Origin of the sequence: Mycobacterium sp., assembly GCF_050700595.1 — a bacterium.
Lineage (GTDB): Bacteria > Actinomycetota > Actinomycetes > Mycobacteriales > Mycobacteriaceae > Mycobacterium.
The window spans coordinates 1-46,082 of sequence record NZ_JBOHHI010000111.1; the positions used below are offsets into that span (position 1 = coordinate 1).

Annotated in this window: 50 protein-coding genes, 1 pseudogene and 1 riboswitch; of the genes and pseudogenes, 30 read left to right on the forward strand and 21 right to left on the reverse strand. The window is 67.1% G+C overall.

The features are described from left to right. Nucleotides 1-128: 128 nt before the first annotated feature. The 4 genes from ACRDTL_RS10925 to ACRDTL_RS10940 form a co-directional block, all read right to left on the reverse strand. Nucleotides 129-1,007: a metal-dependent hydrolase gene (locus ACRDTL_RS10925; protein ID WP_431506726.1), complete on the reverse strand. Its 879-nt coding sequence runs from the start codon at nucleotides 1,005-1,007 to the stop codon at nucleotides 129-131. A 61-nt stretch (nucleotides 1,008-1,068) separates the two neighbouring features. After that, nucleotides 1,069-1,683: a class I SAM-dependent methyltransferase gene (locus tag ACRDTL_RS10930; RefSeq protein WP_431506727.1), complete on the reverse strand. Its 615-nt coding sequence runs from the start codon at nucleotides 1,681-1,683 to the stop codon at nucleotides 1,069-1,071. A gap of 1 nt (nucleotide 1,684) precedes the next feature. Continuing rightward, nucleotides 1,685-2,110 (reverse strand): pyridoxamine 5'-phosphate oxidase family protein, encoded by a 426-nt coding sequence (locus ACRDTL_RS10935; protein WP_431506728.1) that lies wholly within the window; start codon nucleotides 2,108-2,110, stop codon nucleotides 1,685-1,687. A gap of 43 nt (nucleotides 2,111-2,153) precedes the next feature. Next, complete coding sequence (locus ACRDTL_RS10940) at nucleotides 2,154-3,350, reverse strand: FAD-dependent monooxygenase (protein WP_431506729.1); 1,197 nt, start codon at nucleotides 3,348-3,350, stop codon at nucleotides 2,154-2,156. Between the two features lie 75 nt (nucleotides 3,351-3,425). Between ACRDTL_RS10940 and ACRDTL_RS10945 the strand changes: the two genes are divergently transcribed. From ACRDTL_RS10945 to ACRDTL_RS10960, 4 genes are all read left to right on the forward strand, one after another. Beyond that, nucleotides 3,426-3,962 (forward strand): TetR/AcrR family transcriptional regulator, encoded by a 537-nt coding sequence (locus ACRDTL_RS10945; protein ID WP_431506730.1) that lies wholly within the window; start codon nucleotides 3,426-3,428, stop codon nucleotides 3,960-3,962. Nucleotides 3,963-3,983: 21 nt separating this feature from the next. Beyond that, nucleotides 3,984-4,973 (forward strand): LLM class F420-dependent oxidoreductase, encoded by a 990-nt coding sequence (locus ACRDTL_RS10950; RefSeq protein ID WP_431506731.1) that lies wholly within the window; start codon nucleotides 3,984-3,986, stop codon nucleotides 4,971-4,973. A 90-nt stretch (nucleotides 4,974-5,063) separates the two neighbouring features. Then, nucleotides 5,064-5,477 carry a Zn-ribbon domain-containing OB-fold protein gene (locus tag ACRDTL_RS10955; protein WP_431506732.1) on the forward strand — a complete coding sequence of 138 codons (414 nt, stop codon included), beginning with the start codon at nucleotides 5,064-5,066 and terminating at the stop codon, nucleotides 5,475-5,477. Nucleotides 5,478-5,495: 18 nt separating this feature from the next. Further along, nucleotides 5,496-6,641, forward strand: coding sequence for a thiolase family protein (locus ACRDTL_RS10960; RefSeq protein WP_431506733.1), 1,146 nt, complete (start codon nucleotides 5,496-5,498; stop codon nucleotides 6,639-6,641). Here ACRDTL_RS10960 and ACRDTL_RS10965 read toward each other — a convergent pair. Together ACRDTL_RS10965 and ACRDTL_RS10970 are read right to left on the reverse strand one after the other, a co-directional pair. After that, entirely contained in the window at nucleotides 6,638-8,287 is a 1,650-nt protein-coding gene (locus tag ACRDTL_RS10965) for a DNA repair helicase XPB (RefSeq protein ID WP_431506734.1), read from the reverse strand. The genes ACRDTL_RS10960 and ACRDTL_RS10965 overlap by 4 nt on opposite strands. An 8-nt stretch (nucleotides 8,288-8,295) precedes the next feature. Further along, nucleotides 8,296-10,545: a helicase-associated domain-containing protein gene (locus ACRDTL_RS10970; protein WP_431506735.1), complete on the reverse strand. Its 2,250-nt coding sequence runs from the start codon at nucleotides 10,543-10,545 to the stop codon at nucleotides 8,296-8,298. 110 nt (nucleotides 10,546-10,655) lie between these two features. Between ACRDTL_RS10970 and ACRDTL_RS10975 the strand changes: the two genes are divergently transcribed. From ACRDTL_RS10975 to ACRDTL_RS10990, 4 genes are all read left to right on the forward strand, one after another. Next, nucleotides 10,656-10,865 (forward strand): hypothetical protein, encoded by a 210-nt coding sequence (locus ACRDTL_RS10975; protein ID WP_431506736.1) that lies wholly within the window; start codon nucleotides 10,656-10,658, stop codon nucleotides 10,863-10,865. 75 nt (nucleotides 10,866-10,940) lie between these two features. Further along, complete coding sequence (moaC, locus tag ACRDTL_RS10980; RefSeq protein WP_431506770.1) at nucleotides 10,941-11,366, forward strand: cyclic pyranopterin monophosphate synthase MoaC; 426 nt, start codon at nucleotides 10,941-10,943, stop codon at nucleotides 11,364-11,366. Further along, nucleotides 11,366-11,848 carry a MogA/MoaB family molybdenum cofactor biosynthesis protein gene (locus tag ACRDTL_RS10985; RefSeq protein ID WP_431506737.1) on the forward strand — a complete coding sequence of 161 codons (483 nt, stop codon included), beginning with the start codon at nucleotides 11,366-11,368 and terminating at the stop codon, nucleotides 11,846-11,848. Before moaC ends, ACRDTL_RS10985 begins: the two co-directional genes overlap by 1 nt. Continuing rightward, nucleotides 11,845-12,270, forward strand: coding sequence for a molybdenum cofactor biosynthesis protein MoaE (locus ACRDTL_RS10990; RefSeq protein ID WP_431506738.1), 426 nt, complete (start codon nucleotides 11,845-11,847; stop codon nucleotides 12,268-12,270). The genes ACRDTL_RS10985 and ACRDTL_RS10990 overlap by 4 nt, the downstream gene beginning before the upstream one ends. On the opposite strand, the gene ACRDTL_RS10995 is transcribed toward ACRDTL_RS10990, so the two are convergent. From ACRDTL_RS10995 to ACRDTL_RS11010, 4 genes are all read right to left on the reverse strand, one after another. Next, a complete protein-coding gene (locus ACRDTL_RS10995; protein WP_431506739.1) occupies nucleotides 12,271-13,110 on the reverse strand; it encodes a transglycosylase family protein in 840 nt (279 codons plus the stop codon). A gap of 8 nt (nucleotides 13,111-13,118) precedes the next feature. Next, a riboswitch (cyclic di-AMP (ydaO/yuaA leader) is annotated at nucleotides 13,119-13,341 on the reverse strand. A gap of 216 nt (nucleotides 13,342-13,557) precedes the next feature. Continuing rightward, nucleotides 13,558-13,845, reverse strand: a complete 288-nt coding sequence (locus ACRDTL_RS11000; protein ID WP_431506740.1) for a MoaD/ThiS family protein — start codon at nucleotides 13,843-13,845, stop codon at nucleotides 13,558-13,560. A 2-nt stretch (nucleotides 13,846-13,847) separates the two neighbouring features. After that, on the reverse strand, nucleotides 13,848-14,930 hold the full coding sequence (moaA, locus tag ACRDTL_RS11005) for a GTP 3',8-cyclase MoaA (protein ID WP_431506771.1): 1,083 nt from the start codon (nucleotides 14,928-14,930) through the stop codon (nucleotides 13,848-13,850). Next, nucleotides 14,927-15,331 carry a YccF domain-containing protein gene (locus tag ACRDTL_RS11010; RefSeq protein ID WP_431506741.1) on the reverse strand — a complete coding sequence of 135 codons (405 nt, stop codon included), beginning with the start codon at nucleotides 15,329-15,331 and terminating at the stop codon, nucleotides 14,927-14,929. Before ACRDTL_RS11010 ends, moaA begins: the two co-directional genes overlap by 4 nt. A 223-nt stretch (nucleotides 15,332-15,554) precedes the next feature. Here ACRDTL_RS11010 and ACRDTL_RS11015 point away from each other — a divergent pair, with 223 nt between their 5' ends. The 6 genes from ACRDTL_RS11015 (at nucleotide 15,555) to ACRDTL_RS11040 (ending at nucleotide 20,557) form a co-directional block, all read left to right on the forward strand. Continuing rightward, a complete protein-coding gene (locus tag ACRDTL_RS11015) occupies nucleotides 15,555-15,962 on the forward strand; it encodes a cold-shock protein (protein WP_431506742.1) in 408 nt (135 codons plus the stop codon). A gap of 83 nt (nucleotides 15,963-16,045) precedes the next feature. Then, nucleotides 16,046-17,983, forward strand: a complete 1,938-nt coding sequence (locus tag ACRDTL_RS11020; protein ID WP_431506743.1) for an acyl-CoA dehydrogenase family protein — start codon at nucleotides 16,046-16,048, stop codon at nucleotides 17,981-17,983. A gap of 12 nt (nucleotides 17,984-17,995) precedes the next feature. Next, complete coding sequence (locus ACRDTL_RS11025; protein WP_431506744.1) at nucleotides 17,996-19,000, forward strand: glutathione S-transferase family protein; 1,005 nt, start codon at nucleotides 17,996-17,998, stop codon at nucleotides 18,998-19,000. Nucleotides 19,001-19,186: 186 nt separating this feature from the next. Then, nucleotides 19,187-19,531, forward strand: coding sequence for a helix-turn-helix transcriptional regulator (locus ACRDTL_RS11030; RefSeq protein ID WP_431506772.1), 345 nt, complete (start codon nucleotides 19,187-19,189; stop codon nucleotides 19,529-19,531). Continuing rightward, nucleotides 19,528-20,052: a nucleotidyltransferase domain-containing protein gene (locus ACRDTL_RS11035; protein WP_431506745.1), complete on the forward strand. Its 525-nt coding sequence runs from the start codon at nucleotides 19,528-19,530 to the stop codon at nucleotides 20,050-20,052. Before ACRDTL_RS11030 ends, ACRDTL_RS11035 begins: the two co-directional genes overlap by 4 nt. 52 nt (nucleotides 20,053-20,104) lie before the next feature. Then, nucleotides 20,105-20,557 carry a pyridoxamine 5'-phosphate oxidase family protein gene (locus tag ACRDTL_RS11040; protein WP_431506746.1) on the forward strand — a complete coding sequence of 151 codons (453 nt, stop codon included), beginning with the start codon at nucleotides 20,105-20,107 and terminating at the stop codon, nucleotides 20,555-20,557. 192 nt (nucleotides 20,558-20,749) lie between these two features. On the opposite strand, the gene ACRDTL_RS11045 is transcribed toward ACRDTL_RS11040, so the two are convergent. Beyond that, nucleotides 20,750-21,241, reverse strand: a complete 492-nt coding sequence (locus ACRDTL_RS11045; RefSeq protein WP_431506747.1) for a DUF2771 domain-containing protein — start codon at nucleotides 21,239-21,241, stop codon at nucleotides 20,750-20,752. After that, a complete protein-coding gene (locus tag ACRDTL_RS11050) occupies nucleotides 21,238-22,833 on the reverse strand; it encodes an MFS transporter (protein ID WP_431506773.1) in 1,596 nt (531 codons plus the stop codon). The genes ACRDTL_RS11045 and ACRDTL_RS11050 overlap by 4 nt, the downstream gene beginning before the upstream one ends. Before the next feature lie 129 nt (nucleotides 22,834-22,962). Here ACRDTL_RS11050 and ACRDTL_RS11055 point away from each other — a divergent pair, with 129 nt between their 5' ends. Then, nucleotides 22,963-23,769 (forward strand): DUF3027 domain-containing protein, encoded by an 807-nt coding sequence (locus ACRDTL_RS11055; RefSeq protein WP_431506748.1) that lies wholly within the window; start codon nucleotides 22,963-22,965, stop codon nucleotides 23,767-23,769. Here the strand turns inward: ACRDTL_RS11055 and ACRDTL_RS11060 are convergent. Together ACRDTL_RS11060 and ACRDTL_RS11065 are read right to left on the reverse strand one after the other, a co-directional pair. Continuing rightward, nucleotides 23,766-24,221 carry an SRPBCC family protein gene (locus ACRDTL_RS11060; RefSeq protein WP_431506749.1) on the reverse strand — a complete coding sequence of 152 codons (456 nt, stop codon included), beginning with the start codon at nucleotides 24,219-24,221 and terminating at the stop codon, nucleotides 23,766-23,768. The genes ACRDTL_RS11055 and ACRDTL_RS11060 overlap by 4 nt on opposite strands. Nucleotides 24,222-24,264: 43 nt before the next feature. Then, a complete protein-coding gene (locus ACRDTL_RS11065; protein ID WP_431506750.1) occupies nucleotides 24,265-24,546 on the reverse strand; it encodes a DUF2530 domain-containing protein in 282 nt (93 codons plus the stop codon). A 96-nt stretch (nucleotides 24,547-24,642) separates the two neighbouring features. On the opposite strand from ACRDTL_RS11065, the gene ACRDTL_RS11070 reads away from it, so the two are divergent. Genes ACRDTL_RS11070 through ACRDTL_RS11080 form a run of 3 tightly spaced genes read left to right on the forward strand, consistent with a single transcriptional unit; the run spans nucleotide 24,643 to nucleotide 26,176 of the window. Then, nucleotides 24,643-25,074, forward strand: a complete 432-nt coding sequence (locus ACRDTL_RS11070; protein WP_431506751.1) for a MarR family transcriptional regulator — start codon at nucleotides 24,643-24,645, stop codon at nucleotides 25,072-25,074. Further along, on the forward strand, nucleotides 25,071-25,898 hold the full coding sequence (locus ACRDTL_RS11075; RefSeq protein ID WP_431506752.1) for a TrmH family RNA methyltransferase: 828 nt from the start codon (nucleotides 25,071-25,073) through the stop codon (nucleotides 25,896-25,898). Before ACRDTL_RS11070 ends, ACRDTL_RS11075 begins: the two co-directional genes overlap by 4 nt. Continuing rightward, nucleotides 25,895-26,176: a DUF2537 domain-containing protein gene (locus ACRDTL_RS11080; RefSeq protein WP_431506753.1), complete on the forward strand. Its 282-nt coding sequence runs from the start codon at nucleotides 25,895-25,897 to the stop codon at nucleotides 26,174-26,176. The genes ACRDTL_RS11075 and ACRDTL_RS11080 overlap by 4 nt, the downstream gene beginning before the upstream one ends. A gap of 8 nt (nucleotides 26,177-26,184) precedes the next feature. On the opposite strand, the gene sepH is transcribed toward ACRDTL_RS11080, so the two are convergent. Continuing rightward, the gene (sepH, locus tag ACRDTL_RS11085) at nucleotides 26,185-26,985 is read right to left on the reverse strand and encodes a septation protein SepH (RefSeq protein WP_431506754.1); all 801 of its coding nucleotides are present in this window, start codon (nucleotides 26,983-26,985) and stop codon (nucleotides 26,185-26,187) included. A gap of 103 nt (nucleotides 26,986-27,088) precedes the next feature. Then, entirely contained in the window at nucleotides 27,089-28,207 is a 1,119-nt protein-coding gene (gene serC, locus ACRDTL_RS11090; protein ID WP_431506755.1) for a phosphoserine transaminase, read from the reverse strand. 169 nt (nucleotides 28,208-28,376) lie between these two features. Between serC and ACRDTL_RS11095 the strand changes: the two genes are divergently transcribed. Continuing rightward, nucleotides 28,377-29,399, forward strand: a complete 1,023-nt coding sequence (locus tag ACRDTL_RS11095) for an AurF N-oxygenase family protein (protein ID WP_431506774.1) — start codon at nucleotides 28,377-28,379, stop codon at nucleotides 29,397-29,399. 7 nt (nucleotides 29,400-29,406) lie between these two features. Beyond that, entirely contained in the window at nucleotides 29,407-31,098 is a 1,692-nt protein-coding gene (locus ACRDTL_RS11100) for an FAD-dependent oxidoreductase (RefSeq protein ID WP_431506756.1), read from the forward strand. Between the two features lie 25 nt (nucleotides 31,099-31,123). Here ACRDTL_RS11100 and ACRDTL_RS11105 read toward each other — a convergent pair whose 3' ends face one another. Further along, a complete protein-coding gene (locus ACRDTL_RS11105) occupies nucleotides 31,124-32,242 on the reverse strand; it encodes a citrate synthase 2 (RefSeq protein ID WP_431506757.1) in 1,119 nt (372 codons plus the stop codon). Between the two features lie 82 nt (nucleotides 32,243-32,324). Between ACRDTL_RS11105 and pdxH the strand changes: the two genes are divergently transcribed. Both pdxH and ACRDTL_RS11115 read left to right on the forward strand, forming a co-directional pair. Further along, on the forward strand, nucleotides 32,325-32,981 hold the full coding sequence (pdxH, locus tag ACRDTL_RS11110; protein ID WP_431506758.1) for a pyridoxamine 5'-phosphate oxidase: 657 nt from the start codon (nucleotides 32,325-32,327) through the stop codon (nucleotides 32,979-32,981). A gap of 163 nt (nucleotides 32,982-33,144) precedes the next feature. Beyond that, complete coding sequence (locus tag ACRDTL_RS11115) at nucleotides 33,145-34,440, forward strand: citrate synthase (RefSeq protein ID WP_431506759.1); 1,296 nt, start codon at nucleotides 33,145-33,147, stop codon at nucleotides 34,438-34,440. On the opposite strand, the gene ACRDTL_RS11120 is transcribed toward ACRDTL_RS11115, so the two are convergent. Next, on the reverse strand, nucleotides 34,437-35,948 hold the full coding sequence (locus ACRDTL_RS11120) for a phytoene desaturase family protein (RefSeq protein ID WP_431506760.1): 1,512 nt from the start codon (nucleotides 35,946-35,948) through the stop codon (nucleotides 34,437-34,439). The two genes, ACRDTL_RS11115 and ACRDTL_RS11120, sit on opposite strands and share 4 nt — an antisense overlap. 55 nt (nucleotides 35,949-36,003) lie before the next feature. Between ACRDTL_RS11120 and ACRDTL_RS11125 the strand changes: the two genes are divergently transcribed. Genes ACRDTL_RS11125 through ACRDTL_RS11140 form a run of 4 tightly spaced genes read left to right on the forward strand, consistent with a single transcriptional unit; the run spans nucleotide 36,004 to nucleotide 37,362 of the window. Continuing rightward, nucleotides 36,004-36,366 (forward strand): FKBP-type peptidyl-prolyl cis-trans isomerase, encoded by a 363-nt coding sequence (locus ACRDTL_RS11125; RefSeq protein ID WP_431506761.1) that lies wholly within the window; start codon nucleotides 36,004-36,006, stop codon nucleotides 36,364-36,366. A 40-nt stretch (nucleotides 36,367-36,406) separates the two neighbouring features. Then, nucleotides 36,407-37,072: a hypothetical protein gene (locus ACRDTL_RS11130; RefSeq protein WP_431506762.1), complete on the forward strand. Its 666-nt coding sequence runs from the start codon at nucleotides 36,407-36,409 to the stop codon at nucleotides 37,070-37,072. 12 nt (nucleotides 37,073-37,084) lie between these two features. Further along, complete coding sequence (locus ACRDTL_RS11135; RefSeq protein ID WP_431506763.1) at nucleotides 37,085-37,237, forward strand: hypothetical protein; 153 nt, start codon at nucleotides 37,085-37,087, stop codon at nucleotides 37,235-37,237. Next, entirely contained in the window at nucleotides 37,237-37,362 is a 126-nt protein-coding gene (locus ACRDTL_RS11140) for a hypothetical protein (RefSeq protein ID WP_431506764.1), read from the forward strand. The genes ACRDTL_RS11135 and ACRDTL_RS11140 overlap by 1 nt, the downstream gene beginning before the upstream one ends. Here the strand turns inward: ACRDTL_RS11140 and ACRDTL_RS11145 are convergent. Further along, nucleotides 37,359-38,699: a sensor histidine kinase gene (locus ACRDTL_RS11145; protein WP_431506765.1), complete on the reverse strand. Its 1,341-nt coding sequence runs from the start codon at nucleotides 38,697-38,699 to the stop codon at nucleotides 37,359-37,361. The two genes, ACRDTL_RS11140 and ACRDTL_RS11145, sit on opposite strands and share 4 nt — an antisense overlap. Nucleotides 38,700-38,710: 11 nt before the next feature. Next, nucleotides 38,711-39,421: a two-component system response regulator PrrA gene (gene prrA, locus ACRDTL_RS11150; protein WP_431506766.1), complete on the reverse strand. Its 711-nt coding sequence runs from the start codon at nucleotides 39,419-39,421 to the stop codon at nucleotides 38,711-38,713. Between the two features lie 136 nt (nucleotides 39,422-39,557). Between prrA and ACRDTL_RS11155 the strand changes: the two genes are divergently transcribed. After that, the gene (locus ACRDTL_RS11155; RefSeq protein ID WP_431506775.1) at nucleotides 39,558-41,399 is read left to right on the forward strand and encodes an ABC transporter ATP-binding protein; all 1,842 of its coding nucleotides are present in this window, start codon (nucleotides 39,558-39,560) and stop codon (nucleotides 41,397-41,399) included. A 3-nt stretch (nucleotides 41,400-41,402) separates the two neighbouring features. Here the strand turns inward: ACRDTL_RS11155 and ACRDTL_RS11160 are convergent. Further along, nucleotides 41,403-42,871: pseudogene (locus tag ACRDTL_RS11160) on the reverse strand (carboxyl transferase domain-containing protein). Nucleotides 42,872-42,897: 26 nt separating this feature from the next. Between ACRDTL_RS11160 and ACRDTL_RS11165 the strand changes: the two are divergent. The 3 genes from ACRDTL_RS11165 to ACRDTL_RS11175 form a co-directional block, all read left to right on the forward strand. Next, nucleotides 42,898-43,629, forward strand: a complete 732-nt coding sequence (locus ACRDTL_RS11165) for an enoyl-CoA hydratase (RefSeq protein ID WP_431506767.1) — start codon at nucleotides 42,898-42,900, stop codon at nucleotides 43,627-43,629. Nucleotides 43,630-43,633: 4 nt separating this feature from the next. Continuing rightward, nucleotides 43,634-44,743: an MBL fold metallo-hydrolase gene (locus ACRDTL_RS11170; RefSeq protein ID WP_431506768.1), complete on the forward strand. Its 1,110-nt coding sequence runs from the start codon at nucleotides 43,634-43,636 to the stop codon at nucleotides 44,741-44,743. A 100-nt stretch (nucleotides 44,744-44,843) separates the two neighbouring features. Continuing rightward, nucleotides 44,844-46,082: 13E12 repeat family protein (locus tag ACRDTL_RS11175; RefSeq protein ID WP_431506769.1), on the forward strand; the 1,239-nt coding region annotated here is incomplete at its 3' end.

Sequence of the window (46,082 nt, forward strand, 5' to 3'; positions counted from 1 at the left end):
CATACCGACAGGGTGGTCGAAGCCACCGACATCTCCGCGAGGCTGTTGTTGGGGCGCAGAAGTGCGAGTGGACCGCGCAATAATTACAGGCCCGGCCGAAAAATCAGGGTCAGAGAAAGCAGAGAAAGCTATGCCAGGTGATCGGCCAGCGAGCCCTGCTCGCCGAAGAGCCGCGCGGCCCATTCGTCGACCAATGCGGTGTTGTCGTTGTCGTTGGGGTGAAACCCAGTTCGGGTGTAGGCACGCAGGCAGCGTATCGCCGCCCGCGTCAGGAACGGTGAGTGTCGCAGTGCGGCAATACTCTTGATCAATCGCACCGGATGGTAGGCGGCCCGGTCGGCGAGCAGCGACAACGTGGTGTGCAGCGCAAGCACACCGATGAACGCGAAGCTGGTTATCCACATCGCGATGATCCGCATCCGCTCGGTTCCGCCGACCGCGCGGTAGACGTCGAATGCAACGGCCTTGTGCTCGGACTCCTCCAGCGCATGCCACAGCAGCACCGATCTGACCTCGCTGTCCCCCAACACTTCCCGAGCACGCGGATCGCTGAGCAGTGTTTCCGCGAGCGTTGCCGTGTAGTGCTCCAGCGCGGCGGTCACGGCCAGCCGGTAGCGCGGGATGCGCCACCGTTCCAGCCGGGCCAGGCCCTTCTCGGTGCGCCGGTCGATCCGGTGGGTGGGATAACTCATCAGCTGCAACCGGTCGTTGAGTTCGCGGTGTTGGCGACCGTGGGTGACCTCCTGGCCGGCGAAGCCGGCGACGGCCTTTTTCAACTGCGGGTCGGTGATCTTGTCCGCGTAATGGCGCACCGACCGAACGAAGAAATCCTCCCCCTGGGGAAAGAACGCCGATAGCACCGATACGACGTGGCTCATCACCAGGTCGCCCTGGACGTAGTGGCGTTCGAGTGGTTTGGCGTCGTAGCGGAAATGAATCCTTCGGACCTTGATCGGCCGCGGCGAGTGACTAGTTCCGGCACCGGAGGTGGGCTTGAGTGTGGACACATCCCCAACGGTACCCACGGTACTGGGTACTTGTCACCTCCGGGTCAGGAGCGCTCGCGCACTACTGGCGCTGAAATACGTAGCTGCGCGCCTGGAACCGGGACCCGAATCTGCCGGTGAGTTTGCCCTGAGGCGTCACCGTTTCATCGGCCGCCGACAGGAGCGCCCATGCGGGCGCGAATCGGCGCTCGATCTCCGCTTGGCTGATTCCCACCGGCCCTACCCCGCCGCCGGGTTTGAAGGCGACGATCGACAGCCGTGCACCCGGGGCTGCGGCCGCGGTGATCTCCCGCAGGTAAAGGTCACGGTCGTGCGCACTCATGCCGTGCAGACAGCCGTTGTCCACGATCAACTCGAAGGGCCCGCTGATTCCGGCCTGGCTCAAATGCGTGACGTCGGCGTGGATGAAGTTGACGGTGGCATCGGCGGCACGGGCCTTGGCGCGTGCCTTGTCGAGTGCCTTCGGGACGAAGTCGACTCCGGTGACTTGCCATCCGTGCTGGGCGAGATAAATCGAGGAGCCGCCGGTGCCGCAGCCGACGTCGAGCGCCGATGCCGGCGGCAACGCATCGGCTCCCTCGATCAGTTCGCGCAGCGGCGTCACAATCGGATGACCGTCCCACGGGGTAAACCCGACACGGTAGAAAACCCGAAACATTGTGTGCCGAGAAGCCATGTCACAACTCTCCGAGGTCGGCCGAAAGCCAGTGCTGCGGCTTGAGGTATATCACGACACTTTCGCCGAGTTCGTGGCGGGCGTATTCGAGGTAGGCCTCCGCCCGTTCCGGCGGCAGGTAGCGATGGGCCAGCTCGACGTGTTGGTCGTCGGTGCCGTGCTCGATCCGGCTCACCGAGCCGTCGACCGCCACATAGCGCACCGACGGCTCGAGCCGCTCGACCATCAACGAGAAGTGGCCGGTCGCCTCGATGAGACGGTGCTTGCGTGAGCCCGCACCGGTCAGCACCCAGGGCTCGCCGCCCGGCGTGTACTGATACCAGATCGGCACGGTCAGTGGCCCGCGGCTTTCGCCCGCGTTTATCGACAGCGCCGCGATATGCGGCTGCGCCAGAAACTCTGCGCGTTCGTTATTCGACAGGGGCATGTGCGACAGGGTAGCCGCAATCAGCCTTGGTCGACGCCACTCCTCACATGGGAACGCCGTAGTCGGGCACGGGCATCGAGTCGTGCATGCGTACACCTTTGGTGTTCAGCTTCGCGAGCACGCGGGTGAGCGGGGTGGGCAGCACCGAGACCAGTTGCACACCCCGGGTCACCGCCCACACCGCGACCCGGGAACCGGGGACGACGGTCTTGGCGGCTCCGCGCGCGAAAGCGCGGCTGTGGCGCACCGGTTCGCGCATCTGCTTCTCGTAGGCCGCGAACGCCGCCACGTGGTCGCCGTCGGCGCGGGCCAGTTCCCCGGCCAGTACGTACGCGCCGACCACCGCCAGACTGGTGCTGCCACCCACCGCGGGGCCCGGGCAGTAGCCGGCGTCGCCGACGAGGGTGACCCGCCCTCGCGACCAGTTGTTCAACTGCAGTTGGGTGATCGAGTCGAAGTAGAACGTCGTCGTTTCGTCGAGCTGCTCGAGCCAACCGTCCACTCGCGGAGCCATCCCGGCGAACGCATTCCGCAGTAAGTCCTTCTGCCGCGCGTTATCTCGATGGTCATAGCCGAGTTCGGGACTGTGGAACATGAACAGCATCCGCGCGTCGGCCAGGTGTTGTGCGGTGTAGATCCCGGCGATGCGGCCGATTTCGACATGCCCGGCCATTTCGCCGTTGTGCGCGAGTGCTTTCGGCACCGAAGCCACCGCCAGGTAACCACCGAGGAACCGGGTGAGGCCCGCCTCGTCACCGAACACCAACCGCCGCACGTTGGAGTGCAACCCATCGGCACCGACCACGGCTTCGAACCTGCGTGGCGCGGCACGCTCGAATGTCACCTCACCGTCGGGTGAGATGGCGGTGATGGAGTCACCGAACAGGTACTCGACATCGCCGGCGTCGTAGTAGATCTCGCTGAGGTCGTCGCGCATGATTTCCACATGCCGGTCGGAGGCGGCGGCGAAGATCTTGGTGAGATCGACTGTGACCGGTCGCCGCGCGTTGTCGCGGTAGATGATCAACCGGGTTGTGCCGGTGGCGCACGCCTCGATGCGCGACAGCACACCCATCTTTGCCGAGATTTCCATCGCCGGCCGGAACAGGTCGACGGCGTGGCCGCCGGTCTTGCGCAGCGCCGGCGCCCGTTCGACGACGGTGACGTCGAACCCGTACCGGGCAAGCCAGTACGCCAGCACCGGGCCGGCGATGCTCGCACCTGAAATCAGAACCCGCATCCCCGCCTCCTTACTTAACGATCGGTAAGCGTATCACGGGTGCTTACCTATCGGTAAGTCAGATATGATCGCCGAGTGAGTAGGCCCCGCTCCGATACCAGGGAGCGCATTCAGGAGGTCGCCCGCGAACTGTTCATCCGGCAGGGTGTGCAACGCACCAGCCTGCAGGACATCGCAGACGAACTGGGGGTCACCAAGCCGGCGTTGTACTACCACTTCAATTCGCGAGAGGAGTTGGTCCGCAGCATCGTACAACCACTCATCGAGGAGGGCGAGCAGTTCGTCGTCGACCAGGAGAACCGCGACGATACCGATGTGCGCGATCTGCTGGAGGGCTACGTCGATTTCCACTATCGACATCGACGGGACCTGGTTGTGGTGGTCGCGGAGTTCGCCATTCTGGAGGATCTCGGCTTGGTCGAAAAGGTGCTGGCCTGGCGTACCCGGCTCGGCAAGCTGGTGTTCGGGCCGAAACCCACACTGGCCCAAGCTGTTCGCGCGGTGATCGCGTTCGGTGGCCTGCAGGACTGCTGCATGCAGTTCCCCGATACGCCCCTCGACGAACTACGTGCCGCAGCGGTCGAAGGCGCGCTGGCCACGCTGGGTATTTGAGACGGGTTAGAGTCGGCAGCTATGCGCTTCGGACTTTTCATCCCACAGGGCTGGCGCCTCGATCTCGTCGGGATCGAACCCGACAAACACTGGGCGGTGATGCGCGAGCTGGCCCGCTACGCCGACGACAGCGCGTGGGACTCGCTGTGGGTCTACGACCACTTCCACACCGTGCCGATGCCGACCGGTGAAGCCACCCACGAGGCCTGGTCGTTGATGTCGGCCTACGCGGCGACGACGTCGCGGATCAAACTCGGCCAGATGTGCACGGCGATCAGTTACCGCAACCCGGTGTATCTGGCCAAGGTTGCGGCCACCGCCGACGTCATCTCCGGCGGCCGCATCCAGATGGGCATTGGCGGCGGCTGGTACGAACACGAATGGCGCGCTTATGGTTACGGCTTCCCGTCGGCGAAAGTACGGCTCGGGCGCCTCGATGAGGGCGTGCAGATCATGCGTGACGCCTGGCGCGACGGCAAGGTCAGCTTCACCGGTGAGCACTACCAGGTCGACGGGGCGATCGTCGCACCGAAACCGTTGCAGAACAGCGGTATCCCATTCTGGATCGCCGGCGGTGGGGAGAAGGTGACGTTGCGGATCGCGGCGAAATACGCTCAGTACACCAACTTCACGCCCGAGCCCGCGGAGTTCGCCCACAAGTCCGAAGCGCTGGCCGGGCATTGTCGCGAGGTGGGTACCGATTTCAGCGCGATCGTGCGCTCGGCCAACCTCAACACCGTCGTCGCCAGCTCGGAAACGGAGGTCAAAGACCGGCTGCAGCGGATACGCGATCGGATGCTCGGCTATGTGCCCGAAGCGACGGCTGATGCGATGATCACCGGCACCAGCGGCCCCGAGTCGGCGACGGGCACGACCGAGCAAGTCACCGAGCGGCTTGCGCATCTGCGCGACCTGGGTTGCCAATACGTGATCTGCTACTTCCCCGAGGCGGCTTATGACCGATCGGGCATCGAGCTATTCGAGCGGGAGGTGATCCGGGCGCTGAGCTAGGAGAATGCGATTTCCGCTATTGCGGAATCCTCTTGTACGGTTCGCTTGAGCGGCATTATTCTCGTGTCGTACCAACTTAAGGATCCCTCGATGCAGAAGGCACTGGCGCCCGAGATCTCGACCTGGCCCGACGACAACCCGCAGCTGATCGGCAGTCGGTGTGGTGCCTGCGACGCCACCACCTTCCCGGTGCAGCAGCGGTGCCCGCGGTGCAGCGGCGGGGAGATGTCCGAGCTGCTGCTGCCCCGGCGCGGAACCCTGGTTTCCTGGACGACGCAGGGTTTCCCACCGGGGCCTCCTTATGCCGGCCCGACGGGCACGGAATTCACCCCGTTCGGCGTGGGCTTGGTTCAGCTCGGCGACGTGGTTCGCGTTGAGGGGCGGTTGACCGAAAACGACCCCGCGAAGCTGCAATTCGGTATGGACGTCGAGCTGACCATGGTGCCGTTCACTACCGATGACGAGGGCAACGAGGTCATCACGTTCGCCTTCGAGCCGGTCTAACGTACAAGGGAGTTCTAGATGAACGACGTGGCCATCATTGGCGTGGGCCTGCATCCGTTCGGTCGCTTCGAGGGCAAGTCGGCCATGGAGATGGGCGCGGAGGCGATTCAGGCTGCGCTGGACGATGCCTGCATCGACTGGAAGGACATCCAGTTCGGTGTCGGTGGCAGCCATGAGGTGTCCAACCCGGACGCGGTGACCAGACTGGTGGGGCTGACCGGCATTCCGTTCACCGATGTGTTCAATGCGTGCGCGACAGCTGCCAGCGCCACCCAGCTGTGCGCGGACACGATCCGATTGGGCCGCTACGACATCGGTATCGCCGTGGGTATGGACAAGCACCCGCGCGGCGCATTCACCGATGACCCGGCCAAGCTGGCATTGCCCGCCTGGTACGCCGAGAATGGCCAGTTCCTGACGACCAAGTTCTTCGGGATGAAGGCCAACCGCTACATTCACGATCACGGCATCTCGACCGAGACGCTGGCCAAGGTGGCCGTCAAGAACTTCCGCAATGGAGCGTTGAACCCCAACGCTTTCCGGCGTAAGCCGCTTTCGGAGGAGGAGATCCTGGGTTCGCCGGTGCTGAATTACCCGCTGACCCAATACATGTTCTGCACGCCCGACGAAGGTGCAGCGGCGGTGATCATGTGCCGAGCAGACCTCGCGCCTCGGTTCAGTTCGAAGCTGGTGTTCTTGCGGGCGGCCGAGATTCGCACTCGTCGTTACGGCGCCTACGAGGTGCACGCCACCTTCGCGCCGATCGAGGAGGACGTGTCGCCGACGGTGTACGCGTCCCGGGCCGCGTTCGAGACGGCCGGGGTGTCGCCTGAGGAGGTCGACGTCATTCAGTTACAGGACACCGACGCCGGCGCGGAAGTGATCCACATGGCCGAGGCCGGGTTCTGCGCCGACGGAGACCAGGAGAAACTGGTGGCCGAGGGCGCCACCGAGATCACCGGGCCGATGCCGGTCAACACCGACGGCGGGTTGATCGCCAACGGTGAGCCGATCGGCGCGTCAGGGTTGCGACAGGTGCACGAGCTGGTGCGCCAGTTGCGCGGGGAGGCCGGCGAACGCCAGGTACGCGGCAGGCCGCGGGTTGGGTTCGCACAGGTCTACGGCGCGCCCGGCACCGCCGCCGCGACGATACTGACGACCTAAATCGCCGGTCCCAATAGGTCGTCCGCGTCGCGGATGACGTAGCCATAGCCCTGCTCGGCGAGAAAGCGTTGCCGATGCGCAGCGTATTCGGCGTCCTGGGTGTCGCGGGAGACCACCGAGTAGAAAACCGCACCGCCGCCGCCGGCTTTGGGCCGCAGCAGCCGGCCCAGCCGTTGCGCCTCCTCCTGACGCGAGCCAAAGGTTCCCGAAACCTGCACCGCCACAGCGGCTTCCGGTAGGTCGATGGAGAAATTGGCTACCTTCGACACCACCAGCGTGGACACCTCACCGCGCCGAAATGCGTCGAACAGTGCCTCACGTTCGGCGGTCTTGGTCGAGCCCTGGATCACCGGAGCGTCCAGCAAGGCGCCGAGTTCGTCGAGCTGGTCGAGATAGGCGCCGATCACCAAGGTCTGCTCGCCCGGGTGGCGGCTCAGGATCGAGCGGACCACCGCGATTTTCGAGTGCGCCGTCGAGCACATCCGGTAGCGTTCGTCGGGTTCGGCGGTGGCGTAGCGCATCCGCTCGCTGTCGGTCAACGTGACCCGTACCTCGACGCATTCCGCCGGTGCGATCCAGCCCTGGGCCTCAATGTCTTTCCACGGCGCGTCATAGCGTTTGGGGCCGATCAGGCTGAACACATCACCCTCGCGGCCGTCCTCGCGGATCAGCGTCGCCGTCAAGCCCAGCCGTCGGCGCGACTGCAGATCGGCGGTCATCCGGAACACCGGCGCCGGCAGCAGGTGCACCTCGTCGTAGATGATCAGTCCCCAGTCGCGGCTGTCGAACAGCTCCAGGTGGCGGTATTCGCCCTTGGTGCGACGAGTGATTATCTGGTAGGTGGAGATGGTTACCGGCCGGATCTCCTTGCGTTCTCCTGAGTATTCGCCGATTTCGTCCTCGGTCAGCGACGTGCGGGCAACCAGTTCGCGCTTCCACTGCCGGGCGGCGACGATGTTGGTGACCAGAATCAGCGTCGTCGCACCGGCTTTCGCCATCGCGGCTGCACCGACCAGCGTCTTGCCCGCCCCGCACGGCAGCACGACCACGCCCGAGCCGCCCGCCCAGAATGACTCGGCCGCCATCTCCTGATAGTCGCGCAGATGCCAACTGTCCTGCCTGAGGCTGATCGGATGCGCCTCGCCGTCAACGTAACCGGCCAGATCCTCGGCCGGCCAGCCGATCTTGAGCAGCATTTGCTTGACGCGGCCGCGCTCACTGGGGTGCACCATCACGGTGTCGTCGTCGATGCGGGCGCCCAGCATCGGGGTGATCTTCTTGTGCCGAAGCACCTCTTCGAGCACCGCGCGGTCCAGGCTGACCAGCATCAGGCCGTGCGCCGGGTTCTTGACCAACTGCAGCCGCCCGTAGCGGGCCATCGTGTCGACGATGTCGACCAGTAGCGGCTGGGGGACCGCGTAGCGGGAATAGCTGACCAGCGCGTCGACCACCTGCTCGGCGTCGTGACCGGCCGCGCGGGCGTTCCACAGTGCCAGCGGGGTGATGCGGTAGGTGTGCACATGCTCGGGTGCGCGTTCCAGCTCGGCGAACGGCGCGATCGCCGAGCGCGCAGCACCGGCCAGCTCATGGTCAACCTCGAGCAGCACCGTCCTGTCGGACTGCACAATCAACGGCCCGTCGGTCATAGCGTCGATTATCCGGACTCGGCCGACATGACTGACGTGATGCGATGGACAGCGAAGTCGCGTGCCCGCCCGGAGGTCGAATCGAAGGCGACCAGCTGGCCGCCGACCACCGCGACCGGCGTCACTACCCGCTGGGTGGCCACTCCCGCCGCGTCGACGTAGCCGATCACCACCGTGGTGGCATCCCGCGCGGCGCGCTGCAACAGTGCCATCGCAACCGCCGGGTCGATCCGGGCGTTGGCAAACGGCGCAGTGCCCACCTTGCGCAGCACTGCGACGACTGCGCTGAGCGTGTCGCTGCTGGGGCGCGGTATCGGGCGCTGCGGCCGGCGTTGCTGAGGTGCGGGCACTCGGGCTCCCCGGGAGCGGATGTCGACGATGGTCCCGGTGGAGTCCTCGGCGGCCGGCGCGAAACCCGCGTCGCGCAACGCCGCGAGCACCTCGCCGATCGGCGCGTGGCTGACCGCCACCGTCGGTGCCAGCGCCCGCAGCCCGAGCGGTTCGGCCGCGGCCACCGCCTGCGCGAGCAGCGTCGGGTCTTCGCAGCGTACGAAGGAGGCCGCCACGCCGATCCGTAGCTGTCCATGTCGACGGGCCACGTCATCGATGAGATAGGTGAGTGATTGCGGCACTGGTGTTTTGGAGTGCGTCTCGAACAGGGCATGCAATCCGTCAGCGGTCTTGCCGATGTCCAGAGCGTGCCGGATCGAAGCTTCGCTGACCCGGTACACCATCGCCGCGCCGGCCGACTCGACGATGGCGACCGCGGCCAGTTCGTCGGCCAGGTGGCGATCCAGCGGGCCGGGCGCCACCACGGTCAGGTCGGCCTGCACCAGGAAGTGGTCGATCGGTGCGGGAAGCACGCGCGTCATCGTGTCGACAACAGCGGCGGTGTCACCTTGCCCAACCAGCGCGCGGCCCGGGGTGCTGATCGCTCCGCGGCCCACCAGGCCAAGGAAGTGCGCCTCGTCCAGCAGATCGGCGACCCGCCCCGGCTGTAGCCGTTTGGCCCACCGGGGCCGCCGCCACACCAGGGCCGCCGACGCGGTGGTCTCGTCGACGCCGGTGCCGGGCGGCAGCTCGGCCAGCATGTCCAACACCAACCGGCGATCCAGCGGCGCCGCCGTCGAGTACACCGAATCCGACAGGGCGCCATACGGTTTGGCGTCCGGGCCGCGGGTGCCGATCAGTGCCGGGCGGCGAGGCAGGTCGAGCCACGTGCAGGCCAGCAGGTGCCAACGGTCGGCGGTGGACGCGTCGGCGAACCGGTCTGCGGCGACCGTCGGCGCCCAGTACGGCCCCTGCCCGTCGTCCGGCTGTGGATGGGGTATGCCGCTGGCGACCAGGCCGGCCGCGGCGGCCAGCTCCAGGATCAGGCCCAGCCGGGCGTCGTCGATGCCGGTCACCTTGGCCAGCCGCTTGACTTCGCGTACCCCGAGCCCGCCGCCGCGCAGCTGCAGAACCGGTGTGGTGCTCAGGGTTTCGAGCGTCACGTCGAGTTCACGCAGCAGGTCGATGGCGGCTCCGGCGGCTGCGGCGTCGACGTCGTCGGGCGTGGTCGTGGTGACGACCGGATCGGGTGGCCTCAGCTGCACCGGGCCGGGGTCCTCGCCGCGCAGCAGCTGCCCGACGTGGCGAGGCAGGATCACCGTCTCGGCGTCGATCCGGCGCAACAGGCCCTTCGCCAAAAGCCGCGGCACCGGGCGATCCGGCGGGGCGCCCGGCGCGGCGTCACGGGTGCGGCCCATCGGCGAGCCCTCCAGCAATTTCTCCAACACGATGAGTTCGTCGTCGTCGAGGTCATCGAGGAGCGCGGTGATCTGGTCGCTGGTGCCGCCTTCGTCCTCCAGGATGGCCTGGCCGGGATACCACGGCAGTGCGGCGGCGGCGTCGGCGGCCACCCGGACGTCGGTGTCGCCCCAGGCCAGGGCACGCTGCATGAGGTCATTTACCGCGTCGAGGACATCGGCTTCCGGTGCTCGGCCGTCGATCAGCGCGAGCAGTTTGGCGACCGGAACCGGCGCGGTATCGGCATGCAACACCAGCAGCGCGTCGATCACCGCCAGCCGCAGGAAGTCCAGTTCGTCGGCGGCAGCCCGGACCGACTGACGGGCCTGAGCGCGCATTGCCAGGGCCGCGATACTGCCGGGTGCCGGCTGCGCGAGGTCGGGCCGCAGCTCCAGTAGCCGGATCAGCCGCTCGTCGGGCAGCTCGGCCAGCCAGGACCCCAGCGGGATGTCCGGGGTGTGTTGGGTCATTGCCGACCAGCGTAAAGCAGTGCCCGAGTGGCCAGCTATGTCACGGTATGTTGCCGATCGCGTGGTGTAACCGGCCACTCGACCGGGTCACAGGCGTGAGACCTGTAAGAATGGACCCCGTGGCTGACAACGCAGACAAAAAGACGCCGAGGGGCCGGTACGTCGACAACGGCTGGCCGACGACGGACCCCGACGATCACGCGGTGAGCGAACTGGCGACCGATCGGGCCGGCGCGCTGTCCCCGTTCGGTGATCTGGTATTCCCGGTGCCCTCCGACGATTTGCCCTACCTGCACCCGGTCACCGTCGTCAATCAGTAGGCGGTGACGGCATTGTCGGCAGCCGCGCCCGGCTCGGATCCGCTCTCGCACATCGACGAGCGGGGAGCGGCGCATATGGTCGACGTCACCGAAAAAGGGGCCACCAGGCGCACCGCTGTCGCCGCGGGAACTTTCCGCACCTGTCCGGAGGTGGTGTCGCTGATCTCGAAGGGCGGGCTACCCAAGGGCGATGCGCTGGCCACCGCCCGGGTGGCGGGCATTCTGGCCGCCAAGCGCACCAGCGATCTGATTCCGCTGTGTCACCAACTGGCGCTCACCGGTGTGGACGTCGATTTCACCGTCGGGGAGTCGGATATCGACATCACCGCGACCGTGCACAGCACCGACCGCACCGGGGTGGAGATGGAGGCGTTGACCGCCGTCAGCGTGGCGGCCCTGACGCTCTACGACATGATCAAGGCAGTGGACCCGACTGCCCGCATCGACGACATTCGGGTGCTGCGCAAAGACGGCGGGCGCAGCGGAACCTGGACGCGGTAATGGCCGCCCGATCCGCACGTGTCATCGTCGCCTCCACCCGCGCGTCGGCCGGTGTCTACCAGGACCGCTGCGGCCCGATCATCATCGAATGGCTCGGCCAACGGGGCTTCCCGCTCCTAGACGCGGTAGTGGTCGCCGACGGCGACCCGGTCGGCCGGGCACTGCGTGACGCCATCGGCGAAGGGGTCGACTTGATCATCACCTCCGGTGGCACCGGCATTTCACCCAGCGACGACACCCCGGCCCAAACGGCGGCGGTGCTCGACTACGACGTGCCCGGGCTCGCCGATGCCATCCGCCGCTCGGGACTGCCGAAGGTGCCGACCTCGGTGCTGTCACGCGGGGTGTGCGGGGTGGCCGGTCGCACCCTGATCGTGAATCTGCCGGGGTCGACGGGCGGGGTGCGCGACGGGCTCGGCGTGCTCGCCGACGTCCTCGACCACGCGCTGGACCAACTCGCCGGCAAAGACCACCCCCGATGACACAGGTATTGCGCGCGGCGCTGACCGATCAGCCGATCCTGCTGGCCGAACACGAAGACCTGGTGAGCCATCAGGCCGCCGGCGGGATCGTGGGATTCGTCGGGGCGGTCCGCGACCACGACGGCGGCCGTCAGGTGCTGCGGCTGGAATACTCCGCGCACCCGTCGGCCGAGCAGGTCCTGGCCGACGTGGTGGCCGAAATCGCCGAGCAGTGCCGCGGTGTGCGGGCTATTGCGGCCAGCCACCGCATCGGTGTCCTGAAGATCGGCGATGCGGCGTTGGTGGCCGCGGTGGCAGCCGACCATCGGCAGGCGGCGTTCGAGACCTGCGCGCAGCTGGTGGACGCCATCAAGGCACGGCTACCGGTGTGGAAGCACCAGTTCTTCGCCGACGGAACCGACGAGTGGATCGGCTCGGCCTAATTACGGCGTGGGCGCCGCAGCGGGGGGCTGCTGGGCGAGTGCGGCCAGTGCATCGTTGCCGTTGATGTCCTGCGCCCAGATGGCCTGCCACAGATCCGTGAGGTAGCCGGGGTCCATGTTCTGCGGTGCTCCGGCGGGCAGCCCGTTGGCGTCGCTCGGCACGGGGGCCGGTGGTGCGAACGTCCAGTTCGCCACGGCCTGGACCGGGTGAACTTCCGGTGCGTCGCCGGCGGTCGCGTCGTCGTCGGCGACCGGTTCGACCGGCGGGGCGAGTTCCTCGGGGGCGGCGGGCTCCTCAGCGGGCGGGGCGGGTTCCTCGGCGGCGGCCATCTCGACCGGGGGAGCAGCCTCCTCCGGCGGCGGAGCGTCGTCGGCGGGCGGTGGGGCGTCGAGTACCGCCGGCTCGCCGTCGGCCTCCAGGGCATCCTCGGGCGCGTTCACCGGCGCCTGGTCAGCGGCGAGCACATTACGCGGCGTCGCGCCAGAAAGGCCATGACCGCATGCCGGCCACGCGCCGCGACCCTGCCCCGCCAGTATCCGCTCGGCAACGGCGATCTGTTGTTCTCTGCTGGCCAGGTTGGCCGACGCGGCGAACTCACCGCCACCGTGCGCGGCCCAGGTGCCTCGATTGAACTGCAGTCCACCCTGGTACCCGTTGCCGGTGTTGATCGACCAGTTGCCGCCGGACTCGCAGCGGGCTACCTGGTCCCATTCGCCGTCGGTGGCTGCCGTGGCATGGCCCGCGAGGGCGATGCTGCCGCCGCCGAGCACCGCCCCGGTAAAGGCGAGCTTGGCCACGCTGACGTTGGATGTGGTGGGCTTACGATGCCGTCCACTCATATGCCGGTATGTCCTCTCTGCAGGCGCCCACGAGGTCAGCTGTCGGGTTCGGGCTGGATACAACCAGAGAGGTTGCCCGGCCACTGCCGTAGTCCACGGGGAAACGGCGGTGGCTTCACCCCAAGGAGCCGCGGACGGCTCCGGTCCGATTTCGGCGGACCGATTGGGTCCCCCGCCTCCATCCAGTTGGTGTACGTTGCCCGGCTTGCTGGATGGAGCTCGGCGCTACAAGTGGGCAAGGCCCGCCGCTCAGGAAGACGCGGTAAACCCGCGGGAGACGGTAGCGGGTTGTCGACGCCGGGTCACGTTCATCCGAATTCGGCGATTCGGCGTGTCGCGCGGGCCTAAAACGCCAGGAGAGTGCGCTGTCTGCGCAGCTCAAAAGGGCACGCAATCGAGTCGTAGCCGGGCCGTTATCGATTCGTTATGTGAGGCAAATCACGTTGGTCAGCCGCCTGCGAAGGGCGGTAAGACGTCGATCGTGTCACCCGCACGAAGGGGCCTGGCGGTTGCCGCGTCGTCCCGCACGGCGATGCCATCGCGCAGATAGCAGCATCGGTTCAGCACCGCCGCCAGCCGCACATCCCGCCCGGCGAGGCCGTCGACCAGCTCGGCCACTGTGGCGCCGGGCGGCACCGTGACGATTTCCGTTTCGGCGCCGGCCGCCGCCCGCGCTGCCGCGAAATAACGGACCGTGACGGGTATCCCGGTGCGCTCGTCGGACGTCTCGGCCACGGTCAACCCCCGATCGCGCTCATCGGACGGTCCGGCTGGATGAAGTCCGGGTCATTGATGCCATGCCCGGCTTTCTTGGCCCACATCGCGGCGCGCCAGGCCGACTCGATCGCGTCGTCGTCGGCGCCGCCGCGCAGCAGCCTACGAAGGTCGGTCTCCCGCCGGGCGAACAGACAGTTGCGAATCTGCCCGTCGGCTGTCAACCGGACCCGGTCACACGTCGAACAGAACGGGTGTGACACCGAGGCGATCACCCCGACCTTCCCGGCTGGACTGCCCGGGCCCTGGTCAACCAGCCATAGTTCGGCCGGTGCCGACCCACGTGGCGCCGGATCGGGTCGCAGCCGGAAATGCGGTCGCAGCGCGGCCAGGACGTCGTCGGCGGTCAGCACGTCGCCTCGACGCCACTGGTGCCCCGCGTCGAGCGGCATCTGCTCGATGACCCGCAGCTGGTAGCCGTGCTCCAGACAGAACCGCAGCAGCTCCACCACGTCCGCTCGACCCGTCACCGGATCCAGCACGGCATTGACCTTGACCGGTTCGAAGCCGGCTTCCTTCGCGGCGGCCAGCCCGGCCAGCACGTCCGAAAGCCTGTCGCGGCGGGTGATGGCCTCGAAGTGGGCGCGATCTACCGTGTCCAACGACACGTTGACCCGGTCCAGACCCGCCTTGGCCAGGGCGCCCGCCCGCCGGTCCAGTCCCAGACCATTGGTGGTCAGCGAGATCTCCGGGCGGGGCTGCAGCACCGCGGCCGCCGCCACCACGTCCTCCAGGTGGCGGGCCAACAACGGCTCGCCACCGGTGAACCGCACGCTGGTGATACCGAGCCGGGTCACCGCCACACGCAACAATCGGGCCAGCTCGTCGGGCTGCAGCAGTTGTTCGTTGGGTAGCCAGTCCAGGCCTTCGGCCGGCATGCAGTAGGTGCAGCGCAGATTGCAACGGTCGGTCAGCGACACCCGCAGATCGGTGGCAACCCGTCCGAACGTGTCGATCAGCGGTCCGGACGTGGGCATCTCGCCCCGTCCGAACTCGGCATCGGCGTGACGCCGCACCGTCGGCACACCCAGCGCGACCAGCGTCATGCGTGCACCCATTCGGATCTGCTCGGCGAGTCGACCGGAACGATCTGCTTGCCCAGCGGCATCAGCGACACCGGGATCAGTTTGAGATCAGCCAGTGCCAGTGGGATACCGATAATCGTGACCGCCATCATCGCCGCGCTCACCAGGTGCCCTATCGCGAGCCAGAACCCGCACAACAACACCCAGATAATGTTGCCGATCATAGTGCCGGTGCCGGCACCCGGCTTGCTGACGATCGTGCGCCCGAATGGCCACAGCGTGAACGACGCGATGCGCAGCGCGGCGAACCCGAATGGGATGGTGATGATGAGCAGGAAGCAGACAAGCGCCGCCAAGAGATAGCCGACGGCCAGCCAAAGGCCGCCGAAGATCAGCCAGATGACGTTCAGGACCAGGCGCATATCTCCTCCAGCGGTAGCATCAGCCTACCGAGTGGCGATCGCCGGCGCGACGCAGCAGGGCGCTGGGGGCACCTCCCGCTTGCGGGGGACGGGTCGCCACCGTGACGACCGAGTAAACGAGGGTAATCGCGCCCAGCGTCCGAGTAGGATCAGCAGTCACCGCGTCCTGCGCAGGCGGGACGCTTCGTTGTGTGGTGATCCGTCAGACAAGCAGGTGAGACCAGTGCCGACCGGCAAGGTGAAGTGGTATGACCCCGAGAAGGGGTTCGGCTTCCTGTCGCAAGAGGACGGCGAGGACGTTTACGTCCGTTCCTCGGCGTTGCCCGCGGGTGTCGACGGCCTCAAGGCCGGCCAGCGCGTCGAGTTCGGCGTGGCGACTGGCCGGCGCGGACCGCAGGCATTGAGTCTCAAGCTGATTGAGCCGCCGCCGAGCCTTGTCCGTCCTCGCCGCGAGGGGCCCGCGGAACACAGGCACAGCCCCGACGAACTGCACGGTATGGTCGAGGACATGATCACGCTGCTGGAGAGCGCGGTGCAGCCTGAGCTGCGTAAGGGCCGCTACCCGGACCGCAAGACCGCCCGCCGGGTCTCCGAGGTGGTCAAGGCCGTCGCCCGGGAACTCGACGCCTGAATGAGCGTGTACCGCACCGCCTCAAAGGGAACACTGGCAGCTGAAGCGTCGATGAATAGGCAGAAAGAACCAGGAGGTGTCCGGTGACGGAGCAGGTGCAGGTTACCGAGGAGCAGGCGAGAGCCGTAGCGGAGGAGTCGCGCGAAAGCGGTTGGGACAAACCGTCCTTCGCTAAGGAGCTTTTCCTGGGGCGCTTTCCGTTGGAGCTCATCCATCCGTTTCCCCGGCCGACCGACGAGGAAGCCGCTCGCACCGAGGCATTTCTCGCCAAACTGCGCGAATTTCTCGGCACCATCGATGGCAGTGTGATCGAGCGCGATGCCCAGATTCCCGACGAATACGTGAAAGGCCTTGCCGAGCTGGGCTGCTTCGGCATGAAAATACCGTCCGAGTACGGCGGTTTGAACATGTCGCAGGTCGCCTACAACGGTGCTTTGGTGATGGTTTCGACGGTGCATCCCAGCCTTGGGGCGTTGCTGTCAGCGCACCAGTCGATCGGGGTACCGGAACCACTCAAGCTTGCCGGGAGTGAAGAGCAGAAGCGGAAGTTCCTGCCCCGCTGTGCTGCCGGGGGGATATCGGCGTTTCTGCTGACCGAACCGGACGTCGGTTCCGACCCGGCGCGGCTGGCCTCGACCGCGACACCCGTCGATGACGGACAGGCTTACGAACTAGACGGCGTGAAGTTGTGGACGACGAACGGTGTGGTCGCCGACCTGCTCGTGGTGATGGCCCGAGTGCCGAAGAGCGAGGGGCACCGCGGGGGGATCAGCGCTTTTGTCGTCGAGGCCGATTCACCCGGCATCACCGTCGAGCGGCGCAATAAGTTCATGGGTCTGCGCGGTATCGAAAACGGCGTGACGAGGATGCATCGCGTCCGGGTTCCGCGTGAAAACCTGATCGGCCGCGAAGGCGACGGGCTGAGGATCGCGCTGACCACACTGAACGCCGGACGGCTGTCCATACCCGCGATGGCGGCAGGGTCGGCCAAATGGTCGTTGAAGATCGCGCGAGAGTGGTCGTGCAAACGGGTGCAGTGGGGTAAGCCGCTCGGCGAGCATGCCGCAGTCGCCAACAAGATCTCCTTCATCGCCGCAACCAGTTACGCGCTGGAAGCGGTGCTGGACCTGTCCGGTCAGATGGCCGACGAGGGTCGCAACGACATCCGAATCGAGGCGGCGTTAGCCAAGTTGTGGTCCAGCGTGATGGCCTGCGTGATCGCCGACGAGTTGGTGCAGGTTCGCGGCGGCCGCGGCTACGAGACCGCCGAGTCGTTGGCCGCACGGGGTGAGCGGGCGGTGCCGGTGGAGCAGTTGGTGCGCGATCTGCGGATCAACCGCATCTTCGAGGGGTCTGACGAGATCATGCGGCTGCTGATTGCCCGTGAGGCGGTCGATGCACACCTGACCGCGGCCGGGGACCTCGCGAATCCCAAAGCCGATATGCGGCAAAAGGCCAAGGCGGCTGCTGGCGCAAGCGGGTTCTATGCAAAGTGGTTGCCGCAACTGGTCTTCGGGGAAGGACAACGGCCGACGGCTTACCGCGAGTTTGGAAAGCTTGCCACACATCTGCGTTTTGTCGAGCGCTCTTCTCGCAAGCTGGCCCGCAATACGTTCTACGGGATGGCGCGCTGGCAGGCTGCGTTGGAGCAAAAGCAGGGATTCCTCGGACGGGTAGTGGATATCGGGGCGGAGTTGTTCGCGATGTCGGCGACATGTGTCCGGGCCGAGGCCCAACGGGTTGCGGATGCAGCCGAGGGCCAACAGGCCTACGAGGTGGCTGATGCGTTCTGCCAGCAGGCAACCCTGCGGGTCGACGCGTTGTTCCACGCGCTGTGGACCAACACAGACAGCACCGATGTTCGGCTGGCACGCGAGGTGCTGGGCGGTCGCTACACCTGGCTGGAACAGGGGATTCTCGACCAGTCGGAGGGCACCGGACCGTGGATCGCGCACTGGGAACCAGGGGCGTCCACCGAGGAGAATCTGGCCCGGCGGTTCTTGGCGGTGCCGGAACGCTAGACGCGCTAAGGCATGGCTTCCTACGTCGCCGCGGCCGGGGAGTTCACCCGCGATACCAACTACATCGCGACCCGCATCACCGCCGACGGGCGTGACGGATACCCGGTCGAGCCGGGCCGCTACCGGCTGATCGTCGCCCGCGCGTGCCCATGGGCCAACCGCGCGATCATCGTCCGCCGATTACTCGGGTTGGAAAACGTTATCTCCATTGGGTTTTGCGGGCCCACCCACGACAAGCGCAGTTGGACTTTCGATCTCGATCCCGGCGGAGTCGATCCGGTGCTGAAGATCCCGCGGCTGCAGGACGCCTACTTCAAACGCTTCCCCGACTATCCGAAGGGCATCACCGTACCGGCGATCGTCGACATACCTACCGGCGCAGTGGTCACCAACGATTTCGCGCAGATCACGTTGGACCTGTCCACCGAGTGGACGGCCTACCACCGCGACGGCGCCCCGCAGCTGTATCCCGAGCCGCTGCGTGCCGAGATCGACGAGGTGAATCAACGGGTCTACACCGAAATCAACAACGGGGTGTACCGGTGCGGCTTTGCCGGCTCACAACACGCCTACGAGGCGGCCTACGATCGGTTGTTCACCGCGTTGGACTGGGTGAGTGATCGGCTCGCAGGGCAGCGATACCTGGTGGGCGACAACATCACTGAAGCCGATGTGCGACTGTTTACCACGCTGGCCCGCTTCGATCCGGTCTATCAGGGGCATTTTAAATGCAACCGATCCAAGCTGTCCGAGATGCCGGTGCTGTGGGCCTACGCGCGTGATCTGTTCCAGACACCGGGTTTCGGTGACACCATCGACTTCGTCCAGATCAAACAGCACTACTACATCGTTCATGCCGACATCAATCCGACCCGCATCGTGCCGAAAGGCCCGGAACTATCCAATTGGCTGACATCGCATGGTCGGGACGCGTTGGGCGGCAGGACATTCGGTGACGGCACGGCGCCCGGACCGCCGATTGAGGGCGAACGCGTGCCGGCTGGTCATGGTGCATAGTGTCACCAGTACCGGTAAAGCTGCATATTCGATTTCCGCGTCTTCGGGCCGACGTGGCGGGCCTAGCCAGGCGCTAGGGGGCGCGGTGAACTCCTCTAGCCTCAACGTCGCTGACCGGCTCCGCCAACTGATGAAAGTCGGGCAACCTTCCGATGCCTAATCGGCTATCATGGTGTCGTGGCAACTATGGGGTCGACGACAACTGCCCATGTGGAGCGATTGGCGGGAAACGTCCTGCGGGTAGCCCGGGCACGCGCCGGCCTGACGCAGCGAGAGCTTGCTGAGGTCGCACACGTCCCGCAATCGACCATCGCCAGGATCGAGGCGGGGTCGCGGCAGCCGTCGCTGCCGGTACTAGCCCGGATCCTGGCCGCAATTGATCTGGAGTTGCGAATCACCGTGGCTGACTACGATGCCCACGACGACATTCTCGACGCCGACGTCGCGCGGCTGAGCGCATCGCAGCGTCGGGAGCGACGCCGAACTCAGGGCGAATTTGTAGCCCGACTCCGAGATACCCATCCCTCGTGACGGCAGCCGATCAGTTCGATCCGGTCCGCATCGTCGAAGTGCTCGACCGTCACCACGTCGAATATGTTGTCGTTGGTGGGTACGCCGCTCAGCTGTACGGCTCCCGGCGGCCGACTTACGACATCGACATCACCCCCTCGACAACACAGCAGAACCTCGAGCGGCTATCTGCCGCACTGCGTGAACTACACGCCGGAATCCGCGTAGATGAACAGCTTGAAGGCCTGCGATTCGAATCCACGGCAGAGTCCCTTCGCGGGATGCAGCTGCTCAACCTACGCACTGACGCCGGTGACCTTGACCTCACCTTCGTTCCGGCAGGTTTTCCGGACGGCTACGACGGCCTTCTTCCGGGTGCCTACGTGCGCTCGATCGGTGGAATCACCGTCAGGGTGGCCGGACTCGATGACGTGATCAAATCCAAGACCGCCGCCGCGCGAGCAAAAGACCTCGACGCCCTACCAGAGCTGATCAACATCGCTGAACATAATCGCAACCGCAGCAGCCACCACCGCGACTAGGGTCTCGAACTCCAGGCCGACCTACAGCGTAGGGGTGGTGTGTACTGGACGTGTGTTATTGACAACCGATATTCAGCGTCTGGTGCGCCAGGAAGGATTGGGCTTTGTCGCGACTGTGCGACCGGACGGTTCACCGGCGTTGTCGCCAAAAGGCACCTTGAGCGTGGTCGATGAGGAGCATCTGGCGTTTGTGCACTTGGCCTCACCGCATACCGTGGCCAACCTGCTTCACGACCCGCGGCTGGAAGTCAACGTGGTTGACCCGATCCTCCGTAAGGGCTATCGCTTCGTCGGCACCGGGCAGGTATTCACAGGCGGCCCCGACTACGAGCGGCTGATGGACTGGTTTACCGGCCAGCGTGGCACCGACTACCGGGCTCGTGCCCACGGCATCGTGCTGATTACTGTCACCGCCGTTGAACCGCTGATCTCGCCAGCCTACGACGATGGCAGTAGTGAAGAACAGATCGCGGCCCCGTGGCGTGACCGCTACCGGACTCGCTGAAGCGGTCGGATTGTGGCCAATGCATGGCCCCTAGAAGTTAAATTTCGAGCGAGAAATGGGTCGCCGATATTTGCAGGTGGTGCCGCATGAAGAGTCGATGCGCCCGCCCGCGAATCGCCCGCAGCAGCGAGCGAAATATGCTGCGGCACAAGATGGGTGACCAAAGCGGGTCAAGCCCAGCGATAAGACCCGTTAGTTCCACACCATGCGCACAGACCACTCCGCGTGCGGGACATCGTGCAGTTCGCCGCCAGGGTCGATGACCAAGGTCATCAACTGCACCACGATTCCGGTCAGCCGTCCGCGCTGCGGGTCGGCGGTGGCGATGGTGACCGCCAGCCGGGTGTTCGGCCGGTACACGGTGACCGTGGTGTCGGCCGGATCCGCATACACGTGCAGCAGCCGCCACGGCGCCCGTCCGATCGCTGCCGGCACCGAAAGCTGCACGGGATCTTGTGCGCTGACCGGCAACTCGCCCTGCGCCTGCGGTGTCTGACAATCGGTGAGGTCGAGCACATTGCAGTACAGGTACGGCCCCACCCGGGTCAAATGCCCGTGCGAATACGCGCTGATCTCGGGTCGTAACGGCCCGTGCTCGCGCGCCAGCAGCCAGGCGCCGAACCCGGCGGCCACCGATGCCAGCACCACCAGGACCGTGACCAGCACTGCGACGAGCCGTCTCACTCCCGCAGCACCGCTGCGGCATTGTCGCCGCGACGGCCACCTTCCTGCTCGACCATCACGGGTCGGTTCCCGCCGAAGCCGGGAATCAACGAATCACCGCGGAAACTGACGACGGTCTGCGCTAGGCCGAGGATCAGCAGCACGCTGACCGCACTGAACCCGATCCACAGCTCGGTGTACAACAACACACCCAGCGCGCCGCCGAGCACCCAGGCCAGTTGAAGCGTCGACTCCGAGCGCCCGAACGCCGACGCGCGAGACTCCTCGGGCAGGTCGTCTTGCAGCGAGGCGTCCAGTGAGGCCTTCGCGATCGCGCTGGACCCCGCCGTGACCAACGTGGCGACCGCGGCCACCGGTAGGTTGCCGGCCACCGCGGCGGCCAGCGCGGCGGCGGTGACTGCCACGGTGCAGCGCACCACCAGCACCGCGGGCCTACCCAATTGCAGCCGTGCGCTCGTGAAGTTGCCGGCGAAGTTGCCGATCCCGGCTGCCGCGCCGATCAGCCCCAACATGCCCAGCTGCACCCATCCGCTGGCATCGTGCGCCTTGGCGACAAACGCCGGATACAAGAACAAAAACCCGACCATCACCTTGATCGTGCAGTTGCCCCATAACGAGGTGATGATGTTGCGGCCCAACGGTTGCCGAAGCGCCCCGCCAGCCCGACGAACTTCCTCCGGCCATCTGCGGCGCGCCTGACGGTAGCGATAGCTCAACGTGGTGGGGACTTCGCCCGCGGTCACCTCGACCCAGCGCGGGATGTGCATCGACAGCGCGGCGCCGGCCACCGTGACCGCGACGATGACGAACAGCGCGCCGGGCAACTCGAACAGCCGGGTGAACAGGAACTCGACGCTCGCCGCGATACCGCCACCCACCAGGGTGCCGCCTAACAGCCCGAACATGGTCAGCCGGGAGTTGACCCGCACCAGATCGATCGTCGGCGGCATCACCCTCGGGGTCACCGCGCTGCGTAATACGGAAAAAGACTTCGACAGCACCATCATCGCCAGCGCACACGGATAGAGCACCCAGGACGGGAAGCTGCCGGTGGCACCGTCGTAGTTGGCGATCAGCACGACGGCCAGCGCGGTGCGCAGCGCGAACGAAGTTGCCAGTGCGACGCGCCGGCCATGCTGCAGCCGGTCCAACGCCGGGCCGATCAGCGGCGCGATCACCGCGAACGGTGCGATTGTGATCAGCAGGTACAGCGCGACCCTGTCCTTGCTCTCCCCGGTCGCGGCGGCGAAGAACAGGGTGTTGGCCAGCGCAACGGCCATCGCCGAGTCGACGGCGAAATTCGCCACCACCGGCCAGGTCAGCGCCGTCAGCCCGGACTTGTCGGCGCCATCGGCGGTCGCGGCCCGTTGAACCAAGTCGTACATGCGCGAACCCATTTCGCGGCTGCGCTGGGCGGCCGCGCGGGTGACGGTGACCCGGTCACCGCTGACGTCGCGCGCCGGCTCACGCTGACCGCCGGCCTCCGGATGGCGCTGCAGCGGCGGCAGGTAGCGGTTGGCGCTGGGCATCGGGGGATCCCTTAGGCGACGCCCAGCTCGATAGCCTGAGTCCCCGGCCGGGTAGTTGACCATGCCGGGATGTTGGGTCGGGTGATCGCGCCGCCGTGCGGACACGAATCAATTCTTACCCATGCCGGCCGATCGAGGGTGCAGGCAACCGGTGTGGCTGGTCACGCGACTCTACGGCAGTATTGAAGGGGTATGGAGACAGCGGACAGCGCGACCGGGCTCACCGGGGAATCGTCGCCGCCTTCCACGGCCGAGTGGCCGGAGGGGTTGGCGACGCTGTTGACGGGCGCGGTCGAGCAGACCCGCGCAGCCGTCGCCGAGTTCAGCGGCGCGGACACGGTCGGTGACTACCTCGGTGTCGGCTACGAAGACCCGACCGCTGCGACCCATCGGTTCCTCGCCAATCTGCCTGGCTATCAGGGGTGGCAGTGGGCTGTGGTGGTGGCCGCGTACCCCGGCGCCGACCATGCCACGGTCAGCGAGGTGGTGCTGGTTCCCGGGCCGACGGCGTTGCTCGCGAAGGAGTGGGTGTCGTGGGATCAGCGGATCCGGCCCGGCGACCTGCGGCCGGGAGATCTGCTTGCGCCGCTGCCCGACGATCCGCGTTTGGTGCCCGGTTACCTGGCCGGCGGTGACCCGCAGGTCGACGAGGCCGCCGCCGAGATCGGACTCGGTCGGCGCACGGTGATGAGCGTCTGGGGTCGTTCTGGTGCGGCTCAGCGCTGGCACGACGGCGACTACGGTCCCGGGTCGCCGATGGCGCGGTCCACCAAACGGGTGTGCCGCGACTGCGGCTTCTATCTACCGCTGGCCGGTTCGCTGGGCGCGATGTTCGGGGTGTGCGGCAACGAGCTGTCCGCCGACGGGCGCGTGGTCGATTCCGAGTACGGCTGCGGTGCACATTCCGATACGCCCGCGCCGGCCGGCAGCGGCTCGCCGACGGATGACCCCTACGACGACGGGGTACTCGATGTCACCGAGAAACCGGCAGAGTCTTAAGAGGTTTCAGCGGCGACTTTGATGTTGGCCAGCGACGTGTTCATCCCGTCGACCAGTTCGGCCTCGAAGCTTTCCGCCCCGCCCATCAGTGCATTGACCGTCAGGCTCGAGATCGGCTTGACCCCGTTCTCGGCGTGCCGACTCTCGACCAGTCGGGTGCCCTCGGGGATCGGCTGCAGCTCGTAGCTCCAGATGGCTCCGTTGGCGTTGACCTTGAACGCCAGCTTCTGCTCCGGGATGACCTCGGTGACAGTGCACGTCGTCGGCCAGAACAGGTTGCCACGGCGGTTGAGGTTCAGGGTTCGGGTGCCCTGGCGCAGCGGGCCGAGAGGCTTCATCCAGCGGCACTGCGGGCTCCATTGCGGCATCCGGCCAAAGTCTGAAACCAACTCCCAAACCTTGGCTACCGGTGCCTTGATATCGATCTGTGCTTGCAAGAGCGGCGCTGCCATGGCCCATTCCTCCTACCTGGTGGTCTGCAATCGTTGTCGAAATTCATTCCCGGACGGGATTGCCTTGCGATCCGAGTCCGGTTTGCGCACCCCGCGCGCCGCGGCGAGCGGCAGCAAGCTGCCACAGGAAGACGCCGGTGCCGAGCAGCCCCACCCCGAGCCCGGCCAGCGTGACCGGTCGCCAACCATCCAAGTGCGGTACCGCGAACGCGGCCACCGTCGCAATCAACCAGGCCAGCGCGCCGACGGCGATGACCGGCCACACTTCCAGCAGCGACGCGGGCAACGGGGGCGGCTCAGGGTTTTGACCCGACTCGACGGACATCGCGTTCAACGTACCCGGCTTCTCCGCGGGCCGGGCACCGGCCCGGGTCGGCGATTCACCGTTGACGATTTGGCGTTCTGTCGTAACGTTCGCGCTGTGACGGACCCCGATACCCGACTGGCCTGCGACCTTTCGTTGGCCGTCATGCGGCTGGCCCGGCAACTGCGGTTCCGCCGCCCCCAGTCCCCGGTGTCACTGTCGCAGCTGTCCGCGCTGTCGACGTTGGCCAAAGAGGGCGCGATGACACCCGGCGCGCTGGCCATCCGGGAGCGGGTCCGCCCACCCTCGATGACGCGGGTGATCGCCTCGCTGGCCGATCTGGGCTTTGTCGACCGCGTTGCACACCCCGAAGACGGCAGGCAGGTGCTGGTCTCGGTGTCCGCTGCCGGCGCCGAACTGCTGGAAGCCGAGCACCGGGCCAGCCAGGAATGGCTCCGTCAACGGCTTGCCGGTCTTGCCTCCGCCGAACGGGGCACGCTGCGCGACGCGGCCGACCTGATGTTGGTTCTGGTCGACGAAAGCCCGTGACACGTGGAGAACTGGTCGTCTGCGATATCACCGATCCCGGCGACCCACGAGTCGACGACTTCCGCGACCTGAACAGCATCGATCGTCGCCCCGATCTGCCGACCGGCAAGGCGCTCGTCATCGCCGAGGGCGTGCTGGTGGTGCAGCGCATGCTGGCATCGCGATTCCGGCCGCTGGCGTTTCTTGGCACCGACCGCCGACTCGCCGAGCTCGAAGCCGATCTTGCCGGCAGCGACGCACCGTATTACCGGGTGTCCGCCGAGGTGATGGCGCGGGTGGTGGGGTTTCACCTCAACCGCGGAGTGTTGGCTGCGGCCCGCCGGGCACCGCAGCCAACCGTCGCGCAGGTGCTCGACGGCGCCCGCACGATTGCGGTGCTCGAGGGTGTCAACGACCACGAGAACCTGGGCGCGATCTTTCGAAACGCGGCCGGACTCAGCGTCGATGCGGTGGTGTTCGGCGGTGGCTGCGCCGATCCGCTGTACCGTCGCACCGTGCGGGTGTCGATGGGGCATGCCTTACTGGTGCCCTTTGCGAGCGCCACCAACTGGCCAGCCGACCTGGAAACGCTGCGGCAGCGAGGCTTTCGCCTGTTAGCGATGACGCCGGACTGCGATGCCGTGGCGTTGGCGACAGCGATGGCGTCGGTGCGGGATGAGCGGGTCGCGGTGCTGGTCGGCGCCGAGGGGCCCGGGCTGAGCCACGCCGCGATGAGGACGAGTGATCTGCGGGTGTGTATTCCGATGTCGCGTGGCACCGACTCGCTCAACGTCGCCACCGCGGCGGCGCTGGCCTTCTACGAGCGCGTTAGGCTCGCCGAGTGAGTGACGAATCCACCCCGTGGGCAACGGGTTTGACAGTTGCCGGGTTTGTCGCCGCAGTGACCGCCGCCGCGATCGTGGTGCTCAGCCTGGGGCTCACCCGCGTACATCCGCTATTGGCCGTCGGGCTGAACATCGTGGCAGCCGGCGGATTGGCACCGACCTTGTGGGGGTGGCGGCACACCCCGGTGTTGCGCTGGTTTGTGTTGGGCGCGGGTGTAGGTGTGGTGGTGGCGTGGTTGGTGCTGCTCGTGTTGGCGTTGCTGGGGCGGCAGCTCTAGGGCCAACGTCAGCGCTGACCGCCGGAGCGGACGCCCAGTAACACGTCCTCCCACGCCGGCACCGCTGGCTTCCGGCCGCGACGGGCGCGCACCGGCTCGCTGGGGCATTCGGGTGCCTGGCTTTCGGCCGGCGCCGGCGCGGGTTCGGGTTCGGGCTCGGGTTCGGCGAAGTCCAGTTGGGCCACCGTCGCCAACGGCCGCAACGGCCGGTCGAAGTCGGGATCGATCAACTCGCTCGCCGCATCATCCACGGCGGTGACCGTTCCACCGTGCGCGCCCGGAGCGAAGCGGAAATGCGCGCGGTTTTCCGAACGCCCGGCTCGCCAGCCCAGCTGCACAGTCCACCGGCCGTCTTCGTTGCGCCACGCGTCCCAGGTCGTATTGTCCGGGTTGAGCCCGCGAGCTACCAGCGCCGCGGTGATGGTCTCCAGCAGCGTCAGCACCGCGGGGCCATCGGCGAGCACCGGATGTGCGGCCGTTGCCAGCTCGGCGGCTCGCGAACGTTCCAGCAACACCGGGTGGGCGAACCGTTCAACCCGTTCGATTTCCACGCCGGCCGCGGCGGCTACCTGCTCGACAGACGCTCCGGCGCGGATTCTGGACTGAATCTCCTTGGGACGCAATGAGTATGCAACTTCCATCTCGATCTGGGCTTGCCCTACCCGTGTCCCGTCACCGCGCACAGCGGCGCGCAACCGGTCGTCGGACAGCAGCTTGAACTTCTCTGCTGAGGCGTCGTTCTCCTCAAACTCCTCGCAGACGATGTGTTTGCCATCGATATCGAGTCCGACAACCTTGAGTTCCCGCATGGCTTCTCCTCGCGAGGCTCCTGGCAGACCAGAGCGCCGGGCCTGTCAGGTGCGCACTCTAGTGCAGCCAACCGTCATTACCGTGCTGACACGCGGGGCACGCTCAGAGCCGTTCGACTACCCAGTCGACGCACTCGGTGAGCGCGCTGACGTCGTCGGGCTCGACCGCGGGGAACATCGCGACCCGCAACTGGTTGCGGCCCAGTTTGCGGTACGGCTCGGTGTCGACGATGCCGTTGGCCCGCAGCACCTTGGCGACGGCGGACGCGTCCACCTCGTCGCTGAAGTCGATCGTGCCCACGACCTGTGATCGCAGCCGCGGCTCGGCGACAAACGGCGTGGTGTACGGCCGTTCCTGCGCCCAGGCGTACAGCCGCTGCGACGAGTCCGCGGTGCGCTTGACCGCCCAGTCCAGCCCGCCGTTGCCCAACAGCCAGTCGATCTGCTCGGCCAGCAGCACCAGCGTTCCGATCGCCGGGGTGTTGTAGGTCTGGTTCTTCAGACTGTTGTCCACCGCGATCGGCAGCGACAGAAAGTCGGGCACCCAGCGCCCGGATCCGGCGATCGCCTCGATCCGCGCCAGCGCGGCCGGGCTCAGGATCGCCAGCCAAAGACCGCCGTCGCTGGCGAAGTTCTTCTGCGGCGCGAAGTAGTAGGCATCGGTCTCGGAGACGTCGACCGGCAGGCCGCCGGCACCGGAGGTGGCGTCGATGACGACCAGCGCCTCGCCCGAGTCGGCGGGACGGTGCACCGGGACCGCCACCCCGGTCGAGGTCTCGTTGTGTGCCCAGGCGATCACGTCGACCGACGGGTCGCTCCGCGGCTCCGGTGCGCTGCCGGGATCGGCTTCGACGACGATCGGCTCGCCGACGAACGGGTTCTTGGTGACCGCCGCGGCGAACTTCGAACTGAACTCGCCGTAGGACAGGTGCAGTGACCGCTTGTCGATCAGCCCGAACGCCGCGGCGTCCCAGAACGCCGTTGCTCCGCCGTTGCCCAGGACGACCTCATAACCGTCGGGCACCGAGAAGTAATCGCGCAGCCCGGCGCGCACCCGGCCGACCAGATCTTTCACCGGCGCCTGCCGGTGCGAGGTCCCGAACAGCCCGGCGGCGCTGGTAGCCAGCGCCTGCAGTTGTTCGGGCCGGACCTTTGACGGGCCCGAGCCGAACCGGCCGTCACGGGGTTTGATGCCGTCGGGGATCGTGAGCGCCTCAGCCATCCCTTCAGGTTAATGACCGCACGAATGTGACTCAGACCACAGCAGTTCCGCGCTCCGGGCCTGCGTCACAGTATTGAGAGGGGCCTAGAAGGTTTGCGATACCTGCGGTACTGTGTACATATTACCTCCAGATGTAAACCTCAGTGGGAGACCTGGCATGGCTCAGAAGATGGCCCGGACGAAAATGGTGCGCCGGTGGCGCCGCAACATGGAAGTGCAGGACGACACGGAGTACGTCGACAAGCTGCTCACCCTGTCCGAGGGATCGGTGCGGCGCAATTTCGACCCGTACACCGATATCGACTGGAATTCGCCCGAGTTCGCGGTGTTCGACGATGATCCGCGCTGGATCCTGCCGCAGACCGATCCGCTGGGTCGGCATCCGTGGTATCAGGCGCAGTCGCAGGAGCGTCAGATCAAGATCGGCATGTGGCGCCAGGCCAACGTGGCGAAGGTCGGGCTGCACTTCGAAAGCATCCTGATCCGCGGCCTGATGGAGTACGCGTTCTGGGTGCCCAACGGGTCGCCGGAGTACCGGTACTGCCTGCACGAGGCGGTCGAAGAGTGCAACCACACCATGATGTTCCAGGAGATGGTGAACCACATCGGCGTCGACGTGCCCGGCATGCCGCGGCTGCTGAAGTGGCTTCAGCCGTTGATTCCGCTAGCGGCAGGCCCGCTGCCGATCCCGTTCTGGTTCGGCATTCTCGCGGGCGAGGAGCCGATCGACCATACCCAGAAGAACGTGCTGCGCGAGGGCAAGACGCTGCACCCGATCATGGAACGGGTAATGGCCATCCATGTGGCCGAGGAGGCGCGCCACATTTCGTTTGCGCATGAGTACCTGCGCAAGCGGGTGCCGCACCTGCCGCGCCGCCATCGGTTCGGGCTGTCGCTGACCGTCCCGATCACAATGCGGGTCTTGTGCTCGGCCATCGTGGTGCCGCCGAAGGCGTTCTGGCGCGAGTTCGACATTCCCCGCGAGGTGCGCAAGGACGTGTTCTTCCGTTCGCCGGAGTCGCAGCAGATGCTGCGCGACATGTTCGGCGATGTGCGGATGCTGGCCCACGACACCGGTCTGATGAACCCGATCGCCAAGATCATCTGGCGGATCTGCAAGATCAACGGCAAGCCGTCGCGATACCGCAGCGAACCGCAGCGTCAGCACTTAACCGCAGTACCGGCCGCGTAAGCGTTCCATGCCGCACGTCATCACCCAGTCGTGCTGTAACGACGGGTCCTGTGTCTTCGCCTGTCCGGTGAACTGCATTCACCCCACACCGGACGAACCGGGCTTTGCCACCTCCGAGATGCTCTACATCGATCCGGTGGCGTGTGTGGACTGCGGGGCTTGTGTGAGTGCGTGCCCGGTGGGTGCGATCGCGCCCGATAACCGCCTGGAGCCCAAGCAGCTGCCATTCGTCGAGATCAACGCCTCGTTCTACCCGGAACGGCCGGCCGGCGTGAAACTACCGCCGACGTCGAAGCTGGCCCCGGTGATCCCCGCCGCGGAGGTGCGGCAGGGGGCACAGCCGCTGACCGTGGCGATTGTCGGCTCCGGGCCGGCGGCGATGTATGCCGCCGACGAGTTGCTCATCCAGCCCCGGGTGCGGGTCAACATGTTCGAGAAGCTGCCAACGCCCTACGGATTGGTGCGCGCGGGGGTGGCGCCGGATCACCAGAACACCAAGCGGGTCACCCGGTTGTTCGACAAGGTCGCCGATCACCGCGGATTCCAATTCTTTCTCAACGTCGAGGTCGGCAAGCATCTGAGCCACCCGGATCTGCTGTCGCACCATCACGCCGTGATCTACGCCGTCGGAGCACCGACCGACCGTCGGTTGGAGATCGACGGCATGGGTCTGCCCGGCAGCGGGACTGCCACCGAGGTCGTCGCCTGGATCAACGGGCACCCTGACTTCACCGGGCTGCCAATGGATTTAGGCCACGAACGGGTCGTGATCATCGGCAACGGCAATGTCGCGTTGGACGTGGCCAGGCTGCTCACCGCCGATCCCGACGAACTGGCCCGCACCGACATCTCCGATCACGCACTGGCCGTGCTGCGGTCGTCGCGGGTTCAGGAGGTGGTGATCGCGGCCCGACGCGGCCCGGCGCACTCGGCGTTCACGCTGCCCGAACTGATCGGGCTGACAACGGTGGCCGACGTGGTGCTCGACCCGGAAGACCACGAGCTGGTGCAGCGCGACCTGCCAGCGGCGTCCGATACGTTGACCAGGCAAAAGCTGGAGGTCCTCAGCAAACTCGGAACCACCTCGGCCCCGGCGCGGCGGCCCCGCATCCGGCTGGTCTACCGGTTGACACCGAGTCGGTTGATCGGCCAAGACCGCGTCACCGGGATCGAGTTCACCCGGACGGGGACCGAGCAGAAGCGTCAGCTCGACACCGGCCTGGTGCTGAGCTCGATCGGGTACCGGGGCAAGCGCATTGCCGATCTACCGTTCGACGAAACCGCTGCGGTTGTCCCGAATGGCGGGGGCCGGGTCGTCGACCCGGACACCGGGCGACCGGTCCCCGGGGCGTACGTAGCGGGGTGGATCAAGCGCGGACCGACCGGGTTCATCGGAACCAACAAGTCCTGCTCCCTGCAAACCGTGCAGGCCCTGGTCGCCGACTTCAACGACGGCCTGCTGGCCGATCCGGTCGCCGGGCCGCGCGCGCTGGCCCGATTGATACACGCCCGCCGGCCCAACGTCATCGACGCGGCCGGCTGGCACGCTATCGACGCCGCTGAGGTCGCGCGGGGGACAACCGACGAGCGGCCCCGTGACAAATTCACGTCGACCGCCGATATGCTGGCGGCCGCGGCGACCGCGCCCCGGCCGACATTGCGGCGCCGGCTGGCCGACCGGTTACGCCAATTGTCTTGAGTACTGCCGGCTCATCGCGGGGGCGTCAGGCCTTGCCGATCTGATCCCAGCCTTCGACGGATTCCGGACCGCGCGGATCCGGACCAACGTAGATCGCCGACGGGCGAACCAGCTTGCCCAGCTGCTTCTGCTCGAGAATGTGAGCGCACCATCCGGCGGTGCGGCCACAGGTGAACATTGCCGGCATCATCTTGGCCGGAACCCGGGCGAAGTCCAGGATCACCGCGGCCCAAAACTCGACGTTGGTCTCGATGGCCCGGTCCGGGCGGCGCTCCCGCAGCTCGGACAACGCCGCCTGCTCCACTGCCACCGCCACCTCGTAGCGCGGGGCTCCCAACCGCTTGGCGGTCGCCCGCAACACCCGCGCCCGGGGGTCCTCGGCCCGGTAGACCCGGTGCCCGAAGCCCATCAGTTTCTCGCCGCGATCCAGGATGCCTTTGACCAGACCGCGCGCGTCGTCGGTGCGTTCGACCTCCTCGAGCATCGGCAGCACCCGGGCCGGCGCACCGCCGTGCAGCGGGCCGCTCATCGCACCAATCGCCCCGGACAGCGCAGCCGCCACATCGGCGCCGGTCGAGGCGATCACCCGCGCGGTGAATGTCGACGCGTTCATCCCGTGTTCGGCGGCCGACACCCAATACGCATCGACGGCCTCGATATGCCGCGGGTCCGGCTCGCCCTGCCACCGGGTCATGAAACGTGCTGTGACCGTGGAACATTCGTCGATAACCCGCTGCGGCACCGCGGGCTGATAGATACCGCGGGCCGACTGAGCCACGTAGGACAGCGCCATCACCGACGCCCGGGCCAACTGCTCGCGGGCGGTGTTGTCGTCGATGTCGAGCAGCGGTTGGTAGCCCCAGATCGGCGCCAGCATCGCCAGACCCGCCTGCACGTCGACCCGCACATCGCCGCTGTGGATCGGCAGCGGGAAGGGCTCGGCCGGCGGCAATCCGTGGCCGAACTTACCGTCGACCAGCAACGACCATGCGTCACCGAAAGTGATCTGCCGGCTGACCAGATCCTCGATGTCCACGCCGCGGTAGCGCAGCGCGCCGCCATCCTTGTCCGGCTCGGCAATCTCGGTGGTGAATGCCACCACACCGTCGAGGCCGGCGACGAAGTTCTCCGGGACCACAGTCATGAGGCGATTCTCGCACGCCGGGTCCCGCCGGTTGCTACCGGTCGGTAAGGAGTACCTGGTCGCCGGGAGTAGCGTGGACGCGATGGCAGGTCCAGACAACGAGCACCTGGCGGCGATGCGAGTGGAGTACAGCGCGGAGATGGATGGTAGCGCCGATCTCGACGCGACCTGGCTCGACGATGGTTGGGTTGCGTTGTTCTGCAAGTGGATTCGCGATGCAGAAGTTGCCGGAGTCGCCGAGCCCAACGCCATGGTGTTGGCCACTGTCGAGTCGGGGAGGCCGGTCAGCCGGTCGGTGCTGTGCAAGCGTGTCGACGATAACGGCATCACGTTCTACACCAACTACGACTCGGCCAAGGGAGCCGAACTGGCTGCCACGCCGTACGCGTCGGCGACATTTCCGTGGTACCCGTTGGGCCGGCAGTTCCACATCCGCGGCCCGGTGACCAAAGTCGATTCCCGGGAAACGCAGGACTACTGGTCCAAGCGGCCGCGCGGCTCGCAGTTGGGCGCGTGGGCGTCGCACCAATCACGGCCGATCGCGTCGCGCGCAGCGCTGCTCGACCAGCTCGCCGGGGTGACCGCGCGCTTCGCCGACACCGACCACATCCCCGTCCCGCCGAACTGGGGCGGCTACCGCATCGCCGCTGATGTGGTCGAGTTCTGGCAAGGCCGGGAAAACCGGGTCCATAACCGGATCCGCGTCATCGGCGGCCGTGTCGAACGCCTGCAGCCGTAGCACGACGACGATGCAGAGCGCGCAGCGCGATGAGGAGGAGTCGGGCAATCGGCCGTAGCACGACGGGCCGGCTGACTGGGACGCCGCCCCCGGACGGGCGCGCTGGCGCGAAAACGACTACCTTCAGCTATACGCAACGTTGGATGAGCGCAAAGGGGTTCTCGTGGCCGCAACCGACGACAACGCCACCCTCCGGTACCCGGGTGGTGAGCTGGACCTGGAGATCGCCCACGCCAGCGAGGGGGCCGACGGCATTGCGCTCGGCTCGCTATTGGCCAAGACCGGGTACACCACATTCGACCTCGGTTTCGTCAACACCGCGTCCACCAAGAGCGCGATCACTTATATCGACGGCGAGGCGGGCATCCTGCGCTACCGCGGCTACCCGATCGAGCAGCTCGCCGAGAAGTCGACGTTCATCGAGGTCAGCTACCTGCTGATCTACGGCGAGCTGCCGACCAAAGACCAACTGGACGTATTCACCCACCGGATCCAGCGGCACACCATGCTGCACGAGGATCTGAAACGGTTCTTCGACGGCTTCCCGCCCAACGCCCACCCGATGCCGGTGCTGTCCAGCGTGGTCAATGCGTTGAGCGCCTACTATCCGGATTCACTGGACCCGGTGGACAACGATCAGGTCGAGGTGTCGACGATTCGGTTGCTGGCCAAGCTGCCGACCATCGCCGCCTACGCCTTTAAGAAGTCGGTCGGCCAGCCGTTTCTCTACCCGGACAACTCGCTGACGTTGGTGGAGAACTTCCTGCGGATGACGTTCGGGCTGCCCGCGGAGCCCTACCAGGCGGACCCGGAGATCGTCCGGGCACTGGACATGCTGTTCATCCTGCACGCCGATCACGAGCAGAACTGTTCGACGTCGACGGTGCGGCTGGTGGGCTCGTCACGGGCCAACCTGTTCACCTCGATTTCCGGCGGCATCAACGCGCTGTGGGGGCCGCTGCACGGCGGCGCCAACCAGGCGGTGCTGGAAATGCTCGAGCAGATCCGCGAACAACACGGGAACGTCGGCGATTTCGTCCGCAAGGTCAAAAACCGCGAAGATGGCGTCAAGCTAATGGGCTTCGGCCACCGCGTCTACAAGAATTACGACCCGCGAGCGCGGATCGTCAAGGAGCAGGCCGACAAGATCCTCGCCAAGCTCGGCGGCGACGACGATCTGCTCGACATCGCCAAGGAACTCGAAGAAGCGGCGCTGACCGACGACTACTTCGTCGAGCGCAAGCTCTACCCGAATGTCGACTTCTACACCGGCCTGATCTACCGGGCGCTGGGGTTCCCAACCCGGATGTTCACCGTGCTGTTCGCGCTGGGCCGGCTGCCCGGCTGGATCGCGCACTGGCGGGAGATGCATGACGAGGGCGACAGCAAGATCGGCCGTCCACGCCAGATCTACACCGGGTACAACGAACGGAACTACACCACGGTCGACGCGCGCTAGCGCGTCGCAAGCACCGCCATCGCGGCGTTGTGACCGCCGACCCCGGACACCGCCCCGCCACGACGGGCGCCCGAGCCGCACAACAGGATTCGCTCGTGTTCGGTGGCCACCCCCCAGCGCCGTGCCGGCGTGTCCAGCGGGTCGCCGTCGTCGGTGAACGGCCAGCACAACCCGCCGTGGAAGATGTTGCCGCCGGTCATCCCGAGGGTCTGCTCCAGATCCCGGGTGGTGTGGGTCTCCACACACGGACGGCCGGTGGCGTCGTTGCACAGTAGACCTTGAATCGGTTCTGCCAGAACAGAGTTCAATGATTTCAGCACCGACTCGGTGAGCCGGTCAGATGCGACGTCCAGCGCGTGCGGGGTATGCAGACCGAACACCGTCAATGTCTGAGCGCCGGAATCGCGCAGCGCGGGCGACAGGATGCTCGAGTCGGTCAGCGAATGGCAGTAGATCTCGCACGGGAGCGGATCCGGCAGCCTGCCGGCCGCCGCTTGCGAATACGCGGCGTCCAGCTGCGTCCATGTCTCGTTGACATGCAACGTCCCGCCGAAGGCCTGCTCGGGCGTCACGGCGTCGTCCCGCAACCGCGGCAGTCGCCGCACCACCATATTCACCTTGACCTGTGCGCCTTGTGCCGCAGCTGCCGCGGGCTCGCCCAGCAGCCCGGCCAGCACCGCCGGGGTGACGCCGGCCAGCACGAACCGGCAGCGGACCCGGCACTCGTCGTCGCGACGGCGATAGCGCACCTCACCGTCCGGGTCGATCGCGTAAACCTCGGCGCCGGTCACGACTTGGGCGCCGTGACCGGCTGCCGCGGCGGCCAGCGCGGTAGTCACCGAACCCATCCCCCCGACCGGGACATCCCATTGCCCGGTGCCGCCGCCGAGCAGGTGATACAGGAAGCAGATGTTCTGCCGCAGCGACGGATCGTCGAGCCGCGCGAACGTGCCGATCAACGCGTCGGTGGCGATGACTCCGCGCACCAGGTCGTCGCCGATCGCGCCGGCGATGGCGTGGCCGATCGGCACCTCGATCATGTCCCGCCAGGCCGCGGCCGCCTCGGCGTCGTCGCCGACGAGTTCGCGGGCCGCCGCACGGGTGCGCAACGGCTCCAGCAGCGTCGGCCACAGCCGTTCGGTCACCCGCCGGCAGCGCCGGTAGAACGCGCGCATGTCGGCACCGCCGGAACCGAGCAGCAACCCGGTCCGTCCGGCCGTGGCCGGGTCAGGCGTATACGACGAATAGCGCCGCCGGGCCAACCGCACCGGTGCGCCCAGGTCGTCGACGATCCGCGGCGGCAGCAGGCTGACCAGATACGCGTATCGCGACAGCCGGGCATCGACACCGTCGAAGACCCGCGCCGAGACCGCGGCGCCTCCGACCTGCGCCAGCCGCTCCAGCAGCCGCACCCGCAGCCCGGCCCGGGCCAGATATGCGGCCGCGACCAGGCCGTTGTGCCCGCCACCCACGACGACGACATCGACGTCCGGCGGGCCGACAACCATCGGCCCAGTGTGCCCGGCCAGGCCAGGGTCAGATTGCCCGGCTAGGCTCGGCCCGGTGACACAGAAACCCGAGATCGAATTCCCGACCGGCCCGGCACCCGCGGGACTCGTCATCCAAGATCTGACGGTCGGCGACGGGCCCGAAGCCGTCGCGGGCGGCACCGTCGAGGTCCACTACTTGGGCATCGAATACGACACCGGCGAAGAATTCGACAGTTCGTGGAGTCGCGGCGAGCCCATCGAATTTCCGCTGCGCGGGCTCATCCAGGGTTGGCAGGACGGTATCCCGGGAATGAAGGTAGGCGGCCGGCGCCAACTGGTGATCCCGCCCGCCCAGGCCTACGGTCCGGCCGGCTCGGGGCATCGACTATCGGGCAAGACGCTGATCTTCGTCATCGACCTGCTCGCCACCCGGTAACATCCGCCGCCAGTTCTGTTGATCGACGTTGGGAGGGCCCATGGCGAGTTCGGACGAAACGCCCGAAACCACCACGTGGCGGCGAGCAGTCAAATTCTACCGGCGACCTCTCGGTGTTCCGTGGCTGATCGCTGTGCTGGTCATCCCGCTGCTGCTGGCGGCAATCGGCTACGGCGTGCTGGACCGAAACCGCTCGCAGACCAACGCGCCCGCCGGCGCTTTGCCGACGCTGGCGCCACCCTTATCTCCGGGTGCCAGACCTAACGCGCCGACGATTCCGCCACTGTCGCTGGCGCCGGTGTCGATAATCCGCAACGGCAACGACATCACACTCCGTGGTGATTTTCCCGACGTCAAGGCCAAGAGGGCGCTGCTGGACGCGGTGATCGCATCGGTGGGCTCGAATGCCAACATCATCGATACCCTCGGCGTCAACCCGAATGTCAACTCGCTCGACTTCTCCGATGGCGGGCCGGTTTTCAACGCTGCCGCATCGATCCCGAATTTCAGTCTCGTCGTCAACGGGGACACAATCACGCTGTCCGGAACCGCTGCGTCGGCCGAGCAGGCGGACGCGGTCGAGCAAGCCGCCGTGGACGCCTGGCCTAACCTGAATATCGTTGACACGATGGAGATTAGCGGCCCAATCGCACCGACCGGATCGCCGAGCTCCGCCCCCGCCCGCGGTCCGGGCGGCCCAAGGTAAAGGGAATCCGGCATGGACTTCGTCATCCAATGGTTGTGGTATTTACTGGCTTTCGTGGTGGGCTCGGCGGTTGCCTGGGCGATCACCGTGGTGTCGATCCGGCGCGCAAGCAAAGAACAAGCCGTGGCCGATATGCCCGGCTCGCGTGAGATAGGAGCACGGTGATGCAGGGCGCGAGTTGGCTGCTGATCGCGCTGGCCTTCGTGCTCGGGCTGGTGCTGACGTTCGCGCTGATGGTCCGGCGGGTCGAACGCGAAGTGCCGATCGACGAGACCGGCGACGACTCCTAGCTCGGCCCGGGTAGCCGCAGGAGCAGCCGCACCCCGCCCAGCGGACTGTCTTCCAGCGACGCTGTGCCGCCGTGCAACTGCGCCTGCTGCGCCACCAGCGCCAGGCCCAGACCCGAGCCGGAGTGTGAGGCCGTCGACCCGCGGGAGAACCGCTCGAACACGATCTGACGCTCCTCCACGGGCAGCCCGCCGCCATTGTCGTCGATGGCGATTTCCACCCCGGCGCGCGAGCTGACCGCCGACAGCTGCACCCGGGTTGCCCCCCCGTGTTTGACGGCGTTGGCGATCGCGTTGTCGACGGCAAGCCGCAACCCGGCCGGCAGGCCCACGATGATGCAGGTCGGCGACGGTACCAGCGAGACATCGAGGTTGGGGTAGACCCGCATGGCGTCGTGCGCGGCGCGGTCGAGCAGTTCGGTGATGTCGACGGGCACGTGATCGTCCGATGTCGACAGCTCGCCCTGGGCCAACCGTTCCAGTGCGCTCAGTGTGGCCTCGATACGTGACTGGGTGCGGATCACGTCGTTGATCACTTCTTTGCGCTGGTCGTCGGGAAGATCCAGGGTCGACAGCACCTCGAGGTTGGTGCGCATCGCGGTCAGTGGGGTGCGCAGTTCGTGCGCCGAGACGGAGGCGAAGTCGCGGGCCGACGTCAGTGCCTCCTTGGTGCGGTCCTGCTCGTTCCAGATGCGCTGCAGCATGCCCCGCATCGCCTCGGCGATTTCCACCGCCTCGGTCGCGCCGCGAATCTCGACCTGTGGCGCCTCGTCGCCGGCGTCGATCGACCGCGTCTGCTGGGCCAGCCGTTTGAACGGTCGCACCGCAAACGCTGCCAGCAACCAGCTGAATACCGCCGCCGCGCCGATGGCGAACCCGCAGATCAGGATCACCCGGCGATGCCGGCCGTCGGTCCGCGCGATGGTGTCGTCGTAGGTCGCGCCGACCTCCACCGACGTCGGTTGTGGCGCTGGGATGTCCACGGTTCGCACCCGGTAGCGCACGCCGTTGACGTAGGTGTCGTCGTAACCCGCAGGCAATTCGGGTAGCACGACCGTCGAATTGGACGACACGTGGTCGCCCTTGCGTACCGTGATGACGGTGTTCTGGTCGTTGGGGGACCTAGGGATCTCGTCGAGGCCGCGCGGCAGGAACGGGGTCGCGAATCCCGCCGCCTCGTCAAGCCGGCGGTCCAGCCGTTCCTTGCTGTCGTTGGTGATGCCGAACCAGACGACGGTGCCGACGATCAGCACCGGAATCGCGGCGCCGATGGCCGTCGCGACCACCACCCGGGTACGCAGCGACGGCGTACGGGTCAGGATCCGGGACAAGAAGTTCATGTTTTGCCTCGTCACTGCATGCGCAGCACAAATCCGACTCCGCGGACGGTGTGCAGCAGCCGGGGTCCGCCGCCGGCTTCCAACTTGCGCCGCAGATAACCGATGAACACGTCGACGACGTTAGTGTCGGCGGCGAAATCGTATCCCCAGACCAGCTCCAGCAGCTGTGCGCGGGACAGCACCGCGGTCTTGTGCTCGGCCAGCACCGCGAGCAGGTCGAACTCGCGTTTGGTCAGGTCGACGTCGACGCCGTTGACCCGGGCCCGCCGACCGGGGATGTCGACCTCCAGCGGGCCCACCGTGATGGTTTCCGACGACGACGTCGCGGTGGATCCGCGGCGCCGCAGCAGCGCTTTAACCCGTGCCACCAGCTCGGCCAGCACGAACGGTTTGACCAGGTAATCGTCGGCGCCGGCCTCCAGGCCCATCACCCGGTCGTCGACCGAGCTGCGGGCGGACAGCACGCAGACCGGCACGTCGTTATCCATGGCGCGCAGCGCAGTGACGACGCTGACGCCGTCCAGCACGGGCATGTTGATGTCCAGCACGATCGCGTCGGGCCGGGTCTCGGTGGCGCTGCGCAACGCCTCGGCGCCGTCGACCGCGGTTGACACCTCGAATCCGGACAACCGCAGCCCTCGTTCCAGCGACGCCAGCACGTCGGAGTCGTCGTCGACGACCAAAACCCGCGGTGAGGTCGCACCTGTATCCATGCTGCCCATCTTGCCTGATCCAGCCGCGTGGCTGTGGGAGGAACCGCCCACACCCGGCGCGTCGGTTGACCTCATCCATTATTGAGGTTTTAGCGTGAACGGCGTGAATCTGGAAGCGGCGGCCAGCCGCAGTCTGTACCGGCAGATGCACGCACGCTCTGCCGAGCTGCGTTCGCTGGTGGGCCGGGGGCTGGTCGGCCGGATCTGGCGCTTCGCCGGGCGACATCACCGCAGGTTGAGCGTCTTCGTCGCGGTCAGCGTAGTGAGCGCGCTGCTGACCGTGGCGACCCCGATGCTGGCCGGCAGGGTGGTCGACGAGATCGTCACCGGGGCGCACGCCGCGGCGATAGTACTGCTGGCGTCGGTGATCGCCACCGTCGCCGTCGCCGAGGCGGTCGTGTCGCTACTCACTCGCTGGCTGTCGTCGACGATCGGCGAGGGGCTGATCCTCGACCTGCGCACCGCGGTGTTCGACCACGTGCAGCGCATGCCGGTGGCGTTCTTCACCCGCACCCGCACCGGTGCCCTGGTCAGCCGGCTCGGCAACGACGTGATGGGCGCCCAGCGCGCATTGTCCGACACGCTCCCGGGTGTGGTGTCCAACCTGGTGACGCTCACGCTGACGCTGGTGGTGATGGCCGGCATCTCCTGGCCGATCACCCTGATGTCGTTGCTGCTGGTGCCGCTGTTCGTGGTGCCGGCTCGCCGGATCGGGGCCACGATGGCGAGGCTGAGCCGGGAACGCGCCAACTACCACGCGACGATGAACAGCCAGATGACCGAGCGGTTCTCGGCACCCGGCGCGACGCTGGTCAAGCTTTTCGGCAGCCCGCAGCGTGAGTCGCGCGAGTTCGCGGTGCGCGCGTCGCGGGTGCGCGACATCGGGGTGAAGTCGTCGATGCTGCAGTCGGTGTTCATGAACTCGCTCACCCTGATGTCCGCGCTGGCCATGGCGTTGGTGTACGGCCTGGGCGGAGTGCTGGCCATCGGTGGGCGTCTGCAGGCCGGCGCGATCGTCTCGCTGGCACTGCTGCTGACCCGGCTGTATGCGCCGCTGACGGCGTTGGTCAACGCCCGGGTGGAGATCGCCAGCGCGCTGGTCAGCTTCGAGCGGGTCTTCGAGGTGCTCGACCTGCAGCCGCTGATCGCCGAGCGGCCCGGCGCCGTGGCCGTGCCCGACGGTCCGGTGTCGGTGCAGTTCGACGACGTGCGATTCGGCTACCCCTCGGCCGAGAAGGTGTCGCTGGCCTCGTTGGAAGAGGTTGCCATCCTGGATGACCGTGGGGAATCCGAAGTGCTGCATGGGATTTCGTTTATTGCTGAACCCGGGCAGATGGTGGCGTTGGTCGGCTCGTCGGGCGCCGGCAAGTCGACGATCGCCGCCCTGCTGGCCCGGCTCTACGATGTCGACTCCGGCGCGGTGCGACTGTCCGGGGTCGACGCGCGCGACCTGACCACGGTGTCGCTGCGCCAGACGGTGGGTCTGGTCACTCAAGACGGTCATCTCTTCCACGAGTCGATCCGGTCGAACCTGCAGTTGGCGGCGCCGGATGCCACCGACGCAGTGCTGTGGGAGGCGCTGCGGCGTGCCCGGTTGGCCGACGTCGTTGCCGAGATGCCCGACGGTCTGGACACCGTGGTCGGCGAGCGCGGCTATCGGCTCTCCGGCGGTCAGCGACAGCGGCTGACGATCGCCCGTCTGCTTTTGGGACGTTCGAGTGTGGTCGTTCTCGACGAGGCGACGGCCTCGCTGGATTCATCTTCGGAAGCAGCCGTGCAGCAGGCGCTTTCGGAGGTGCTGGCGGGCCGGACGTCGATCGTCATCGCTCACCGGTTGTCCACCGTGCGGGCCGCCGATCAAATCCTCGTCGTCGAGGACGGCCGGATCGTCGAGCGTGGCACGCATGATCAATTGCTGGCCCATGGCGGGCGTTACGCGGAACTGTACGAGACCCAGTTCGGCGGTGCTGACGGCGCTGCGGCCTGAGCTTCAGCGCAGTCCGATGCGGCGGTAGCGTCGCAGCCGGGCCGTCATGCGTTCCGCGTCGGGCATGTCTCGCAGCGCATGAAGCTCGGCGGCGATCGCGACAGACAACCGTACGGAGAACTCGACCGGTTCGTCGGCGGCGTCCGGGTGCTCCGGCACGATGACATCCACGATTCCGGACGCTTGCAAATCCTTCGACCGGATACCTTGTGCGGCAGCCAGTTCGGCTGCATGAGCAGTGTCGCGGAATACGATCGCGCTGGCGCCCTCCGGGGGCAGCGGGGCCAGCCAGCCGTGTTGCGCGGCGAGTACCCGGTCGGCGGGCACCATCGCCAGCGCCGGCCCGCCGCTGCCCTGGCCCATCAGCACCGACACCGTTGGGGTGTCCAGCGTGACCAGATCGGATAGACAACAGGCGATCTCGCCGGCCAGCCCGCCCTCCTCGGCCTCGGCCGACAATGCCGGCCCGGCGGTGTCGATCACGAGCACCAGCGGCCGGCGCAGCTCGGCGGCCAGCGCCATGCCGCGCCGGGCCTCGCGCAGCGCCGCAGGCCCGATGATCGCGCCGGTGAGGCGCTGCTGGCCGAGGACCACCGCGGGCTGGCCGGCGAACCGGGCCAGCGCCAGCAGCGTCGTCGCCGCTTCACCTTCGCCGGGTGACAGCGGTAGCAGTTCAGTGGTCCCGTGCCGCAGCAGCTGCCGAACCCCGGGCCGGTCCGGTCGCCGCGACGCCACCACCGAGTCCCACGCCGCGACATCGGGGATCGGTTCCGGGTGCGGCGGCTGCGGTGGCGGCCCGGGGCCGTCGGCGAGCACCTTCAGCGCGCGGTCCAGGGTGGCTCGCAGGTCCTCGAGCGCCACCACGCCGTCGATCACTCCGTGGCGCTGCAGGTTCTCGGCAGTCTGGATATCAGCCGGAAACGGTTCACCGTAGAGCTGCTCGTACACCCGAGGTCCCAGAAAGCCGACCAGCGCACCCGGCTGAGCGATCGTGACATGCCCCAGCGAACCCCACGACGCGAACACCCCGCCCGTGGTCGGGTGCCGCAGGTAGACCAGGTAGGGCAAGTGGGCTTGTTTGTGCAGGGTGACCGCCGCGGCAATCTTCACCATCTGCAAAAACGCGACCGTGCCCTCCTGCATACGGGTGCCCCCGGAACTCGGCGACGCCAGCAGCGGCAGCCGCTCCGCGGTCGCCCGCTCGACCGGGCAGTTATCCGGTCGGCCGCCGCCACCCCGATCGATCCGCCGAGGAAGCCGAACTCGCAGACCACCACCGCCACCCGCCGCCCGAACACCCGGCCCTCGCCGGTCAGCACCGATTCGTCGCGCCCGGTGGCGGCCCGGGCGTCGGCCAGCTCCCGGGCATAAGACTCGTCGGTCGGCACGGCCAGCGGCGTGGTGTCCCAACTGATGAAGGACCCGTCGTCGAGCACCGCGTCGCGCAGCTCATCGGTCCCGATTCGGCTCACGGCACGAGGCTAATAGGCTAGGCGCCATGATCGGTGTCACCCGCGTCGAAGACGTCATGACGATTGAGCTACAGCGACCCGAGCGGCGCAACGCACTGAATTCCCAGCTTGTCGAGGAGCTGCGGGAGGCGGTGGAGAAGGCGGCCGGCGAGAATGTCCGCGCTATCGTGCTGACCGGCCAGGGGACGGTGTTCTGCGCCGGCGCGGACCTGAGCGGCGACGCGTTCGCCGCCGATTACCCCGACCGGCTGATCGAGTTGCACAGGGCCATGGACGCGGCGCCGATGCCGGTGATCGGCGCGATCAACGGCCCGGCGATCGGCGCGGGTCTGCAGCTGGCGATGCAATGTGATTTGCGGGTGGTGGCGCCGGAGGCGTTCTTCCTGTTTCCGACATCGAAATACGGTCTGGCGCTGGATAACTGGAGCATCCGCCGACTGAGTTCGCTGGTCGGACATGGCCGTGCGCGGGCGATGCTGCTGTCCGCGGAGAAACTGACCGCCGAGGCCGCTTTGCAGACCGGCATGGCCAACCGGATCGGGACACTGGCCGATGCGCAGGCCTGGGCCGCCGAGATCGCCGGCTTGGCGCCGCTGGCGCTGCAGCATGCCAAGCGGGTGCTCAACGACGACGGCGCCATCCAAGAGGCGTGGCCGGTCCACAAGGAACTCTTCGACAAGGCATGGGCCAGCCAGGATGTGATCGAAGCGCAGGTGGCCCGCATGGAGAAGCGACCGCCGAAGTTCCAGGGAGCCTGATCGCATGCTGCGCGAGGCGCTGCGACTGGCCGTCGGCACGGTCACGCTGGCGACCGGCGGTTGGGTGCTGCGCGCGATACGCGGTGCGCCGACCGCCCTGGGCGCCCACCCGGCCGCGATCCGCGCGGTGGCCGGTCGCTCACCCAACTACCGCGACGGGGTGTTCGTCAACGTCGACCCGGCTTCGCTGTTCAGCATGGACCGCGAGCAACAGCGGCTCATTCTGCGCGAGATCGTCGGCGGCCGCACCGCCACCCGGCCCGGTGCGCCGATCCCGTTGACCACTCCGCACGCCATCGACGCACAGGCCAGCCCGCTCGCGGTGAGCTGGTTCGGCCACGCGACGGTGCTGATCGAGATCGACGGGTATCGCGTGCTCACCGATCCGATTTGGGCCGACCGCTGCTCGCCCTCGGACGTCATCGGCCCCGGACGGATGCATCAGCCACCGATGCCGTTGGAAGCGCTGCCGGCGGTCGACGCGATCGTCATCAGCCACGACCATTACGACCACCTCGACATCGACACCGTGCTCGCGCTGGCCCGTACTCAGTGGGCGCCGTTCGTCGTTCCGCTCGGCGTCGGCGCACATCTGCGGGCCTGGGGCATTCCCGATCAACGCATAGTCGAACTGGATTGGAACGAGCGCGCCCGGGTCGACGAGCTCACCCTGGTCTGCACACCGGCGCGGCATTTCTCCGGACGCTTCCTCAACCGCAACGCCACCCTGTGGGCATCCTGGGCGATCACCGGTCCCACTCATCGCGCCTACTTCGCCGGCGACACCGGCTACACCCGGAGCTTCGCGGAGGTCGGGGCCGAGCACGGACCGTTCGATGTGACGCTGATGCCGGTCGGCGCCTACAACAAGGCGTGGCCGGACATCCATATGAACCCCGAAGAGGCGGTGCAGGCGCACCGCGACGTCAACGGCCGGCTGTTGGTGCCCATCCACTGGTGCACCTTCCGGCTGGCCCCGCACCCGTGGGAGGAGCCGATCGAACGGCTGTTGACCGCCGCCGAGACATCCGACGTCCAGGTAGTGGTCCCGAAGCCGGGTGAGCGCGTGGAACCCGGGCGGCCTGCGGAATTCGACCCGTGGTGGCGATTGTGAGCCGATAGTCGGTTGTCCACAGTTCGCGCTTTATCCACAATTGCGCGTGCGATGCGCTGCGGCCGGGGTGACTCGAACATTCTTTCGATAGCTTTGGAGTATGGCTTCCGTCGAGTCAGCGCTTCCCGTGGATGCGGTGCGTGCGCAGATGCGCGCCGATCTCGAGCTGATCGAGGCTGCCTACGCCCGGTTGCGCGCGTCGTGCACCGACCTGGTGGGCAATGCGTTTCGGGTGGCGACCGCCGAGCGGTTGGAGGCGTTGGGCCGGGTCAACCGCGGCCTGTCGTATCGGATGTTCGGCGAGATCGCCGACCCGGTCGACGGGCCCGACGACCCGGCATTGCCGGCGGATGTGTCGATGCGGAATCTGCTGTGTTCGCGGCTGCGGATCACCTCGGCGGAGGTCAAACGCCGGTTTCGGGTGGCGGTGCGGATCCGGCCACGACGCTCGCTCACCGGCCCGACGCTGCCGCCGGAGTTGCCGAAGCTGGCCACCGCCGTCGAAGAAGGCACGGTCGGTGACGACCACATCGCCGCGGTACTGCATGCCCTGGATGCCCTGCCCGCCGCGGTTAATGCGCTCGATCGCGAAAAGGCCGAGCGCATCCTGGTCCGACACGCCAGAAAGCAGGACGCCACGTTCGTCACCATAGTGGGCAACCGGATCGCCGACTGCCTCAATCCCGACGGCACCTTCTCCGACGAGGACCGGGCCCGGCGCCGCGGGCTGGTGCTGGGGCCACAATGCGTCGACGGCATGAGCCGGCTGCGCGGCTGGCTGGACCCCGAAACCCGCGCCTACCTGGAGGCCATCACCGCGGCCATCCGGCCCGGCCGCCACCTGCCCGAGACCAGCGATGCGGCTGCCGAGGCGCGTGATCATCGCACACCGGCGCAGCGCTGCCACGACGCGCTCAAGCTCGCGCTGCGCCACGCGCTCTCATCCGGCGAGCTCGGCACCCATCGCGGCGTGCCGGTCACCGTGATCGTGACCACCAAGCTGGGTGAGCTCGAGCAGGCCGCCCGCGCCGCGCACGACCCCAGCATCCCGATGCCGGCGCCGGCACGCACCGGCGGCAACAGCCGATTGCCGATGCGCGATGTGATCCGCATGGCCGCCAACAGCATCCACTATCTGGCCGTCTTCGAGGATCACTGCGAGCGTCCGCTGTATTTGGGCCGCAGCAAGCGCATCGCCACCCTGGACCAACGCATCATCTGCCACGCCCGCGACGGCGGCTGCACCCGCCCCGACTGCCCGCAACCCGGCTACCACTGCGAGGTCCATCACGCGCAGGACTGGGCCGCCGGCGGGCTAACCAACGCCGACAGCCTCTAC

Coding starts and splice junctions, on each gene's coding strand:
- ACRDTL_RS10930 (WP_431506727.1), bottom strand. CDS start 1,683: ATGGCTTCTCGGCACACAATGTTTCGGGTTTTCTACCGTGTCGGGTTT.
- ACRDTL_RS10935 (WP_431506728.1), bottom strand. CDS start 2,110: ATGCCCCTGTCGAATAACGAACGCGCAGAGTTTCTGGCGCAGCCGCAT.
- ACRDTL_RS10940 (WP_431506729.1), bottom strand. CDS start 3,350: ATGCGGGTTCTGATTTCAGGTGCGAGCATCGCCGGCCCGGTGCTGGCG.
- ACRDTL_RS10950 (WP_431506731.1), top strand. CDS start 3,984: ATGCGCTTCGGACTTTTCATCCCACAGGGCTGGCGCCTCGATCTCGTC.
- ACRDTL_RS10955 (WP_431506732.1), top strand. CDS start 5,064: ATGCAGAAGGCACTGGCGCCCGAGATCTCGACCTGGCCCGACGACAAC.
- ACRDTL_RS10960 (WP_431506733.1), top strand. CDS start 5,496: ATGAACGACGTGGCCATCATTGGCGTGGGCCTGCATCCGTTCGGTCGC.
- ACRDTL_RS10965 (WP_431506734.1), bottom strand. CDS start 8,287: ATGACCGACGGGCCGTTGATTGTGCAGTCCGACAGGACGGTGCTGCTC.
- ACRDTL_RS10970 (WP_431506735.1), bottom strand. CDS start 10,545: ATGACCCAACACACCCCGGACATCCCGCTGGGGTCCTGGCTGGCCGAG.
- ACRDTL_RS10975 (WP_431506736.1), top strand. CDS start 10,656: ATGGACCCCGTGGCTGACAACGCAGACAAAAAGACGCCGAGGGGCCGG.
- moaC (WP_431506770.1), top strand. CDS start 10,941: ATGGTCGACGTCACCGAAAAAGGGGCCACCAGGCGCACCGCTGTCGCC.
- ACRDTL_RS10985 (WP_431506737.1), top strand. CDS start 11,366: ATGGCCGCCCGATCCGCACGTGTCATCGTCGCCTCCACCCGCGCGTCG.
- ACRDTL_RS10990 (WP_431506738.1), top strand. CDS start 11,845: ATGACACAGGTATTGCGCGCGGCGCTGACCGATCAGCCGATCCTGCTG.
- ACRDTL_RS10995 (WP_431506739.1), bottom strand. CDS start 13,110: ATGAGTGGACGGCATCGTAAGCCCACCACATCCAACGTCAGCGTGGCC.
- moaA (WP_431506771.1), bottom strand. CDS start 14,930: ATGACGCTGGTCGCGCTGGGTGTGCCGACGGTGCGGCGTCACGCCGAT.
- ACRDTL_RS11010 (WP_431506741.1), bottom strand. CDS start 15,331: ATGCGCCTGGTCCTGAACGTCATCTGGCTGATCTTCGGCGGCCTTTGG.
- ACRDTL_RS11025 (WP_431506744.1), top strand. CDS start 17,996: ATGGCTTCCTACGTCGCCGCGGCCGGGGAGTTCACCCGCGATACCAAC.
- ACRDTL_RS11030 (WP_431506772.1), top strand. CDS start 19,187: ATGGGGTCGACGACAACTGCCCATGTGGAGCGATTGGCGGGAAACGTC.
- ACRDTL_RS11050 (WP_431506773.1), bottom strand. CDS start 22,833: ATGGTCAACTACCCGGCCGGGGACTCAGGCTATCGAGCTGGGCGTCGC.
- ACRDTL_RS11055 (WP_431506748.1), top strand. CDS start 22,963: ATGGAGACAGCGGACAGCGCGACCGGGCTCACCGGGGAATCGTCGCCG.
- ACRDTL_RS11060 (WP_431506749.1), bottom strand. CDS start 24,221: ATGGCAGCGCCGCTCTTGCAAGCACAGATCGATATCAAGGCACCGGTA.
- ACRDTL_RS11065 (WP_431506750.1), bottom strand. CDS start 24,546: ATGTCCGTCGAGTCGGGTCAAAACCCTGAGCCGCCCCCGTTGCCCGCG.
- sepH (WP_431506754.1), bottom strand. CDS start 26,985: ATGCGGGAACTCAAGGTTGTCGGACTCGATATCGATGGCAAACACATC.
- serC (WP_431506755.1), bottom strand. CDS start 28,207: ATGGCTGAGGCGCTCACGATCCCCGACGGCATCAAACCCCGTGACGGC.
- ACRDTL_RS11095 (WP_431506774.1), top strand. CDS start 28,377: ATGGCCCGGACGAAAATGGTGCGCCGGTGGCGCCGCAACATGGAAGTG.
- ACRDTL_RS11100 (WP_431506756.1), top strand. CDS start 29,407: ATGCCGCACGTCATCACCCAGTCGTGCTGTAACGACGGGTCCTGTGTC.
- ACRDTL_RS11105 (WP_431506757.1), bottom strand. CDS start 32,242: ATGACTGTGGTCCCGGAGAACTTCGTCGCCGGCCTCGACGGTGTGGTG.
- pdxH (WP_431506758.1), top strand. CDS start 32,325: ATGGCAGGTCCAGACAACGAGCACCTGGCGGCGATGCGAGTGGAGTAC.
- ACRDTL_RS11120 (WP_431506760.1), bottom strand. CDS start 35,948: ATGGTTGTCGGCCCGCCGGACGTCGATGTCGTCGTCGTGGGTGGCGGG.
- ACRDTL_RS11130 (WP_431506762.1), top strand. CDS start 36,407: ATGGCGAGTTCGGACGAAACGCCCGAAACCACCACGTGGCGGCGAGCA.
- ACRDTL_RS11135 (WP_431506763.1), top strand. CDS start 37,085: ATGGACTTCGTCATCCAATGGTTGTGGTATTTACTGGCTTTCGTGGTG.
- ACRDTL_RS11140 (WP_431506764.1), top strand. CDS start 37,237: ATGCAGGGCGCGAGTTGGCTGCTGATCGCGCTGGCCTTCGTGCTCGGG.
- ACRDTL_RS11145 (WP_431506765.1), bottom strand. CDS start 38,699: ATGAACTTCTTGTCCCGGATCCTGACCCGTACGCCGTCGCTGCGTACC.
- prrA (WP_431506766.1), bottom strand. CDS start 39,421: ATGGGCAGCATGGATACAGGTGCGACCTCACCGCGGGTTTTGGTCGTC.
- ACRDTL_RS11155 (WP_431506775.1), top strand. CDS start 39,558: ATGCACGCACGCTCTGCCGAGCTGCGTTCGCTGGTGGGCCGGGGGCTG.
- ACRDTL_RS11165 (WP_431506767.1), top strand. CDS start 42,898: ATGATCGGTGTCACCCGCGTCGAAGACGTCATGACGATTGAGCTACAG.
- ACRDTL_RS11170 (WP_431506768.1), top strand. CDS start 43,634: ATGCTGCGCGAGGCGCTGCGACTGGCCGTCGGCACGGTCACGCTGGCG.